41 protein-coding genes and 1 pseudogene (1 of these 42 running past the window's edge) are annotated in these 57,671 nt (G+C 46.6%); 21 read left to right on the plus strand and 21 right to left on the minus strand.

Annotated features, from left to right (window positions below; all coding sequences use genetic code 11):
• Nucleotides 1-767: 767 nt before the first annotated feature.
• Nucleotides 768-2,627 carry a biosynthetic-type acetolactate synthase large subunit gene (gene ilvB / locus RID09_RS09435; protein WP_446335693.1) on the minus strand — a complete coding sequence of 620 codons (1,860 nt, stop codon included), beginning with the start codon at nucleotides 2,625-2,627 and terminating at the stop codon, nucleotides 768-770.
• A 136-nt stretch (nucleotides 2,628-2,763) separates the two neighbouring features.
• Between ilvB and RID09_RS09440 the strand changes: the two genes are divergently transcribed.
• Complete coding sequence (locus RID09_RS09440; protein WP_446335694.1) at nucleotides 2,764-2,949, plus strand: hypothetical protein; 186 nt, start codon at nucleotides 2,764-2,766, stop codon at nucleotides 2,947-2,949.
• A gap of 76 nt (nucleotides 2,950-3,025) precedes the next feature.
• On the opposite strand, the gene RID09_RS09445 is transcribed toward RID09_RS09440, so the two are convergent.
• The 3 genes from RID09_RS09445 to RID09_RS09455 form a co-directional block, all read right to left on the minus strand.
• Complete coding sequence (locus RID09_RS09445; protein WP_446335695.1) at nucleotides 3,026-4,006, minus strand: ABC transporter ATP-binding protein; 981 nt, start codon at nucleotides 4,004-4,006, stop codon at nucleotides 3,026-3,028.
• Between the two features lie 270 nt (nucleotides 4,007-4,276).
• Nucleotides 4,277-6,646, minus strand: a complete 2,370-nt coding sequence (locus RID09_RS09450; RefSeq protein ID WP_446335696.1) for a transglycosylase SLT domain-containing protein — start codon at nucleotides 6,644-6,646, stop codon at nucleotides 4,277-4,279.
• Nucleotides 6,647-6,780: 134 nt separating this feature from the next.
• Nucleotides 6,781-8,022, minus strand: coding sequence for a pentapeptide repeat-containing protein (locus tag RID09_RS09455; protein WP_446335697.1), 1,242 nt, complete (start codon nucleotides 8,020-8,022; stop codon nucleotides 6,781-6,783).
• Nucleotides 8,023-8,263: 241 nt separating this feature from the next.
• Between RID09_RS09455 and RID09_RS09460 the strand changes: the two genes are divergently transcribed.
• On the plus strand, nucleotides 8,264-8,428 hold the full coding sequence (locus RID09_RS09460; RefSeq protein ID WP_446335698.1) for a hypothetical protein: 165 nt from the start codon (nucleotides 8,264-8,266) through the stop codon (nucleotides 8,426-8,428).
• Between the two features lie 74 nt (nucleotides 8,429-8,502).
• Here RID09_RS09460 and RID09_RS09465 read toward each other — a convergent pair whose 3' ends face one another.
• Nucleotides 8,503-10,044 carry a YcjF family protein gene (locus RID09_RS09465; RefSeq protein WP_446335699.1) on the minus strand — a complete coding sequence of 514 codons (1,542 nt, stop codon included), beginning with the start codon at nucleotides 10,042-10,044 and terminating at the stop codon, nucleotides 8,503-8,505.
• 593 nt (nucleotides 10,045-10,637) lie between these two features.
• On the opposite strand from RID09_RS09465, the gene RID09_RS09470 reads away from it, so the two are divergent.
• Together RID09_RS09470 and RID09_RS09475 are read left to right on the plus strand one after the other, a co-directional pair.
• Nucleotides 10,638-11,159 (plus strand): DUF937 domain-containing protein, encoded by a 522-nt coding sequence (locus RID09_RS09470; protein WP_446335700.1) that lies wholly within the window; start codon nucleotides 10,638-10,640, stop codon nucleotides 11,157-11,159.
• Between the two features lie 112 nt (nucleotides 11,160-11,271).
• Nucleotides 11,272-11,436, plus strand: a complete 165-nt coding sequence (locus RID09_RS09475) for a hypothetical protein (protein WP_446335701.1) — start codon at nucleotides 11,272-11,274, stop codon at nucleotides 11,434-11,436.
• Between the two features lie 54 nt (nucleotides 11,437-11,490).
• Here RID09_RS09475 and RID09_RS09480 read toward each other — a convergent pair whose 3' ends face one another.
• Nucleotides 11,491-12,036: a 2'-5' RNA ligase family protein gene (locus RID09_RS09480; RefSeq protein ID WP_446335702.1), complete on the minus strand. Its 546-nt coding sequence runs from the start codon at nucleotides 12,034-12,036 to the stop codon at nucleotides 11,491-11,493.
• 380 nt (nucleotides 12,037-12,416) lie between these two features.
• Here RID09_RS09480 and RID09_RS09485 point away from each other — a divergent pair, with 380 nt between their 5' ends.
• Nucleotides 12,417-13,742 carry a hypothetical protein gene (locus RID09_RS09485; RefSeq protein WP_446335703.1) on the plus strand — a complete coding sequence of 442 codons (1,326 nt, stop codon included), beginning with the start codon at nucleotides 12,417-12,419 and terminating at the stop codon, nucleotides 13,740-13,742.
• Between the two features lie 13 nt (nucleotides 13,743-13,755).
• Here the strand turns inward: RID09_RS09485 and RID09_RS09490 are convergent, their stop codons facing one another.
• The gene (locus tag RID09_RS09490) at nucleotides 13,756-14,313 is read right to left on the minus strand and encodes a 3'-5' exoribonuclease domain-containing protein (RefSeq protein ID WP_446335704.1); all 558 of its coding nucleotides are present in this window, start codon (nucleotides 14,311-14,313) and stop codon (nucleotides 13,756-13,758) included.
• Between the two features lie 40 nt (nucleotides 14,314-14,353).
• Nucleotides 14,354-15,001 (minus strand): signal peptidase I, encoded by a 648-nt coding sequence (lepB, locus tag RID09_RS09495; RefSeq protein ID WP_446335705.1) that lies wholly within the window; start codon nucleotides 14,999-15,001, stop codon nucleotides 14,354-14,356.
• A gap of 666 nt (nucleotides 15,002-15,667) precedes the next feature.
• Between lepB and RID09_RS09500 the strand changes: the two genes are divergently transcribed.
• Nucleotides 15,668-17,005: an S-layer homology domain-containing protein gene (locus RID09_RS09500; protein WP_446335706.1), complete on the plus strand. Its 1,338-nt coding sequence runs from the start codon at nucleotides 15,668-15,670 to the stop codon at nucleotides 17,003-17,005.
• Nucleotides 17,006-17,697: 692 nt separating this feature from the next.
• Here RID09_RS09500 and RID09_RS09505 read toward each other — a convergent pair.
• Together RID09_RS09505 and RID09_RS09510 are read right to left on the minus strand one after the other, a co-directional pair.
• Nucleotides 17,698-19,377: an ABC1 kinase family protein gene (locus tag RID09_RS09505; protein WP_446335707.1), complete on the minus strand. Its 1,680-nt coding sequence runs from the start codon at nucleotides 19,375-19,377 to the stop codon at nucleotides 17,698-17,700.
• Nucleotides 19,378-19,621: 244 nt separating this feature from the next.
• Nucleotides 19,622-20,476 (minus strand): hypothetical protein, encoded by an 855-nt coding sequence (locus tag RID09_RS09510; RefSeq protein WP_446335708.1) that lies wholly within the window; start codon nucleotides 20,474-20,476, stop codon nucleotides 19,622-19,624.
• 628 nt (nucleotides 20,477-21,104) lie between these two features.
• Between RID09_RS09510 and ndhM the strand changes: the two genes are divergently transcribed.
• The gene (gene ndhM, locus RID09_RS09515) at nucleotides 21,105-21,446 is read left to right on the plus strand and encodes an NAD(P)H-quinone oxidoreductase subunit M (protein WP_446335709.1); all 342 of its coding nucleotides are present in this window, start codon (nucleotides 21,105-21,107) and stop codon (nucleotides 21,444-21,446) included.
• Nucleotides 21,447-21,454: 8 nt separating this feature from the next.
• Here ndhM and RID09_RS09520 read toward each other — a convergent pair whose 3' ends face one another.
• Together RID09_RS09520 and RID09_RS09525 are read right to left on the minus strand one after the other, a co-directional pair.
• A complete protein-coding gene (locus RID09_RS09520; protein ID WP_446335710.1) occupies nucleotides 21,455-21,727 on the minus strand; it encodes a hypothetical protein in 273 nt (90 codons plus the stop codon).
• Between the two features lie 54 nt (nucleotides 21,728-21,781).
• On the minus strand, nucleotides 21,782-22,054 hold the full coding sequence (locus tag RID09_RS09525) for a hypothetical protein (RefSeq protein ID WP_446335711.1): 273 nt from the start codon (nucleotides 22,052-22,054) through the stop codon (nucleotides 21,782-21,784).
• Nucleotides 22,055-22,186: 132 nt separating this feature from the next.
• On the opposite strand from RID09_RS09525, the gene RID09_RS09530 reads away from it, so the two are divergent.
• The 4 genes from RID09_RS09530 to RID09_RS09545 all read left to right on the plus strand — a co-directional run bounded on the left by RID09_RS09530 (nucleotide 22,187) and on the right by RID09_RS09545 (nucleotide 27,523).
• Nucleotides 22,187-22,465 (plus strand): DUF6737 family protein, encoded by a 279-nt coding sequence (locus tag RID09_RS09530; protein WP_446335712.1) that lies wholly within the window; start codon nucleotides 22,187-22,189, stop codon nucleotides 22,463-22,465.
• Between the two features lie 141 nt (nucleotides 22,466-22,606).
• Complete coding sequence (locus RID09_RS09535) at nucleotides 22,607-24,985, plus strand: PP2C family serine/threonine-protein phosphatase (protein ID WP_446335713.1); 2,379 nt, start codon at nucleotides 22,607-22,609, stop codon at nucleotides 24,983-24,985.
• Nucleotides 24,986-25,100: 115 nt separating this feature from the next.
• On the plus strand, nucleotides 25,101-26,720 hold the full coding sequence (locus RID09_RS09540) for a CHAT domain-containing protein (protein WP_446335714.1): 1,620 nt from the start codon (nucleotides 25,101-25,103) through the stop codon (nucleotides 26,718-26,720).
• Nucleotides 26,721-26,914: 194 nt separating this feature from the next.
• Entirely contained in the window at nucleotides 26,915-27,523 is a 609-nt protein-coding gene (locus RID09_RS09545; protein ID WP_446335715.1) for a hypothetical protein, read from the plus strand.
• 137 nt (nucleotides 27,524-27,660) lie between these two features.
• On the opposite strand, the gene RID09_RS09550 is transcribed toward RID09_RS09545, so the two are convergent.
• The 3 genes from RID09_RS09550 to RID09_RS09560 all read right to left on the minus strand — a co-directional run bounded on the left by RID09_RS09550 (nucleotide 27,661) and on the right by RID09_RS09560 (nucleotide 30,910).
• Nucleotides 27,661-28,566 (minus strand): phosphatidate cytidylyltransferase, encoded by a 906-nt coding sequence (locus tag RID09_RS09550; RefSeq protein ID WP_446335716.1) that lies wholly within the window; start codon nucleotides 28,564-28,566, stop codon nucleotides 27,661-27,663.
• A 237-nt stretch (nucleotides 28,567-28,803) separates the two neighbouring features.
• Nucleotides 28,804-29,409, minus strand: a complete 606-nt coding sequence (cbiT, locus tag RID09_RS09555) for a precorrin-6Y C5,15-methyltransferase subunit CbiT (protein WP_446335717.1) — start codon at nucleotides 29,407-29,409, stop codon at nucleotides 28,804-28,806.
• 25 nt (nucleotides 29,410-29,434) lie between these two features.
• Nucleotides 29,435-30,910, minus strand: coding sequence for an aminotransferase class I/II-fold pyridoxal phosphate-dependent enzyme (locus RID09_RS09560; RefSeq protein ID WP_446335718.1), 1,476 nt, complete (start codon nucleotides 30,908-30,910; stop codon nucleotides 29,435-29,437).
• A gap of 171 nt (nucleotides 30,911-31,081) precedes the next feature.
• Here RID09_RS09560 and RID09_RS09565 point away from each other — a divergent pair.
• Nucleotides 31,082-31,642, plus strand: a pseudogene (locus tag RID09_RS09565) (RNA-guided endonuclease InsQ/TnpB family protein); the annotation flags it as partial.
• 153 nt (nucleotides 31,643-31,795) lie between these two features.
• On the plus strand, nucleotides 31,796-32,404 hold the full coding sequence (gene rpsD, locus RID09_RS09570; protein WP_446335719.1) for a 30S ribosomal protein S4: 609 nt from the start codon (nucleotides 31,796-31,798) through the stop codon (nucleotides 32,402-32,404).
• Nucleotides 32,405-32,470: 66 nt separating this feature from the next.
• Here rpsD and moaA read toward each other — a convergent pair whose 3' ends face one another.
• Entirely contained in the window at nucleotides 32,471-33,457 is a 987-nt protein-coding gene (gene moaA / locus RID09_RS09575; RefSeq protein ID WP_446335720.1) for a GTP 3',8-cyclase MoaA, read from the minus strand.
• A gap of 235 nt (nucleotides 33,458-33,692) precedes the next feature.
• Here moaA and RID09_RS09580 point away from each other — a divergent pair, with 235 nt between their 5' ends.
• The gene (locus RID09_RS09580; RefSeq protein ID WP_446335721.1) at nucleotides 33,693-35,570 is read left to right on the plus strand and encodes a protein kinase domain-containing protein; all 1,878 of its coding nucleotides are present in this window, start codon (nucleotides 33,693-33,695) and stop codon (nucleotides 35,568-35,570) included.
• Nucleotides 35,571-35,722: 152 nt separating this feature from the next.
• Here RID09_RS09580 and RID09_RS09585 read toward each other — a convergent pair whose 3' ends face one another.
• A complete protein-coding gene (locus RID09_RS09585; RefSeq protein WP_446335722.1) occupies nucleotides 35,723-42,877 on the minus strand; it encodes a CHAT domain-containing protein in 7,155 nt (2,384 codons plus the stop codon).
• Nucleotides 42,878-43,563: 686 nt separating this feature from the next.
• Between RID09_RS09585 and RID09_RS09590 the strand changes: the two genes are divergently transcribed.
• Both RID09_RS09590 and metG read left to right on the plus strand, forming a co-directional pair.
• The gene (locus tag RID09_RS09590) at nucleotides 43,564-44,301 is read left to right on the plus strand and encodes an ABC transporter ATP-binding protein (RefSeq protein ID WP_446335723.1); all 738 of its coding nucleotides are present in this window, start codon (nucleotides 43,564-43,566) and stop codon (nucleotides 44,299-44,301) included.
• A gap of 179 nt (nucleotides 44,302-44,480) precedes the next feature.
• The gene (gene metG, locus RID09_RS09595) at nucleotides 44,481-46,163 is read left to right on the plus strand and encodes a methionine--tRNA ligase (protein ID WP_446335724.1); all 1,683 of its coding nucleotides are present in this window, start codon (nucleotides 44,481-44,483) and stop codon (nucleotides 46,161-46,163) included.
• A gap of 213 nt (nucleotides 46,164-46,376) precedes the next feature.
• Here metG and RID09_RS09600 read toward each other — a convergent pair whose 3' ends face one another.
• The gene (locus tag RID09_RS09600; RefSeq protein ID WP_446335751.1) at nucleotides 46,377-47,348 is read right to left on the minus strand and encodes an NAD-dependent epimerase/dehydratase family protein; all 972 of its coding nucleotides are present in this window, start codon (nucleotides 47,346-47,348) and stop codon (nucleotides 46,377-46,379) included.
• A 133-nt stretch (nucleotides 47,349-47,481) separates the two neighbouring features.
• On the opposite strand from RID09_RS09600, the gene RID09_RS09605 reads away from it, so the two are divergent.
• The 4 genes from RID09_RS09605 (at nucleotide 47,482) to pth (ending at nucleotide 53,022) form a co-directional block, all read left to right on the plus strand.
• On the plus strand, nucleotides 47,482-49,011 hold the full coding sequence (locus RID09_RS09605) for a DNA phosphorothioation-associated putative methyltransferase (protein ID WP_446335725.1): 1,530 nt from the start codon (nucleotides 47,482-47,484) through the stop codon (nucleotides 49,009-49,011).
• 743 nt (nucleotides 49,012-49,754) lie between these two features.
• Nucleotides 49,755-51,446: an HD domain-containing phosphohydrolase gene (locus RID09_RS09610; RefSeq protein WP_446335726.1), complete on the plus strand. Its 1,692-nt coding sequence runs from the start codon at nucleotides 49,755-49,757 to the stop codon at nucleotides 51,444-51,446.
• A gap of 608 nt (nucleotides 51,447-52,054) precedes the next feature.
• Nucleotides 52,055-52,279 carry a DUF2811 domain-containing protein gene (locus tag RID09_RS09615; protein WP_446335727.1) on the plus strand — a complete coding sequence of 75 codons (225 nt, stop codon included), beginning with the start codon at nucleotides 52,055-52,057 and terminating at the stop codon, nucleotides 52,277-52,279.
• A 143-nt stretch (nucleotides 52,280-52,422) separates the two neighbouring features.
• Nucleotides 52,423-53,022 (plus strand): aminoacyl-tRNA hydrolase, encoded by a 600-nt coding sequence (pth, locus tag RID09_RS09620; RefSeq protein ID WP_446335728.1) that lies wholly within the window; start codon nucleotides 52,423-52,425, stop codon nucleotides 53,020-53,022.
• Nucleotides 53,023-53,131: 109 nt separating this feature from the next.
• On the opposite strand, the gene RID09_RS09625 is transcribed toward pth, so the two are convergent.
• Nucleotides 53,132-54,406, minus strand: coding sequence for a hypothetical protein (locus RID09_RS09625; protein ID WP_446335729.1), 1,275 nt, complete (start codon nucleotides 54,404-54,406; stop codon nucleotides 53,132-53,134).
• Between the two features lie 385 nt (nucleotides 54,407-54,791).
• Here RID09_RS09625 and RID09_RS09630 point away from each other — a divergent pair, with 385 nt between their 5' ends.
• The gene (locus RID09_RS09630; protein WP_446335730.1) at nucleotides 54,792-56,153 is read left to right on the plus strand and encodes a UDP-N-acetylmuramoyl-tripeptide--D-alanyl-D-alanine ligase; all 1,362 of its coding nucleotides are present in this window, start codon (nucleotides 54,792-54,794) and stop codon (nucleotides 56,151-56,153) included.
• A gap of 41 nt (nucleotides 56,154-56,194) precedes the next feature.
• Here the strand turns inward: RID09_RS09630 and RID09_RS09635 are convergent, their stop codons facing one another.
• Nucleotides 56,195-57,076: a hypothetical protein gene (locus RID09_RS09635; protein WP_446335731.1), complete on the minus strand. Its 882-nt coding sequence runs from the start codon at nucleotides 57,074-57,076 to the stop codon at nucleotides 56,195-56,197.
• A gap of 326 nt (nucleotides 57,077-57,402) precedes the next feature.
• A protein-coding gene (locus tag RID09_RS09640; protein ID WP_446335732.1) for an MFS transporter crosses the window boundary here: on the minus strand, nucleotides 57,403-57,671 show its 3' portion. Its footprint extends 880 nt past the window's final position; the window shows 269 of its 1,149 coding nt (coding positions 881-1,149); the start codon falls outside the window, past its right edge; it ends in the stop codon at nucleotides 57,403-57,405.

The following is a 57,671-nucleotide window of genomic DNA, read 5'->3' on the forward strand; positions in this document are numbered from 1 at the left end:
GAGCAGCAAACTGGCTATCGCATCCGCTGGTAGGTCTTTAACACTTGCCGATAACGTAGTGCGCTTAGCACTTAGGCTGGTAAGCACAGCTTTAACTTATTTGGCTAAAGCTCCGTGTATGCGAGACCGGGGTTGCTTACATCCAACAGGTTAACGAGGGCTGGCTTACTTACCATCGTTCTATTCTAGAGCAACAAGGAGGTAAACAAGACAGTACGCCTACACCAACCCATCCACCTTCTCCCCAGTGCGACTATCCCTATATCGAGAATTATACATTCTCAAATTCCCCGGAAATGACTCAGAAAGTCTCCCCAATCAGTATTAGCCTGCTCGATTCTATTGAATTTGAGGAATATTAGCTTGACACTCCCCGCCCGATAAAGACGGGGAGCCTGATCCCACTAATTCCGGTCAGAAGCGTTGAAGCCTTGACTACAAGGGAATTAGAGATATTCAGCAACATCACGCGATCGCAAGCTTGTCATAGCGTTGTGACAAGCCTGTCACAGGTAGGGATTATGCTGATATAGAGGAGTTGAGATTCCTTTCGATAATGAACGACACAGCCTTCCAAGGTGACTTGGAAGGCTTTCCTATCACTATAAGATTAATTTATTATTATAATTATACCACCTTATATTAGAGAAGCAAATTGTGGATTGTAGAATCCTGAAATCATCCCCACAATCGAGAAAACAGCACTAAAAAAGCCCCCTACAACCGCAGGAGACTTTTTCACTATCCAATTTTCCAATAATTGTTGATTACAGTTTCGTCCCACAAACTGGGCAGAAATGATTCGTAGTCTGATTCTGACTACCACAGTTACTGCAATCGACTACCTCGGCTATCTGTTCCGGCTGAGTGCGTTCTGGCAATCCAATCATTTGTGCATTACTCTTACCCGGTGCAACCATCGGATAACAATTCTCATTCTTGGTGACGTGGACATCCAGCAAAACCGGACCATCGTATGCTAACATTTGAGCGATCGCGTCCTTGAGTTCGTCTCGATGCTTCACCACCATGCCCTTGATCCCATAAGCTTGAGCCAGGACAGCAAAATCTGGCATTCCTATTTCCATATTCGAGGACGAATACCGCTGTCCATAAAACGCCTCTTGCCACTGGCGCACCATTCCTTGCCAGCCGTTGTTAATGATCACCGTCTTGACATTAATGCCATACTGTGCTATCGTCCCTAGCTCCTGAATATTCATTTGTACCGAAGCATCGCCCGCCACACAAACCACTTGCTGATCGGGTAGAGCAACCTTCACTCCCATAGCAGCGGGGACACCATAGCCCATCGTGCCTAAACCGGCACTGGAAATCCAACGGCGTGGTCCCGTCTTCAGAAATTGTGCTGCCCACATCTGATGTTGACCCACATCCGTGGTGTAATATGCATCAGGGGCTTGCCGATCCAACTCCACAATCACTGCTTGAGGCGAAATACTATCTGGATACTGCGGCGCTTCCAAAGGATAATCTTGACGCCAACGCTGAATCCGGTTAAGCCATGGCTGAGTCTGGTTAGGTTCAGCCGAAATTCCCTGTTCCTGATAGCGCCGTAATAACTCAGCCAAAACCTGCTGCACATCGCCCACAATCGGGACTTGAGGGGCGCGGTTTTTGCCCACTTCCGCCGGGTCAATATCGATATGAATCACCTTAGCATGGCAAGCAAACTGATCAAGCTTACCGGTGACGCGATCATCGAACCGCGCACCGACGGCAATCAATAAATCACATTCACTCACGGCAAAGTTAGCATAAGCCGTGCCATGCATACCCAACATCCCCACAGACAACGGATGGGATTCATCAAATGCCCCTTTCCCCATCAGCGTCGTCGTGACGGGAATTTGGAATGTTTCTGCCAATTGCTTAACTTGATCATGGGCATTGGCAGTAATCGCACCACCCCCGATATAAAGTAAAGGTTGCTGGGACTCTCGGATCAGATGCAATGCCTGATTAATTTGCCGGGGATTTCCCTTAACCGTAGGACGATACCCCGTCAACTTAACCATACCTGGGTCAACCGGGGTATAGTCAAATTCTTCTAAGCCTACATCCTTGGGTATATCAATTAAAACCGGACCTGGACGACCAGTATTGGCAATATGGAACGCTTCGGCTACAATCCATGCCATATCACGGGGGTCACGCACCACATAAGAATGCTTCACAATCGGCAGTGTAATGCCAAAAATATCTGTTTCTTGGAACGCATCCGAACCAATCGCCGCCCGTGCCACCTGTCCGGTAATCACCACCAAGGGAATCGAGTCCATGTGGGCGGTAGCAATCCCCGTCACCAGGTTTGTCGCCCCAGGACCCGATGTGCCAAAACAGACACCCACTTTTCCTGTCGCCCGAGCATACCCATCAGCCGCGTGGGCAGCACCTTGTTCATGGCGAACTAGGATATGCTGAATTTCCCCTCGTTCTTCCCACTGATACAATTCATCGTAAATCGGTAGGATCGCACCACCGGGATAGCCAAAAATATGGTCAACCCCATGACGCTTCAGACTGTCCATCAGGGCGTAAGCACCTGTGCGACGAGTAACGGTTTTTTGTTTGACTTCTTTTTTAGAGATACTTTGGTAACGCACCAGATACCCTCACTAAATGATTAACGCTTTTTCTATGAGTTTTGTATATCCTGACAATAGGTTCACCCGACCTATGGTAGATCTTAATCGAGGAAGTAACCTATGAGTGTAAAACAAATTTAGGATCACTGTCTAGTTGTTATTGGTCGTTGGTCATTGGTCATTGGTTATTGGTCATTGGTCATTGGTCATTGGTCATTGGTCATTGGTCGTTGGTCGTTGGTCATTGGTTATTGGTCATTGGTCATTGGTCATTGGTCATTGGTCGTTGGTCATTGGTCGTTGGTCATTGGGCGAAGCATTCGCGTTGCAATTTGAATAGAAAACCGATAGATTTGGGCGCGAATGCTTCGCCCCTACGAATGCATCTGCTCCCCCTGCTCCCTCTGCTCCCCCAGCTAATGACTCGATTCAATCCCCCTCTGATGTAACTGCTGCATGAAAAATTCCTCTAGAGAGGAACGTGCTAGGGTGATCTCAATTAATTGCGCCCCCATCAGGCGCAGACTGGCAATAAATTCTTGGGGTTCACCTTTGAGTTCACCGTACCAGCTATCTTCCTCGAATGCCAGTTCTTTAACCCAGCGTTGGAGAATGTCGATGTTACCGCCTTTGCCGCGAACCTGGTAATGAGTCGCCACACCCAAGAGTTCATCCAGAGTGCCCATACAAATTAACTCTCCCTCCGCCAGAATCGCCACGCGATCGCAAATCTTCTCGACATCGGATAAAACATGGCTATTGAAGAAAATGGTTTTACCTTGCTCCTTAAGTGAGAGAATAATTTCCCGGATCTGATAGCGTCCCATGGGATCAAGTCCTGACATCGGCTCATCCAGAAATACCACATCAGGGTCATTAATCAGGGCTTGTGCCATGCCGACGCGCTGGAGCATTCCCTTAGAATACTGTCGCAACTGCTTTTTTTTCGCCGCCGACTTCGATAATCCGACTAATTCCAGCAATTGGGGAATGCGTTGACGTTGACGACTTTTGGGGATTTGAAACAATCCGGCGGTCAGTTGCAAGAATTCCCAGCCTGTCAGATAGTCGTAGAAATAGGGGTTTTCCGGCAAATAACCGATTCGCTGCTTCACCTGGCGATCGCCAATGGGTTTTCCCATCAGCCAAGCCCGTCCAGAGGTGGGACGGACAATGCCGAGTAAAATTTTCAATAGCGTCGTTTTCCCTGCCCCATTAGGACCGAGCAAGCCAAATGTCTCTCCCGGCTCAACGGAGAGAGAGCAACTTTTAAGTGATTCAATTTTTTGATTCAGCCAAAAGCCAGTGCGATAAACTTTCCTTAGCTCAGAAGTCGCGACGACTGGACTCTGGTCAAGGGTAGTCAATGCCCCTGGCAAATCAGCAGTCGAATCCATTCGCTGTTAATTAAATAATTGACAGTTCTACAATTTATAACACTATCAGTATATTGGTGCTTCTCATACAATACAGCAGAAAATAAGTTCCAGACGCGCCATGCCCTCCCCTCGATACTCCGAAGGGTAAAACTCGCTCAGGGCGGGTTTTGAGGTAATGCTATTATCCACAGCCAAGCATCAAGTCCCCAAACCCACCCCTGCTTGCCTTAAAACCATGCCCGAAAAGTGTTGCGAAGGGTCAATCAAAACTTAGCTCCCCCTACTCCCTTACCGACGCATTGCCGTTGACTGACTCTGAGAATGTTGGGCGACTTGCTCGGCAACTTTGGGATCGTACAGCCGTAAATAATTCCAATAGTTACCAAACACCTGCTTCACATAATCTCTGGTTTCGTCAAAAGGAATGGATTCGACAAACTCATCAGGATCGCCAGCGCTTTCTTGTCGCAGCCATTTTGCCAAATTTCCTTGACCGGCGTTGTAACTTGCGATCGCAAGTAAGGAGTTGTCGTTGTAAGATTGGTGAACTTGTCGCAGAAACCAGGTTCCCAATTTAATGTTATCGTCTGGATTTTCGAGAGAATAATCCTCCATATCAATATTTTCTGCTGCCCACGCCCCGGTACTGGGCATCATCTGCATTAAACCCACAGCACCAGCGCCCGAACGAATATCGGGTTCAAAGCGAGATTCTTGGCGAATCAGGGCAGTCACTAATAGAGGATTGAGTTCACGCTTTTGGGAATAGGTGGCAATCTCGTCTGAGAAAGGAAATGGGTAGAGCGCTTGCCAGTAGGTGAATTTTTCCCGCAAGTCTTGGTACTGAGCTTGTTCTTCGGGGGTATCCCGATCTTCTAAGCTGGCAATGGTAGCAATGCCGCTCAGGTAATCTCCTATCCCCAACTGCACCAAGCCATCGGTAAACTGCTCGGCGACGGTGGGTTCTAGGCGATTTTGGAATTCGGCTCTCCAAAGCATCCAAGCATCTTGGTCAGACCCGAGTAAATAGAGTTCCTTGAGAGCGGGTGAACCCCCAGGTAGTAAGGGTCGGGTTTTCGGCAGAACCAGTTTCGGATCAAGTTGACGGACTGTTTTAAAGTCGCCCACATCCCAACCTAGCTGTACAGCAGAGCGCCACGCATAGTAAGACTGGGGGTGATTGGTAATCACCTGCTCGAATGCGGTTTGGGCATCCTGTCGGCGTCCCAATTCCCTTGCCCATTTGCCCACCCAAAAGCCAGCCTGACGTGCCAGGAAGCGATGAGGATTTTCCGTGGTAATTGGTTTTGCCCATTCCCAAGCTGCCTCTACATTGCCAGATTTAGCGTGCAACCGCGCGACTTGCCAGCGGTAGGCGGCGGCGGCGTCGGAATCGCCATGGTCATCGATCAATTGTTTTCGGGCTTGCTCGGCGGCTTTATAACTACCTAGGCGTTCCAGGGTTTCAGCTTTAACCAAAAGGGCTTCACCTGCGCGTTCGGGGAAGCGCTCAACGACTTCGTCCAGATAGGGAACTGCCTCAATATCCGGTTCCAGTTGCGCCAGTTCAATCAGGGCGGCGGGTGTTTCCTTGGCGTCGGGAAAATCACGCACCATCTGTTTGTATGCCTGTTTCGCTTCCGCGTACTTCTGGGCGAATTTGAGGGCTCTGGCTACTAAATAGGCATTTTGGGAAGTCTTGGCAGCTTTGGCATAAGCCGCACTGGCTTGCCCATATTTCCGGTCTCGCCAGTAGCCCACCGCGATCATTTGCCAGTCATCGGGTTTAATTAGGGGTTGATCATCGGAGTCAACTGCTCTACTGTAGTTTCCCACCAATTGGTCTAGGATAGGCGTGATATCTGAAGTGACCTCTGGGGTGTCAAAGGCATAGCGAGCCAAAAGCAGCATCAACTCAGGCTGATCTGGATTGTCTTGGAGACGCTGCTGTGCTAATTCTAGAATCAGCGGATGAGACGGATAGTTAGCGATTGCCTTGTCCCAGTATTTGGGATCGTCGGCGGGTGGTTCATAAATCTGCTGGATTTTCTCCAGCCAACCCAGATTGGCGGACAAAGATTTAATCTCGTCGTCCTGATAGGTTGAATCTTGGGAGAAAAGAGCATAAAGAGCATAAGCCGCAACGGGCTGATCCGCATAGCGTTGCAGCAGGTTTTGCCATTCGGTTAAGGCTTTGATTTTCTCGCCCATCAGTTCGTAAGCTTGGGCGCGTTTAACTGCAATATAGCCGCCGAGTACAGGATAGTCCAACTCCAAGCCCTCTAACCAACGCAGCGCCTCCTTGCCCTTGCCTTGCTCAATTAAATCCCCTGCCAAAAGATAACGCGCACGAGACCTATCGATGGAACGATTTCCTTGTGCGATCGCTTCGAGTTTACCTCGGCGCTGGTTCGCACTCCAGGACGCGAGTCGCAAAACCGCTGTGTTACTCTGTTTTTCTGGGCTAAAGGAGTTATGCTCCACAAAAGGCAGCCAGATGGTCAATTGACCAAGACCCCTGGTATACTCACCTCCTATAAGCGTTCCTCCCCAGATGAGAGCAACGAGTCCGACTCCAGCGACTAGAGCGATTTGTCGTCTTCGTTGTTTTTGCCTTGAACGGCTGTGGGGGGCGAAAATCTCGCGTCTTTTTCTCATAGAACCTCCTGCTGACGCACATCTATCTTAGATCTGGGTGAAGATCACAGAACACGATGGCATTGCCCGGTCTGACTGTAAGTTGGGTGGATTGATCCCGTGGGAAATTTTCCCGAACCGTTTCTGGATGGGGGTTAGCGTTTTGGTCGTTTTTTCAGACCCAATCGTCGAACGATATACTGACGCTGCACCCGATCAAATTTGGTTTTCCTTGTGATCTTCCATTCTTCAATATAAGCGCCCACCAGACAAGCCCCAATTAAATCCGTCCCATCTAAATTTGTGTTTTTCAGCTTCGCCCCCTTTAAGTTAGCCGACTGCAAATTGGCATAGCTGAGATCGCTATTGACGAAACTCGCCGCCACTAAATTAGCCCCCCGCAGATTCGTTTCGGGCAAGCAAAGATTGTCGAAGTTTTTTTCCTGTCCTTCACCTGTAACGACTAATTGCCGGATTTTCGGGTGTTCCAAATAGGTTGTTCCCACGCGGGAGAGTTCGAGTTTTTTGGCTTGAAACCAGCAGGTGCGCGTCACCTTCGCTTGTCTAAAATTTGTGCTTTTGAGCAGCGCTTGGGTGAAATCCGCTTCCGTTAAATCGGCACCCTGAAAATTTGTCCCCCCAATCGCGGCAAAGGCAACTGCAATCCGACGAATGAAAGCATAGTTTTTATCCCCAATTAAGGCTCGCCAGCTTACATAGGCAGAAAGTCCAGCCACGCCTACCGCCACAATCACCGCCACCGTTGCGGCGCTGGTTGCTGCTGCCACAGGTGCCCCAGCCGTAACCACGACTACAGAACCGGCGGCGGCGACAACACCAGCTCCAGCCGCAACGACTGCCACAGCGCTAGCAGCGGCGACAGCACCGGCTGCTGCTCCTGCTGCCACGACTGCCATCGCCATAGCCGCCGCGACTGCTCCAGCACTGGCAGCTACTACGGTTACGGCAACCGCTGTAGCTCCGGTTAGAACTGCCACCATTGCCGCCACCACAATTGCCACAACCCAAACCCCTAACGCCATAATCAGCCCTTGGCGAATCGTCATGCTCACAAAAACACCCAAAGCGATGAGAATAAACACACCGGCTAAGATTTCGATTAGGTTCTGACTAATCAGCGCAGCGCCAGTGATCACACCCGCCAAGGCGGAAATAAAACCAGATAGCGTCGATAGAAATAAAGCCACCAGCAAGAGAATTGTTGCCCAATGTTGCTGCAATCCCGCTTGGCAATAGCTAAAATTTGCCCCCGTCAGGATAGCATTGGTAAAGTCTGTGCCTCGGATGTCGGCATGGCTGAAGTTAGCACCGGCTAAGTCAGTTCTACCTCGAAACGAGCGACCTTGCAGGTTTTGACCGGAGTAGTCCTGAGCCATTATAACCTCCGAACGGATGGGGCAACTATAAGACAATGGGCGTTGGCGGCACTTGAAAATTGCATTCAGCAACGGTTCGACTTGACCAACTCTTATGCTGTAGAATAAAGCATTTAGTGGAACAATTGAACTAGAATAGCAACGGCATATTCTCTTAGAGTAAATGCCAGATGGTTTAACCCACAACGTTTCCTGCTGCCTGTTTTTCCCTCTTCCCCAATCACCTCTTCCTCATTTATCAATGAATCGTTCAAAAATTGTGGCAATTATTACTGGAGCCATTTCCATACTTCTGGCACTGGCATACCTTCTTTTGGTTCAGCTTTTGGACTTTCGCGGCGAAATGATTCCCGCCCCGGTAAGTCAGTTACCACAGATTATTGAAGTGATGAATTATGAACTATAAATCATGAATTCTCTGTTCCCCATTTCCGGTATCAGGGCGCACGTCGGTTTATCAGGGCGCACGTCGGTGCGCCCCTACGAACCCCAATCATCGGGATTAGATTCCACTTTTGAGGTATCTTTCAGGGGCATAACCACTCGTGCGATCGCGTCTTGAATAAATGCTTTAATAAATTCATCCCGACGGTTAAGCTGAAATTGCTGCTGCACAACTTCTGTCATCCCCCCATCACCCCAGTCTTGATCATGACGAAAGTATTCAATAAAACTCTTCCCAGCAATTCGGATTAAATACGCCGCCGTTACCCCTTGAATGGCTTTCCCAACTAAATAGGTAGCGATGTGAAATTGTAGCGCCCTTGACAAAATTTGTATTGCCCCTTGAACAATTCCCAAACTGGCTAAGGTTTTCCCCAGAGACAGCGCCAATTCTCTCCCCCGTTCCATATTCAGATCACAGCCGTAAATTCTACCAATTTCGATCACCATCTGAGCGTTAACCGCCGCCGTTGCTAATAAATCAACCACAGGTAACGGCGTAACCGCAATCACTCCAGCGCCAATCCACTGAAACCGTTCCACCACTTTCTCCGCCTGTCGCCGCCGTTGGTGATCAATCAAACGACGGGCGTCTTCACCTAAACGCTGAGACTGGAGTAAAATATTATCGGCAATCAAATCTTGCCCTTCAGAGCGTAGCACCGCAGCCAGACGGCGGATTAAGGGTATGATATCAGGGTCAGGTTGGAAGTCTTCCCCATTTTCTAATCGTACAGTTTGGGGATTGGCAGCAATGGCTACCACATCTGAAGCGGCAATAAACCCGCGCACATGATGGCGTAACCGTGCCAGAATCGTTTCTTTATCAGTATCAGTATAGAGATCCACTTTATTCAGAACCAACAGCGATCGCTTACCAATATCAGCTAGACGACGTAACGGTTCATATTCCGACTGTCGCAAATCATTATCCACCACAAATAATAATAAATCGGCTTCCGTGGCAAGCTGTCGCGCCAGTTGTTCCCGTTGGGTACCCACCACACCCGCTTCTAAAATACCCGGTGTATCGGTAATCAAAATCTGCCGTTCTAATCCCTTCAACTCTAGAGTATAAGTCTGCCCCTGATCCGTGGTTCCCATCGGTGCCCCCACTTGACCCACCATCTGCCCAATGAGAGCATTAACCAGGGACGTTTTCCCCGATGAACCCGTGCCAAAGATGACAACCAACAGTTCCCCACGGGCTAACGTCGCTTCAATCTCACGAGATCGACTCAACAGGGCTTGCTGGGCTACCTCATCTTGAATTTTCTGCACCTGCTGTCGCACTGCTTTTAGCGTTTCAGAAGCCGCTTCCGTTTTCTCCTGCGGTACTTTTGGCGTAGGGCGACGCCTGCGGGATGACGATTTGGGGCGGCTGAATGTCCAGACGTAGTAGACAAACGTGGCAATTAACAGAACAAGTAGAATAATCAGCAATAAAACCAGCAAATTTGCCAGTAGAGGCGAATTTAACGACCAATAGAGTCGATTAATCGAATCAATCAACCACAGGATTAGCCCCAGAATAATACTGAGACCGATAATGAGCGTCAGTAGGCGGGGTAGGGGCATAATGTTTTAGGAAGGCAGAGGGTTTGTCAGAAGGCAGATGGCAGAATAAAAATAGCTAGGATGCCAAGGAGAAGTTAAACCGCCTTGGGTTGCAACCCAAGGAACCAAAAGCTTGCATTCTTCTCACATAGGACTGCATCCCTAGTTTTAGTCCATTTTAATAGACTTAAGCTTTTAGCGAAGGACTTGAGTTCTTTGTGGGTGTGGGCTTACTTACAAAAGATATATCGTAGGGTGGGCAATGCCCACCAGCCTTAAGTCAGTTCTATTCGACTTAAGCTTTTAGCGAAGGACTTGAGTTCTTGGTGGGTGTCAGGGCTTACTTATAAAAGTGCAAGATAAGTGAGATCTGGCAGTACTTGATCATAAATCTCAAATTACCCTGTGCTGAGCAAGAGCAACGAACTATACTTAATGGATGATGCTTACACCCAGAAACTGTAGGGGCGCCTCGTCTTGCGCCGGAAAATGTAAGTAAGCCTCAGTTATCTACGACGAAGAACTCAAGCCTAGAGTAGAGGCATGACATGTCGTCCCCCTACAGATGGTGTAAAACTATTATCTATAGAGACATTCTTTACAGCCAAAAAACGATGAGTTTATTCAATCAAATTCTCGGTGCGATTAATAACCCCTCTCAGGAAGCCAGTTCCGGTCAATTAGCGGGCATTCTCAGTACCGTGCAAAACCTCAGCCAAAGTGCCAATGCTGACCCCTCCACAATTCAATCAGTTTTATCCATAGTTGGCAAATATGCCCGTCCAGCGTTGCAACAAAAGCGAGAAGCTGAAGGAGAACAGGGGACGCAATCTTTTATCAACCAATTCAGTGGTACAGGTGCTAGCAATCAAGCGGTCAATTTACTCTTTAGTACACCGCAAATCCAACAGTTAGTAAAGGAAGCCGAACAACGGACAGGACTCAATGCTGCAACCATTCAATCCCTGTTACCCATGCTAGTTCCCTTGGTGCTGAATTTACTCAAAACTGGCACAAGCACTCAAAATCCAGAAGGATCGAACCCTGTGCTGAACTCATTCCTCGATACAGATGGTGATGGCGATGTGGATATTGCTGATGCGATGCAAATGGCATCCCGTTATTTGAATCCTTGATCGTCATTTGTTTGTAGTAGGCACTTTAGTGCCTTAAAATGAATAGCACTCTCAGATGAGGCTGGTGGGCATTGCCCACCCTACGATCTATCAAGGGTTCGGCGCTCCAAAAATGCAAATTTTCAGTACCATTCGCCTTAAAATGCTTGATTTACCTGACGATGAACAGGCTCATACAAGTCCGATACTAGCGGACATGATATTACAGGTGTTTCGGGCGCAAGGATGGTATCCCTACAATGCTAATCCATCTTGTTTAGGTGTGCCACGCCAGTAGGGACGTTGCTGGCAATGTCTCTACTTTTTTCATCAGTCAAAAGATGTAATATGCTTATATTAAAAAGGGAAACTCTACACTTACATTCCATCGCCGACCATCGTGAAGTAATAACGTAAGATGAGATGCCAAAAACTCAAATTGTAACGGTTGGTTCTCAAATTCAATCCACGCCTTGCGGAAATTCTGCCGCTTCAAATCACGAAAAGCAACAGTGACATGAGGAGAAAAGGAGCGATTTTTAGAACGCTCATGAACGATACCGAGGGATTCTTCTAGATATTCCATTAAATCCTTTTGAATCGCGATCAGTTCTGGCGTTTTCAGAACGTTGACGTAAATAACACGAGGTTTAAACGCCCCAAACCCTTGCAGGATAATGGAGACAGGTATCCTAGTTTTAGCAAAGGTTTTTAGAGATTCTTCGAGAACAGGTACGGCATCGGTTTCCCATGCAAAAGGGGGTTGCAGCGTAATATGGGGTGGCGATTTGAGGGCGGCTTTACTCTGGTAAACGTCAGCACAATGTTGCTTAATCTCCATAATCGAGTCTTGAATGGTTTGAGGAGGAAGCAGGGCAATAAAAAAGACTTTTTTCATATTAAGTAAGAAAAATAGGTTTTCATAGGAGCAGTTTTAGGGATTAATATTTGTTGTTTTTCCTAACTTGGCAATAACCCCGGATCTCTCACCCCAATTGCCCAAAGGTTTATACAACCTGGATTGACCGTAGAAAAAGGCTGGCAACACTCTGTCAAAATTCTGGGGTGGTCTAAAAATGGTAGAAACCCGATGTAGGCAAAGGTTTTGAGGAATAAAATGGTCAAACGTGTGAGACATTGGGGTTAAACTATGACAAAATGATATAATCCGCATTTTTGGGTTGATAGACTACAGCAAAAAGCAGAAGGCATCAAAGAGCTTGAGGTTTCTTGACCCATCAAATCCTTGATCAATTATTTATTTGGAGGAGATCCGACATGACTACAACACCAGATCAAACGGCAGAGGCACGCAACCGCGTGATTGAATCTGCCCGTCGATTAGGGGTTGAACTCAATGAACAAGAATTGAAAAGATGGATGAACTCCATCACCGAAGCCACAGGAGACAGCGATATTACCGTTGATCAAAATACGGGGGTTTTTGGTCACAAGGTCAGTATGTTGGATTTTGACCCCAAAGATCTAGAGCGTTTTCGCACCATCGGCAGAATTGTAGAATTTGACGATATTCCTGGTGTTGTAGAAACCGCTTTGGCGCTATCAGGTTCAGCAGCTCAATCTAAGGTTCAAACTCACCCAGGGGACTGTGACTATTTTGAGCGGGTGAATATTATTGCCCCGACCCGGGCTGAAGCCTGCCAGATTCTCTCCCGAATTATGCGTGAGAAAACCATCAACAGCCGCTCAGGTGATAATTTTCAATTAGTTGAACTGAAATTTGGTAGCTATCCCCAAGATGTGATCCGCGATGAACATTCCTATCACAAAGGCTCACCTATCTCTTGGTCCCCTGATGACGTTGTAGCTGGGCAAATTGAAGTCAGCGACTTGCAAGGAAATCCGATGACCATCACTTGGGATTCGGTCGCCGACGATCCCGGTTGGTGTAAGCTGGACTGGGTGATTGCTGATCCGGTGCGCCGCCAATTGGCTAACGCCAGCAATATGTTGGATGTAACCTGGGAAGCTCCCGATGGTACAATCACGCCCTTAGACGGCTATCTAGACGGCTATTTCCAAGAGATTTACCTCGATGCTGAATCGGCTCCCATCTTTTCTAAACTGGTGAAACAGGTTTCGACTGATGTCATGGATGATTATGTGACGCAGTTGGAAAAAGAAGTTAAAAAATATTTTAAGCCGGATAATCCCAACTATGGCAAAGCGGCTAAACGGCTGTACAACATCTTCCGGCTGAATGGAAAATATGAGGAAGCTGCCTTCCTACGTGAACTGTTTGATGAACCTGCCGCATTACTGTATCAAGTTCACGCCTTGGTGCGAACGGTTAAAGACGCCATCGATCAAGGCGCTGTGTTTGATATTGACCATATTCTTGATCAAACGGATGAACTGATTCTGTCAGTGATTAAGGTTTTGGAAGGGGAAGAGGAATTAGAAATTACCCGTCATCTCCTGCGTTTATCCCGCTGCATTAGTCGTCAGCAAGAAGGTGTTCCACTTAGTCCCCAAGTTGAGGTAGCACGAGCAGAGGTGATGCAAATTGTCAATAATTTCTTCTACGAAAAGATGATGGCACTACCGACAATTAAATCCTACATCGACGGTCTCCACGCTTAATTTGAACGACCGCCTATCGTTGTAAGTTGTTTTGCAGAAGATTGCAAAATAATTTTCCCTGTTGTATTGCATCATCGAGAGCAACATGAGTCAGGGGCATTTCCTCCAACCACTCAGGGGGTAGGTTTTTCTTCCCTGACTCACGATAATCTTGTTTGAGGAATGCCATCGCATAGGATCGGATGTCGAGTGCCGAATAGTTAAAAGGACTATCGCCGACAAACTTAATCAAATACCAGTAGACAAACATAAAGTCGAAGGCAGCAGGATAGCCAACAAAGATCGGTTCACCCGGTAATGCTTCTAGCCAAGCGTGATAGTTCTGCATCACCTGTTCGGGGGGTTGTGGGTTAACTCTGCTGGCTTCCCAAGCGGTTGGTTGTTGTGACCACCATTTCATGGTTTTGGGATGACCTTTTGCCCCTGGCAAGGTTTCCAGGTTGGCTGTAAAAGTTGCGATCAATTGTTTGTCTGCGCTGTAAGCTGCCGAGGCAATGCTGAGCATAGAATGAAGTCCGGGAATGGGACCATCGGATTCAATATCTGTGCTGACGTAGATTTCGATTGTCATCTATTTTCTGAGCCATTTGATCCAACTGGAGTTACAGACATCAAATTAAACCGAATCGGCTGAGGGGCCAGAAACGGAAGCAAGCATGACCAATAATATTAGGTTGAGGCAAGAATCCCCAAACGTGAGAATCGTTGCTATTATTGCGATTATCTCCCATCACAAATAACTGACCTTCCGGAACTCGCACGGGTGCCATCTGATAGTTCGGTGGTTCGGCAATGTAAACTTCTTCTAGTGGCTTCCTATTAATATAGACCTTGCCATCTTGAATTTGTACGATTTGACCAGGTGTAGCAACGATCCGTTTAATAAAGGCTTGGTCTTTTGTATACCCCTGCATTTGCAGTTGAGGTGGTGGATCAAAGACAATGATGTCTCCGCTTACTGGGGGTTTGAAGTGGTAGGAGATTTTTTCCACAACCACGCGATCGCCGATGGTCAATGTCGGTATCATCGAGTCTGAGGGAATGTAGCGCGGTTCGGCAATAAATACTCGAATCAACAGCGCTAGGGCGAGTGCGATCGCAATAATTTGTAGATTTTCCCGGACTTGTTGCCAAAACTTTGATCTCGGCGATATAGATTGGGTTGATTGCGCTGCTACCGTTGACTGATTTGGTTTATCCACAGGTTTTGAAATCCCTCCCTTAGCAGACTGATTTTTTACCGTTTTGTTTAAAGTCATACAGGTTTGTACTAAAAATCGCTGGCTGTCACTTCTTACCAGCCGCCACAAAACTTTTGGCTTTCAGTCAAGATAACACGCTCTCTAGGTCTTTGAGCGATGGGGGTACTGATTCGGGTAGCCTTCACGAGGCGATCGCGTTCTTGAACCTCGTCAGCTACCCTAATGGACACTCTCGTGCAGAAGCCTCTTTTTAATGATAGTGTAGTCCGGACATCCTACCTGCTTCCCTGGCTTCCAAGAAACAAAACACTCCCCTCTCGTGCCGTCTTTCCTCAAAATCATTCGCTGGTTTTAACTGGACTTTAGAGTTTATTTGAATTTCAACTAACTCTACATTGTAATCTGAAAATTTACCTAGTAAATCAGGATAATTTTGTGCTTTTGTATTTATCAAAATTTTTATTTAATAAAAAAACTCGCCAATTACGATAATAGCTGCCATTGTCGTAATTGCATCATTGGTAGCAACCAGCCAAGAACTCAAGTTCTCAGCTAATAGCTTAAGTCGGTTAAAACCGACTAATGGATTCCCCCTTTTTAAGGGAAGAGGGGGATCTAAAAAGGGGACGGTAGGGGAATCTGAAGTGGGACGGTAGGGGAATCCAGAAAGGACAAATAACATAAGAATAAATTTTTGCGCTAGCGTGAGAAGAGAAACATCTATTGGTTCTGTTCCCTGTGCTGCTAGATAAACGTCCTATTCTATTTACAGGTTTCGTAGCTTGCCTAGTGGGTGTCTTGACCGCCTGCGCCAATAGTCCCACAGGTCAATCCTTAGAACGTTCCTTAGCCGTAGACCCCAACCTAGAGGATAATGCCTCAATTTTGGGCAGTCAGACTAATGGGCAAACCTCTTCGGCGCAACTGCCAGAAGATTTCCCTACCGTAATTCCCCGCTATCCCGATGCACAATTACAGAACGTTGAACCCCTAACTCGTTCAGATGCCCAAGGTCAACTTACCATCTGGTCATCCACTGACCCTAGTAATGAGATTCAGGCATTTTACCGCAGGGCATTTGAATCAGACAGTTGGCAGGTCATTTCTGAACCGAATCAGGAAGGGACGAATTCCTTTGTTGTGCGTCGGAATGATTTACAAGTCAGGATTTCTATTCCTCCGGATACTGCCATTAACGATACGCAAGAAACCCCAACCGAGGCAGAGACTGACCAAAATACCACAGAATTTGAGATTCAGTACATCCGCCGCAGTACCGAGACAGCCGCAGCATCCTCAGAGGCTTCAGAATCTTCAGAGAAAGTAACAGAGACGCCTCAATCCGTTGACTCGGTATCTGGTGAAAACCAGAACTTCACTGATTTCGATAACGTTCCCTCAGGATTGCGTCAGTATGTAGAAGACTTAGCCGCCTTAGGTGTTCTCACGTCTGACCCTTCTAGTGCTAACAATAAATCAGAGGATAGTGGTACATCATTTGCAGCCAACAAAATCATTACCCGCCGTCAGTATGCCCGTTGGCTCATTAATACCAATAATCGGATTTATGCGAATAGTCCGGGAAAACAAATCCGTTTAGCATCAGAAACAACTCAACCTGCATTCCAAGATGTGCCAGCCAGTGACCCTGATTTTGGCGCCATTCAGGGATTAGCGGAAGCGGGGTTAATTCCTAGTCCTTTGAGTGGTAATTCTACAGAAGTTCTTTTCCGCCCTGATGCACCCTTAACGCGAGAAAATCTAATTTTATGGAAAGTCCCGTTAGATATTCGTCAGGGGTTACCGTCAGCATCTCTGGATGCAGTGCAGCAAACCTGGGGATTCCAAGATGCTAGCAAGATTGACCCGAAGGCGTTGCGGGCAGTATTGGCAGATTTTCAAAATGGGGAACAATCGATTATCCGTCGCGTTTTTGGGTACACTACTCTTTTGCAACCGAAAAAGCCAGTCACGCAAGCGGAAGCCGCCGCCACCCTTTGGTATTTTGGTTCTCAGGGTGAGGGAATATCGGCTAGTGAGGTTCTCCAGCAATCGAATTAGAATTAGCCTTGGGTTTAAACCCAAGGCTGAAAGCTTAAGTCGTCTAAAGACGACTGGATAGGAGTGTGAACTACCAACATCAAATCAAAGATTATGATGTTGGCGCGAGCGTCTCATCCGCCGATGCCTCAATACCCGAAACTATATTGGTCTTACTCAGCGTCTCTGATTAGCTACCTAACCTTTATCTCCTAGCAGGAGAACCCGCGCCGCCGCCTTGGTTCCCAAGGCAGAATATTGTTTTTGCCGCTTGATTTTCGCGGTTGGCGGCTATAGTTCTAGCCTATCCCTTTTACTATAACATATCAAGTAATTCATATTAAGTCCATTTTAGAGTTTAACTATACCCAACCAGAACATATTGACTAAATGGAATATTATAATGGTTCGTCTGTAGGGGTTCTTTTCACTATTATCATTTCGGGTTTACCCAGATGCGACTAAACTCGCCCAGACTTGGTGGCATGACACGGCTAAAATGGTGGAATAGGTTGTAGGTTGGGTTGACGGAGGAAACCCAACGGAATTTAGGTAAAGCCCTTACTACAAACTCAATCTTATCCGTCAACGATTCAGGAAAAGGGGTTAAAAGTTTGAGTTTCCCCATGAGTACGCCAACTGCTCAAGCAGCAATTATAACCCTACAAATATTTTAGTATAAATCATCAAACAAAAACTGGAGAATATATTACCTACCTGCGGGTCATTTTCTCTAATTTTTCCGTCACCGCTAACTGAACTAAAGAATACAACAAAATGATCAACCAAAACCCCGACAATGTAAACGCGGCAATTGCCCAACCCGTATGCGGCACCAATAACAAAACCGTCCCCGCCAATAATGCAAACCCAGTCAAACAGGCATAAATCAAACTCTTAATCGCCAAATGAATTCGTTGTAAGGCGCGATCGCTCTCCAGGGAACGCACCCTCACTTGTAGTTCTCCTTGCTCGATTCGGGCTTCTAGGCGGCGAATTAACAGTTCCGTAGAACTGGGCTTATTTAACCGATATTTAATAAAATCCCTGGCTTGTCTTGCCAGTTCTTTCACCACGTCTCCCCGCCCTTTAGCAACCGTTAGGTTTTTCACAAAAGGTTGACTAGCGGCTAATAAATTATATTCGGGATTTAAGGCACGAGCAATCCCATCCAGTGTGGTTAACGATTTTAAAATAAACGTCATTTGTGCGGGCAAGCGAAAGGGTTGCTGCTCAAACATCAAATACAATTCATTACCCAATGCCTCAAATTCTCGCACATCGATTGGCTTTTCCCGAAACCGTTCTAAAATAAAGGCGACTAAGCGTTTAACCGGGGTCATATCCGGTTGTCGTTCAATTAACCCCATATATGTCAGAGTATCCACCACCTCATCCGTATCTTTCCGGAGAACAGCAAAAAAGGTTTTAATCATTTGGTCTCTGGCAATCGATTTTACCTCTGCCATCGTGCCAAAATCATAGAAAATAATACTGCCGTCCTGAGACACTGCCATATTCCCTGGATGCGGATCAGTCTGGAAAAAACCGTCTTCTAATAACTGTTTTAGATAACAACTAATTCCCCGTTGAATAATCTCATTAGTATTGATTTCGCAGGCTTCTAGGGTTTGGCGATCATCAATCTTGATACCGGGCATATATTCTAATGTGAGTATCTTCCTCGTCGTGTAGCGCCAATAAACCGTCGGCACCAGAATCCCTGGATAATTATTAAAATTTTCCCGAAACCGATCGGCATTTTTACCTTCTTGGATATAGTCTACTTCTTGATAGAGTAAATCAAAAAATTCCCGATAAATTGCTTCAAGTTTATACTTCCTTACCCAAGGCAAATACCGATTAGCAAATCGCACCAATTCGTGTATTATTTTAAAATCTAAATTAAAAAGTCGTTCAATCCCCGGACGCTGCACCTTAACGACCACATCTTCCCCAGTATGCAGCCGTGCTTTGTGAACTTGACCCAAACTAGCCGCTGCCAGGGGAAAGGGGTCAAACTCCCGATATAATGCATGAATAGACTGACCCAATTCGGCTTCAATCACCGCGATCGCTTCCGCCCCACTAAATGCCGGAACCCGATCCTGTAAATGCCCCAATGCCTCTATGTATTCTAAGGGCAGTAAATCAGCACGAGTCGAGAGGGCTTGCCCAATTTTAATAAACGTTGGACCTAAATCTAGCAACGCCCCCACCAGCCATTGGGCGCGGCGATTTCGGTGATTGGGCGTATCATTGGCAATGGTTTTGTCCCACCACAAATAGAACATAAACTTCGCCGCCGACTGAAAAATGTCAATCTGGCGAGCGAGGGGCGAATAATTGCGTCGTTGCCAACGGGGTGGCTTGGGCGTAGCCTGGGTCAGCATTCTGCCTTTTGCATGTAATGAATGAGGAAACAGGAGCGAGAAACGATCGTTCTCCTCCTTAATACTGTAAGGTTTTATGGCAAAATGAGCTGCGTTATGCTTACGACTTACCTACATACCCTACTTCATCGGGTTAAGACCCAACCGTATCTCTACTTTCCTCAAAATGTTGTCCCCTGATTTGACAGGTTTATGACTATCTTCATTCACGCCAAGGAGCGAAGGACAAATGACAAATGACAACTTACTCAGATTGTCTTTGTTTTGCTTGCTGTTGAGCCAGTTGGCTGTTTTGGCGATAAAGGATAACCCGATCTTGAGCTATTTGATAACGGGGATGATCGGGCTTAACGGTACTCATCAGAGTCGATGCTTTTTCCCACGCTGCTGCTATATCTAACCACTGAGCCGCTGTATTCGCCGTTGTCCCCGCCGCATCGGCTTGGATGGCTAGTCGCACAGCTTCAGTAAATGGATCAGAGGGTGTCGCTGCTGCTGAAGTTGAGGCAGGTTGGGGGGGAGGGGTTGGTTCTTTAGGAGTGGTACTGGCGTTTAGTGTGGGAATTAGGCGATCATAAACCAACCAACCGGCTAAGAGTAAGAATAGGCTGACGCTAATACCACCAACAAGACTGCGCCGGAAACGATGCTTTTCCTTCGGTTTGCGGGAGGACACCTTGGGAAGCTGAGTTTTCTTCCTCAGTTCAGCTTTAGGAGTGCGAAGTGCCTTTAGCCCTTGCTGAAGCAAGTTAGGCTTACTCAGCACGATGTCTTGAGACCACAACAGATGGTCGGGATTACGGCTAATTTCTTCTAACCATAGCAATTGTTGCTCCTGCACAATGCGGCTGTTAATGTTTACCCGACGAATGGTACGCGGTGCAATGTCTTCTAGGAGTTGTTGAATTTTCTTAACGAGTACGGAGCGCTCAAGGGGTTCGACTACAGGTGCTTCACACAACAGGTGTAACACGCCATCTGCAAAAACCGCTCGAGTTCTGACGCGAGCGTCGGCTAACTGTTGATTCAGAATTTGAATTATCGCCGCCACGCTGCCCTGATGAGCTTGTTTGGCGATATCATCCATCGAATCGTGCATATTTGGTTAAGCTATGGATTGGTAGCTATGGCTGACTGTTGTGACATCCTCCCACACCAAATCCAAGATTCTGGTGTGGGCTTCCAAGCTTCACAACTTGGATTTCCTGGTTTTTCCCTGGCGGGATTTCGACACTTACCTAGACTCAGACGAGTACATTTGAGTCCCCGGTAGACCGTCTGCACAGGCAGTTTCCATTCCCGCGAGCCCCGCGGTACTAGTTCGTTTGATTTGCGTTGGTTGTTGATGATCGAATTCGAGAATCAACTCATGGTGCAGCAATTTCAACTAGCTTTGTGAGCATCTATATCGAAGTCCATGTCAATTTACAACAATGAGGTTGGGGAAGTCCAGTGTATGCCAGCGCCAAATTAAAAATTATGGCGTGGGTCTTATTGCTCCCCCTTTCCCCCACAACTAGATAATTTACACTCCGACTTCCTCAGAAACAAGATATCCCACTGACTTAACCGCGTCATTGGGAATGGGGCGGGACTCAGACCAAGGGACTAAGCCGATCTGGGATAGCTTAGCTTGGTTCTTTCTCGCCGGAAGATAATTTGGGTACTGTATTTACAAAGGTTTACAATTAGTAAAGGAAAATATTATCTAAGCTCGGAGGGTTTTCATGCTGCTCAAATCGACAACTCGTCACATTCGCATCTACACTGCCGAGGTGCAAAACAGCCAATTAGTCGAGAGTAACAACGTTTTAACACTAGACGTTGACCCCGATAATGAATTTAATTGGAGTGAAGATGCCCTGCAAAAAATCTATCGTAAGTTTGATGAGTTTGTCGAAGCCTATAGCGGAGAAGATTTGACCGAATACAATCTTCGCCGTGTCGGCTCCGATTTAGAGCATTACATGCGATCGCTCCTGCAAAAGGGTGAGATTAGCTACAACCTGGAGTGTCGGGCAATGAACTATAGCATGGGATTGCCGCAGGTTGTGTCTCAGGACTCGTAAATTCAACCCTAACGCCAAGTGCGATTGCCTTGTTCATCGGTGCGTGCTTGGCGAATCACATCAGAAATTTCTTCTGCATCCTGAATATGGTGTAGAGCTTTTTCTTCCCCGTCTTCGTCTTTTACGGTGAAGTAAGTGGGGACTTCAATGTGATCACCGGTAATATCAGGAGCATCAACAGCGACTTTCTGTGCTTTTTGCTCTAGGGTTTGCTCCTCTGGCGAGACTTTATCGCCAGGATTGAGCGTATCATTGGTATCTGGGCGTTCTGGCTTATTCATAAGATCCTCGTACTTTGCCTGTCTAGTGTGATCATAAAAACTCTAGGGGGAGATTTACCTCTTTCTAGAGTGAGAATTGTTCTGTAGAAATTGTTTGAGGGTTAAACGCCGATTTTCCAAAAAACGACTCCAAAAACCTGGAATAAACTCATCCATCGTTTCGGCTAATGCCCACATTTCCAGGTTAATCATTTTGTACAACAGGTCATGGGAGTTCTCAATTTGCTCCATAAGCTGTTTAATTTCAACACTCGCAGGGGAGTTGAGCTCCTCAAAGGAGTGATCATCGGAGGTGTCATCATCGGGCTTGGGCATGTCTGTTGGCACTGTGTTAAGCTGATCAGCAATACTCAGAAACTGAAGTCAACCGCTTCCTGGAGTGGGAATTTTCCGAACCGACTCCTCTAAGTCGCAAAAAAGTATTATAAATAAAGTTATTTTTTCCAATAGAGGCAACTGTTGTCTGTCAAAGATCCCCTGAATCCTTGGAATTATAAACCGTGGTGGTGTCAGCCTTGGTCAATTCTCCTGACCGGAGTCGTAATCATCACGGGGAGTTGGGTTCTAGCCAAAACGCTCTGGATAACTCTGATCGTGACTACCCCCATTTTGGTTTGGTGGTTTTACTTTTTATGGCTGTGGCCCCGTCTATTGCGACTCAGTAGCCTAGAGTTGATGAATCGCCAACCCGCTCAAGAGTCAGAGTCTTCTGAAACCATTTATACCTCAGATAAGTAAACGGCTTCTTGAATCAGACGCTAGAATTTGTAATCAGTAGGCTTATTTCGGTAATCCTAGATATAGAGATGCATCGCGATCGCGGCAGTGCGACTTCAATCGCCAACTTATTACTAGCTAGACGTAGCCAAGAGTGTTTCCATGGACAATCCTGCAGCAACCCTTCACTGCCCTAACTACCGCTGTCAGGCTGCCAATCCCCCTGTCAACAAGTTCTGTCAGAACTGTCGCACGCCCCTGAAACGGCGTTATCTGTGGGCGCTGGGATCGGGCTTAGAAGCATATCAGCTCGAATCAGTAATCGCCAACCGTTATGTGTTGGTCAATGAGCGGATTTTACTCGATACCAAACCAGCAACGCCACCGGATACCCCTCAAGAAATTCCGCCGGAGTTGTTGCCCTATTTGAGACTATCTCCCTATGGCTTACATATTCCCCAAGTATACGGGCGGCTGACAGGCAGTGGAGAACACCCAGGTTCACAGATCTGGCTATTGGAAGAGGCGCCAATTCAGGAAACCGATGCGGCTGGATCTCAAGGACAACTATTTCCTCCCCTAAGTCGAGTCTGGAAAGAGGCACCAGCCATACGTCAACTCAACTGGTTGTGGCAAATCGCCAATCTGTGGCAACCCTTAAGCCATGAAGGGGTGGCGACAAGTTTGCTCAATCCCAATTGGCTGCGTCCAGAAGGCTCTATCCTGCATCTATTGGAACTAAGGCGGGATGCGGCACCGACGCTCAAACAACTCGGTCAGTGCTGGTCTCAATTCATTCCAGAAGCATCCTCGCCCGCGACGCAGTTTTTAGACCAACTCTGTGATCAACTGATCCAAGGAAAAATTCGCACCGCCGAACAACTGGTGGGACTACTTGATCAGGCAATCAAAGACTGTGGACAATGGCAATCTCGTCGTTATCAGATTTTTACCAGTACAGATTCGGGTCCAGTTCGTCACCACAATGAAGATGCTTGTTACCCACCGATTGGACAACTACAGAATCCGTCAACGGATGAAAATGCCTTAGCCATCGTCTGTGACGGGATTGGCGGACATGAGGGCGGTGAAATTGCTTCGGGGTTAGCGATTAACATTTTGCGAGAGCAAGTGGAACGCCTCAATTTTGATCGTGACCACTGGAACCCAACCCACCTGACCCTGCAACTCGAACAAGCTGCCTGCGCCGCTAATGACGCCATTAGCCAGCAAAATGATAGCGAATATCGCTCTGAGCGACAGCGGATGGGTACAACCTTGGTCATGGCTCAAACCAGCGCCCATGAAATATACATCACTCATGTCGGAGACAGTCGCGTTTACTGGGTGACGCGCCAAGGTTGTCATCAAATTACCCAAGATGATGATCTAGCCTCCCGTGAAGTGCGATTGGGTTACACCTTTTACCGCTATGCTGTGCGACAGCCCAGCTCCGGTTCATTGATCCAGGCTTTGGGCATGGCATCGTCTACCACATTACATCCAACCACCCAGCGGTTTATCCTCGATGAAGATAGTGTATTTCTCCTCTGTTCCGATGGTCTGAGTGACCATGACCGAGTGGAACAATATTGGCAAACCGAAATTCTGCCCATTCTGGACGGACAGGTTGATGTACCAACCGCCGCCGAGCATCTCATCGAGATTGCTAATCGGCAAAATGGTCATGATAATGTTACCCTGGCATTGATCTACTGTCAGGTAACGGCATCAGGGGACACAAAACCAACAGAACTGGCGCCGCCTCAGCCGGAATCGTTGCCTTTGCCGATAACATCACAAATGCCCACGGTAGCCGCCATTGTACCGTCCCAGCAGAAAACTCAACAATTGATCAGACCAAAGCGGCGTCCTTGGGGACTGCTATTAGCAATTGTTGTACTGTTAGTGGTGGGTGCAGGAATGGCTTACCTATTATTACCTCGGCGTTGGATACAAGGGTTTGTCAGCCAGAGTTCTAATTCTGATCCTCCAGTATCCGTGTCAGTGACTCCATCTCCAACGGCTCGTTCAACGCCAACGCCTGAAACGGTTTCGTCCTTGGAGAACTTGACACTGATGCAAGTGACTCGCTCAACTATTATCAATTCAGAAGGACAAGATGTTCCGTTACTACTGCGACTCAAGCCTCCGGAGGAAAATCTCTCACCGATTCGGTTAGTTCCTAGAGGGAGTGTCTTGCAAGTTATTCGGCAATCGTCCGATTCTGGGGAAGATGATTGGCTCAAATTGAGAGTTTGTTCGGCGGGGACGCGAAGCGCTGACACACAATCGGTACAGACAGCAATTGAACAGTCTGCCAACTCTACCCCAGAATCCCCGACTCTATCGGATGCAAAAGAGCGCGGCAATATTTATCCCCAGGTTCAGCCAGGGGATAGAGGTTGGATAAAAGTTGTCAATATTCGCTCAAATTTTGAATTAAATTTTAACCCAACATCCGAACAATTGGGTGTGTGTACAAGTGAACCTCCCTCTGAGGCTTCAACTCCTGCCCTAAGTTCTCCTAAATCCCCTTAGAGCGTCGGTCTAGTAACGACACTTAGCACTCTTGAAGAAGTAGACTGGATACACAAACCCTAGCCAAGACTGGGTAGACTAATAAGAAAAATGTTGCTCTACATTTGGGCGTTGAATGTCTGATATCGAAATTCCTTGCCTCAGTTTAGCGATCGCACGTCTGTCTACGGCTGGGGCAGATAACTTTGCTGTGTGGGTGATTGAAGCTCCTTATCCTGGGGGTTATGTTCATCATGACTCAATTTGGTCTCCCACTCTGACTCAAACGTGGTTGGCGTGGCAACAAATGTTTTCTACAGGGAATTTGCCTCCCCTATTGCCCCTGCCTCATCCCTTGACACCTACACCAACATTATCGCCCCAGAGCGAAAACGCCCCGATGCAGACGATTAGCTACGGCGGACGGCTGATGCAGCAGTTGGGAATAGATTTGTGGAATTGGCTATTTGCGGGTTCAATTCAAACAACATTGGCTGAAAGTCGCGGGATTGCTCGGGGACAAAATACATCCCTGCGCGTGCGCTTGGAAATTCGACATCCTGAGCTTATTCCCCTCCCCTGGGAAATTATGCAGGAAATGGCAGGTAAACCCGCTATTTCTCTGTCTACTCAACTGCTGTTTAGCCGCACGACGAGTAATGTTGACTCTCTCAAACCACTAATCCGCCACGATCAAGCTCTGAATATCCTGCTCGTCTTTGGACAAGATGTCCACCGCTCCAGTGGTAACCATTCAGCTGCCAGCCTCCAGCTTGAACAAGAGGCAGGGGTTTTAGAGAATGTTTTCCAATCCTGTCAAAAGTTCAACCCCACAGCCGTTCCCTGCTTTGTCGAAAAGCTCATACAGCCAACACCTGCTGATTTAATTGCTGCTTTGGACACAGGAGGTTATAATATTCTTTTTTATGCCGGTCATGGTGAACCGGCTCCCGATGGGGGTTTACTCTTTTTAAATCCAGACGCCACCATCAATGGCACAGAATTGGCTCAAGTCTTGGTTCGTAATCAAGTGACCTTGGCGGTATTCAATACCTGTTGGGGCGCTCAACCGGATCAGGTGGGAGGTCAAACGATTCCCCGGAGTAGCTTAGCTGAAGTGCTAATTCACCATGGTGTACCCGCCGTTTTGGGTATGCGCGACTCCATTGCCGATCACGAAGCCTTAAGTTTTATCCAAAGTCTTGCCCAAGCCCTAGCTACCCGGATGCCTATTGATCAAGCTGTCGCTGTTGCTAGACAACAATTACTTACGCTCTACAAGTTCAACCAACCGGCTTGGACGTTACCTGTGCTTTACATGCATCCGGAGTTCCCAGGACAGTTGATTGCTTCCTTAGAAGAAGGGATTACTGAGCTTCCCCCTATGCCCAGCCACTGGAATGGCGTACAAACCCCCACAGCTTGCTTACGTTCCTTGAACTCAACGGGTAAAGTTTGGCGAATTCGCGGTGGGCTGATGCGTGTGGGACGCGGACAGGAGAATGATTTGGTTTTGGATGAGGAAATGTGGGTTAGCTATAAACATGCAGAAATTCTCTGTCGCGATACCTTCACCCATCCAGAACAAATCCCGACTTACTTCCTGCGTGATTTTTCTCGCAACGGCACTCATATTTTACGAGCAGATGGGTGGCAGAGAATCCACCATCAGGAAGTGCCATTGGAGTCGGGTAGCCAGCTAAAATTTGGCAGTACTCAAAGTCAAACCCTGGAGTTTATTATTGAAAACATTTAATCCAAAAACTTAACAAATCTTAGAATCACAGGGATTCAAGCCGAGGGTCACATCGGTAAATTCAACCGTTCCCACAATTGCGCCAATTATCGGCACCAACCTTAATTTTCTGAATGATTACGGAACATTCGAGAGTGCTGATGTAGCTATTCCTATCAATTTTCATCTACACCAAAGATCACAGAAGGGGTATTATGACCAGTCAAAATAAACCATACCGAAATTATCAAGATGCTTTGAGTCAAGCCCAAGGAGAACTCATAGAAGTACTTTGGCAACCCGACGACAATTGTTATCCCTGGAATCCCGCTGAACCTGAAGCCCAAGACTATTTGGCAGATCTGGAAGCGGGATTTTCTCTGGATGCTTGTCAAACAGCGGCGGAAATTACCTCAGGCTCACAAACTCTATTCAATCGCTTGCACCAGTGCTGGACATCTCTGACGCCCTCAGATTCTTCAGGTTCAGCATCTGTGAAGCGGTCATTGGCTCAACGGTTTTCCGGCGTTCCGGCGTCTTGGTTGGACGCGATCGCCGACCAAGCTCAACAGGCGTTGTCCATGAACCAGTCATTCGCAGATAAGCTTGTTTTATGCGTTAAACCGTTATTGCCGAACTGGAGTGAAGATGATCTATTAATTTTTGCCCGTCCGTGGGCTTACGCCATGCGAGGCAATCAAGACTTTGGCACTGTTGGCTCAGTCAAATGGTCTGAATTATCGCCCATTGAGCAGGTGCGCTTAAGTTTAGCTATTGCCCATTATACTCTCACGCAACTGGACAACCCTCCTGAGGATCATTAATTACCGGGTTCATTTGTCTTATGGTAGAGGTGGGCGGGAGACACTCTGGCACAGTTGTTCAGTGATCACTGAGCAAGAAAACCCGCCCAAGCGTCAAAACCAGGCTCCAGGTCAAATCACAGATTTGGCTTTTCGCCTTAACTAAAAGGCGGCAACAGAGGCTGCAAGAGGGTAATGAAATAGTACACTAAGGGAGCCGTAAAAACATAGCTGTCTGTGCGGTCTAAAATACCACCGTGACCAGGAATTAATTGTCCTGAATCCTTGACACCTGCATCTCGTTTCATCATTGATTCGGTTAAGTCTCCCAAGAGGCTAGCCACCCCAATTAAGGTGCCGAAAACAAATCCACTGAGTTGCCAATTCGACCATTGCAGATACCAAGCCCCAGCCATAGCCACTGCTCCACTAGCGCAAAGCCCGAAAATTGCGCCTTCCACTGTCTTTTTGGGACTAATACTCGAAAGGGGAGTTCGACCAAAAAACTTGCCAAAACTATACGCACCAATATCGGCTGCCCAAATACAGCCAAAGGCGAGTAGAGTAACAGTTAAACCTTGGGACAGAACCGTTAGGTTAGTCCAAGGGTGAAGCCAAGAGCCATTGAACGAGAAACTATTGATGCTAGCTGTAGCATTCAGTGGCAATGAAACCCCTCCATCTAAGCCAACACGCAATCGTATCCAGTAGCTAGGCAGATAACCGGCATAGAGTAATCCCAAAATCGAAGCGGCAATATCCGCAATCGTCGCCATTTTGGGTTGAAAGAGCAGGTAAAAACAAATCAAGGTTCCGGCGATGGGAAAGGCGGCATCCGTAAGATTAGAGTTAAGGGCGGCTGTCACCAATAAAAGCTGACTCACAACTAACGTCGTTTTAGCCGCAGGCGCAATTCCTTTTGCCTGAACCAGTTGAAAATATTCCAATTGACCCAAATAGACGATGACACACAGGCCGAGGGTAAAATACCATCCTCCCGCTACAATCATCCCCATCGCTAGGGTAATCGCTACAATTCCACTAAAAATTCGAGACCAGGGCATAGAACTTTGGTTGACACAAGACAGTCCCAATTAACTGTCTAGATGAAACTATTACATTAAGATTAACAATCTGGCAGCACTCGCAGTTAGTCAATTTGAGGATGGGTAGGTGCGAGTTATCAACTTTGAAATGTTTATGGTAAGCTGTTACACATTTATTGTGCATACCCTTACACCCCATACCCCTGATAAGGACTTCACTCTTGTTTATTTAGATGCACATCAGTGTGTGGAAGGTTACGAATCCAACTTCTCCCCACTGAGGATAAACATGGGATTAACAGCGGCAAAGATTTGATGAGTGCCTCGGGTCTCCAAGCGATTGATTGACGATTGCACAACCTCGATATTACGAGCTTGTAACTCAGCCAAACCTTCTGAGAGGGTATAAAGACTCTCTAAATTACTAGCTGTGGCAACAATCCGACCTTGGGGTTCTAAGTAATGCCAGACTTCCTTAAGAATTTCTTTAATCGGGCGTCCTCCCTCAATGCAGGCTCTATGGGGTTTTCCGGGTAGATTGGGGAGACATTCCGGCGCCGATCCTTCGATAACGTCAACATTCTCAATGCCGAAGCGGGAACAGTTGCGTCGAATCAGGTTCGCCACATCTTCATCCCGTTCTACCGCCACAATTTTACCGTGAGGAGAAAGTAATCCGGTTTCCACAGCAATCGTACCTGTCCCTGCACCGATATCCCAGAGCAAGGAATGGGATTCTAGGCGCAATGCGGAAATAATCAGTAAGCGTGCTTCTCGCTTAGTCAGGGGAATACCGGGCAAGCGCTCGAATAAATCATCGGGAATACCAGGAGTGGTATAGTTCCACAGGGGAGAAGACATTCTGTTGATCCTTGGTCATTAGTCCTTACTGTATAACAACGTTGACGCTGTTTAAGCTAGGGTCACTACACCCAGTAATATAGCCGCCAAAATGCTGAACCTGTCGCAGATAGTCCACCGTAGCTGACGCGATCGCAAATCCTGGAATTAAAACGGGAATACCAGGGGGATAGGGACAAACCCATTCAGCACTAATTTTACCTACGCTTTGTTCAAGAGGTAACCGTTCTTTCGGGGCAAAAAAGGCGTCGCGAGGGGACATCGACGGTTCCACGATTAACCCGGAAACCATTCCCGGTTGGTATAAATTCTGCCTAGGGCGAGAATCGGGACGACAATAGCGCTGGCTTAAGTGGGCAAAGGCTTGTACTAACTGCTGAATATCATCAGTGGTGTTTCCTAAACTCATGATAAACGTCAGATGTTGGAATGTCGGTAACTCGGCGGTTACACCCAACTGCTCACAAAAAATTTCATCGGCTTCAAACCCACTGAGCCCCAACGCTGTAACCTTCACCGTCAGCCGGGTAGGATCTAGGGTAAAACAACCCGGAGTGTTTGTGGCGTCTAAAACCGATAATCCAGGAATTTGTTGAATCTGTTCTCTCGCCACCTCAGCCAGCCCTAGAGTGCGGCTAAGCAGCTTTTCCCCATACAGCACCATTTGTTGTCGTGCGGCGTCTAGAGAGGCTAAGAGGAGGGCGCTGGGACTGGTAGACTGGACAAGCTGTAGGGCTTGACTCAATCGTTCAGGATCAATGCGATCACCTTTAATGTGCAGCATTGAGGCTTGGGTCATAGCTGCCAAAACCTTATGGGTGGATTGTATGGTTAAATCAGCCCCGGCTGAGATTGCACTCGGAGGCAAATCAGGGTGAAAAGTCAGGTGCGCCCCGTGCGCCTCATCAACCAGCAAAGGAATATTGTAGTGATGCACCCGTTGTGCGATCGCGTGGATATCCCCGCACACGCCATGATAGGTCGGATAAAGCAGCATCACCGCTTTGGCATCCGGATGTTGCTTTAGGGCTTGGGTAACGGCGTTTGGAGTAATGCTGTGTGCTAAATCCCCCGAAGGATCATACTCTGGGGTAATAAAAATCGGACTCGCACCAGACAAAACCAAACCTGCGATCGCGGATTGATGACTATTGCGAGGCAAAATTAGCTTATCTCCTGTACCGCAAGTGGCTAAAATTGCCGCGATTACCCCACAGGTTGAGCCATTAACCAGAAACCACGTTTTATCTGCACCAAACGCCGCCGCCGCTAACTCTTGCGCCTCCTGAATCACTCCTGAAGGGGCAAATAAGTTATCAAAATCGGGCAATTCAGGTAGATCACTCTCAAAGACTGATTTTCCCCAGAGGTTCACCAGCCGATCAGATATACCTTTTCCCCGCTTATGACCTGGGGCGTAAAACGGCGCGTGAGGGCGTCCAGCACAGGCTTGTAAGGCATCGAGTATGGGGATAGTCCTTTGTCCTTCGTCTTTTGTCATTTGTCATTTGTCATTTGTCCTTACTCTGCCATCGAGGGTCAGCAACTGTAACCTAATTCCTACTCAGCTCTACTCATCCCTACCCATCTTTAAGTAGGGATGATGTAAGTTGATCAACAAACTCCCTGAGTCGCTCTTGCCAGTCAGGGATTGCTTTTAGTTTTTCCTTAGTACGAGAAAAAGCTCTCGCGTATGCAATGGTTAAACCGTCATAAACAAATCGGTTCATCTAATTGGAAAAAAGCCCAAATCAAAATAGCCCGTTTACACCGGAAAATAGCCAATATCCGTAAAGACACGCTGCATAAACTCACCTCCTATTTAGCCCAAAACCACAGCCGGATAGGAATAGAAAACCTGAATGTATCCGGGATGATGGCTAACCACAAACTAGCTAAAGCTATTCAGGATATGGGCTTCCATGAGTTCAAGCGCCAGTTAGAGTACAAGTGCCAGTTGTATGGGTCAACCTTGGTTGCAGTAGACCAGTGGTATCCTTCAACCAAGACCTGTTCCCAGTGCCATACTGTCAAAGACTCAATGCCCTTATCTGAGCGAGTTTTCCAGTGTGACAACTGCGGGTTTGAGTGCGACAGAGACTTGAACGCATCGCTCAATTTAGACAGGTTCCGCCAGTTAGGTGGGGGAGAGCCTGTGGACTGGTTGAGTGCCGACACCGCCAGAGTGAAGCAGGAAGTAAGCATCAAGCTAAGTTTGACTACGGTTGATTAGCTTTGATTCGGTCTTATGTAACGGTCTTCAAGGGTCACGCGCCATGCCATCGAGGGTCTTCAAAACTCAAAACTCAAAACTCAAAACTTACTCCCTTAATGTTGTAATATAAAGTATTTGGGTAAAAATTAGTCAGGTACACAAGGAAGTTCTATGTCGCGATATCGAGGTCCGCGCCTGCGGATTGTCCGTCGTCTGGGCGATCTGCCCGGTTTGACTCGCAAATCCCCCCGTCGTTCATACCCACCCGGTCAACATGGTCAAGCTCGCCGGAAGCGGTCAGAATATGCGATTCGATTGGAAGAAAAACAGAAACTCCGCTACAACTACGGAGTCACGGAAAAGCAATTGCTTCGCTATGTTCGTAAAGCACGTAGGGCAACGGGTTCCACGGGTCAAGCGTTGCTAGAACTGCTAGAAATGCGACTGGATAACACCGTATTTCGTTTAGGAATGGCAGGTACTATTCCAGGTGCGCGTCAGCTTGTGAATCACGGTCATGTGATGGTCAATGGTAGGGAAGTGAATATCGCTAGCTACCAATGCCGTCCCGGTGATGTGATTATGGTTAAAGATAATGAGCGCTCTCGGGGTTTGGTGGCAAAAAATCTGGAATACCCCGGATTGGCAAATCTACCGAGCCATTTAGAGTTTGACAAGAAAACATTCACGGGTAAGGTCAATGGTGTGATTGAGCGTGAGTGGGTCGCTCTGCAAATTAACGAACTGCTGGTGGTTGAGTTCTATTCACGGAAAGCGTAGATTGGTCATTGGTCATTGGTCATTGGTACCAGGAAAAAACAAAGGACAAATGACGAATGACAATGGCTATCCACCAATTTGTGACATGGTGCGAGTGTAGTAACCATCAGTGCCAGAGTCTCGCTGTTTAAAGTTGATATCTGGTTTAATCGCTAGTAACTGCTGCACTCGCGCTCTTAACTGGGCGAGATCAACGCCGCTACGCAGAGCGGTTTTTAAGTCAATTTGACCCGTTTCATTGAGTAAACAGGGGCGCAACCACCCATCAGCGGAGAGGCGCATACGGTTACAGCGATCGCAAAAACATTCGGACATCTGACTGATAAAGCCGAGAGTCCCCAAGGCATTAGGAATCTGGAATACATCAGCCGGTCCATTCCCGCGCACATTCGACTCAACTAAGCCCCAGCGATCGCGGATTTGCTGGCGTAGTTCCTCAGAAGGAATCCAGGCGCGATCGCTAAATAATTCAGGATTGCCAATCGGCATAAACTCAATAAACCGAATGTGCCAATGGCGCTCAAGGGTAAGTGCGGCTAAATCCAGGACTTCTGAGTCATTCACCCCTGGAATAACGACGATATTCAATTTCAGCGGATCAAACCCAACCCGATGTGCCGCCTGAATTCCGTCCCAAGTTTGCCGCCAGCGCGATCGCCCCCGATTCCCGATAATTTTGTCAAAGGTATCAGGATTGAGAGAGTCCAAGCTAATATTAATCCGCCGCAATCCCGCATCATACAAGTCTTGTGCCATGCCTGCGAGTAAAAAGGCATTCGTCGTCATCGCTAAATCTTCGGTTTGATCCAGCGCAGCAATTTCTCTGACCAACTCTACCACCCCTGGACGCAGTAGCGGTTCTCCACCCGTCAGGCGAAACTTTCTAAACCCGACTGGGATAAACACCTCTTTCAATAGCGTCAGCAGCTCCTCATGGGTGAGGAGTTCCTGTTGCAGGATATAGTCAAGTTCTGACCCGTCCGGCATACAGTAGTGACAGCGGAAGTTACAGCGGTCAATGAGGCTAATCCGGAGATAATCGACAGTGTTCATTATATTTTCTAGTTATCGTACAAGACTCCAGGGGCGAAAACTGCCAATATAATTCCCTCTCCCCCATCGATAAGCGGCTATTGTTCTATGATAGGTATCTTCAACTCATCGGAAGCTAAGGATTATGTATTCAATGCATAGAGCAGAACAAAAACTAAATTGGCACAATCCTGGCACACCTATCCTGTCGGTGTATGTAACTATTAACATGTGAACGTTGAGGCGCATCACTCCTATGTTAGGCAAGTTATTGGATGGTCGTTACCAAGTCAACCAAGTCCTCGGTGCAGGAGGATTTGGTCGCACGTACCTGGCACAAGATACCCGGCGTCCCGGTAGCCCAATTTGTGTGGTCAAACACCTTCAGCCGGCTAATCGTGACCCCAATTTCTTAGAAACCGCCCGACGCCTGTTCAACAGCGAAGCGGAAACCCTAGAAGTGCTGGGCAATCACGACCAGATCCCGCGTCTGCTTGCCTACTTTGAAGAAGACCAAGAATTTTATCTGGTTCAGGAATATATTGAAGGGCATCCCCTCAGCAAAGAGTTGATACCGGGTCAACCGTGGGATGAGACGCGAGTTATTGCCCTGCTGCAAGAACTCTCAGAGGTTTTAGAGTTTGTTCATAATCGTGGCGTGATTCACCGGGATCTTAAGCCAGATAACTTAATTCGGCGTAATTTAGATAAAAAGTTAGTCTTATTGGACTTTGGGGCGGTTAAGCAAATCCGGACTCAACTGGCGACTTCTCAGATGCAGATGAGCAATACGGTTGCTGTGGGGACTCCGGGTTATATGTCCAGCGAACAGGCTTTGGGTCAACCGCGTCCCACCAGCGATATTTACGCCTTGGGAATTATTGGTATCCAGGCAATTACGGGTCGTATGCCTGCCGAATTGCAGGAAGATTTAAATACGGGCGAACTGATCTGGCAGCATCTTGCACCCGTGAGTCCAGGGTTGAAGAATATCCTGACCCGGATGGTGCGCTATCATTTCAAAGACCGCTACCAGTCAGCCACAGAAGCCTTACAAGCGGTGCGATCGCTCACAGCCTCCCCTTCTACTCCTTACAGTCAGCCGATTCCGCCTTCTAGACCAACGCCACAACCCACACCCCTATCGGAACAAGGCACTCTGGCAGTTTCCCCAGCAGCACCACCTCGACAACCTGCCCCTCCTCCCCCTCCTCGCCCTCCTGAACCCACACCCCCATCTGAACCGAACCGCGCCCCATTAGTCATTGGTATTGGTTTAGTCGTGGCTATGGCAGCCGCAGGCATGGCGTATGGCATTCGTCAGGGTTTATCCGGTCAAGGAGTGGCACGAGGGAATTGTACGGTGACGGCTCAAAGCTTGAACGTGCGATCAAACCCCAACGCAGCGGTTGTTGGTACGGTTAATAAAGGCACAAACTTATCCCTAACTGGCACCAAGCAAGGGGATTGGGTGGAAATTCGTTCACCGAAACAAGGATGGGTTTTTGAGCAGTATATCGATTGTGCCTCTGTGGATACCATTGCTGAGCAACCTGCTAGCCCTACCCCAGAAGAAACTCAACCGAGTCCGACTCCAGTTGAGGCAAAACCCAGTCCCAGTCCAGAACCAACTCCAACCCCGCAAAAATCCCCCAATCAACCCAAACCCGATAATGGGGCAAAGGTCTTGACAGAAGCAGCCCAAGAGTATCAACAGGGTAACTTAGATAAAGCGATCGCGGCGGCTCAATCGGTTCTCCCCAGTAGTCCGGCGTTTGAGGATGCTCAAAAGAACATCGAGACTTGGCAAAAGGAATGGGGGGAAGCGAAAACCAAATTCGATAAGATTGAGCAAGCCTACAATGAAGGTCGCTATGTTGATGTGATCATTTATGCCGCAGACAGCGATTTTCCAGAACAACGCTATTGGCGAGAAAAGTTAAATGGATTAGTTCGCCAAGCTACCCAGCGTAAAAATCAAGGGGATACGAATCAGCAAAACCCGCCGTCATCAGAACAGTCCAATCCCCAAAACCCTAAACCGGACACACAACAACCCGTTCAACCCTCACCTAAACCCACAGGGGACAATTCAGTGCCAATTTGTGAACCGGAAGCCCAAGAAGCCTGTTGATATAGCAGTAGACACATCGATTAGAGACGTTGCATGCAACGTCTCTACACGAGATTTTTCTCTGTTAGTTCGCGCAGGCGGACTGTGTTTTGTTCATTTAATTCCGCCTAACCCACCCTACACCTGTATAGTTTTTGTTCTCATTCTCTTAACTACCAAGGATTTCCCACCAGGGTAAACGAACTCCAATAGTAAGGATGACTTAAATTAATATTCCCCTGGTTCAGTAATTCCTCTGGTAAAGAAATCCTAGCCGATGGTGTCACTAATTCATCTCCGTCTAATTTCACTTCCCCCCGCATCATTGCCAGTTGTGCTTGTCGCAAGGCTTCAGCTTTAATGGGGGCTTGTTTTAACTGTTGATAAAATATGGTCATCAATCCTAATGTCCCAGTATCACTGACATACCAGAGACTACCCAATGCCGATTTTACCCCAGCTTGTACCGCTAATCCGGTAAATCCTAACTCCGCTTGTTCATCCCCTAAGGCTGAACGACAGGCACTTAATACCATCAGTTCGACTGGGGGATTATCTAATTGCAACTCTCGCAACTTGTCTAGGGTTAATCGGGTATTCCAAAACTGAATATAGGAGTTATTAGGTTTTCCCGGTTTAAATTCTCCATGGGTGGCGAGATGGAGAATACCAAACGGTTGATTAGCGCGGGCTTGTTTAAGATTTTCTAGGGTAAAGGTTTGGTTAAGAAAGGACGTACCTGACCACAACTGATTGGTAATCAGGGATAACTCTTTGGGGACAGCAGGTAAAGGGTCTTGTTCGGTAAATTCCGAAGCACCCATGGCTAAGATATTAGCATCTCGGATATCCACATACCGGGTATCGGTGAGGCTAAAACTGGGCATTAACCCCACGCTGTAGTTCTCGATAATAAATTGTTTTCCGTCATAGAGTGTAGCGATGGGGAGGGAACGCAAGCCACTATCCATAACGAAGCTAAGATTATTAATTTGTTGGGCTTGTAATTCTTCTGCGATGGGGGAAATTAACCAATCATAAAGTTGTTGTGCAGACTGTTTATAAGGACGAGGAATACGAACATCGGTGACAGCGCGACGTAATTGTCGCACTTGTTGCAGAACTTTCTCTCGTGTTGCACCCGGTACGGGACGACGAATTACATCTCCAGAGGCGGTAACTAGGATCAGTTCCAGTTGGTCAGTGGGTTGAGGATTGGGGTTAGTTGAAAGTTGTTGGTGTTGAGGTGTGGACGGGTTAAACTGCCAAAGGATTTCGTTTGGGTCTTTGGGATTTGGTTTTTCGGGAGTGGGGGTTTGGGGTTTAAAGAAGGCGTAAATTAGGGCAGGTTTTATGCCAGTAATTTGTTCAATTTGATTGAGTGTTACTTTGGTTTCTTGAGGCGTAACGGCGCGGGTATTTCTAACCCCTAGATAATTTTCATAAGCATTAGTAAAGTTGCCTTCTTGTTGAGCCACTTCAGTTTCAGCAGCTTGAGTCGTAGTGGGGTTGGTTGTGGTGGGGACGGATGCTGACTCGGAGGATTCGGAGGTGTTTTCTTCTTCGGCTAATTGATTATTATCTTTTTTCGGAAGTTCACTAACTTCATTTGGTTGGATAACATCAACGGGATTAATTAAGGGTTCATCCACAGGGGTCACAGGTGAATCATCTATAGGTTCTTCTTCAGGAATCGTCTGTGCATCAACACTAATAATTTCGATGTCGCTGTCTATCTTGGTAAAGAGCAAGGATTGTGTTGGACGGATGGTAATATCACCATCGGTAATTGCACCAACTGTGCCATTAGTTGTGGCATTACCAATAATAAAAGGAGTCTCGCCGTTACCACCATGGCGGATAGTAATATTACCATTATCATCCCCGCCAGCGCTGGATATGCTTACGGCTTCACCGTTAGCGTCTGTAAAGGTATCAGTGGCGCGGAAAAATTGACCTGCGGTGATATCAATGTTACCGCCTTTGCCATTGTTACCCCCTTCAGCGTTAATAAAACTGACTTGAATATCACCAATGGGGTCAAGGGTGACATCACCGCCATCGCCAGAACTACCGCTGCTATTAATTTCACCCAAACTCATCGAGTTTAAGGCTTGGATGAGAATATCACCGCCACTGGTTCCGGAACTTGTCAGGTTGTTGGTGGTGATAACTCCATTATTGCTGGTTAGGGTAATGTCTCCACCCGGATTGATGGTTGAATTAGTCTTGATGTTCGCGGTATTAATGGTTTGATTTGCGGTAATAGTAACGTTGGTTGCTGTAATATCTTGGGTAGTAACATTGTTGGCACGACTAATCGTCAGGTTATTTAAGGGAGTGATGTTACCAATATTTCCCATGACGCTAATATTACCCATCCCTGCATTGAGGGTAAGTCTCTGAGTTCCATTAATTGCACCGTTAAGATTGATATCACCTGCGCCACTGTTGGTATTAATGACGACGGAATTCCCCAGATTGGTGTTACCTGCAATTGTAATGTTCTGGTTGGCGGTAGCAATATTGGCGTTCAGGTTTGTGGTTGCACTGTTGAGGGTAATGGAGGCATTCCCTGAGCCGATGATGGTTCCGTTGACATCAATGGTTCCCCCCTGAATGGTGACAGGTTTGTTAAATTCAATTGGGTTTATGGTGACGGGGTTTGTGTTACCTTGTCCGATGGTTAGGGTATTAAAGTTAGATTGGAATGCATTTAATTCACTCGTTGTCAAATCTAAAGCGGCGCTGGTGTTATCGGTTGCACCAATGGTAATGGCTTGGTTGGATGTGGCGGGTTGTAGGGTGAGTCTGTTGCCATTCGTGACTGAACCTAAACTATTAATTTCACCGGCTTTTAGGGTTAAGGAGTGACCATTAGCATTTAAGTCGAAGGCAAAAGACAGAGTAGTTAGTCCAGCATCCAAGGTCACATCGTTGTCTAGAGTGACTGGACTATTAAAGATAAGGTTGTTTCCTGTGGTGATGTTTCCGATAACGTTAGTGTTACTTGAATTTACCTCTAATCCGCCGTTAATCGTCAAAGGTGACAATCGGATTGCATTGGTATCGTTGAGGATAACGTTTCTGGCACTGCTAATGGCTACTGTATTGAAGTTATTGGCATTGTTGAGTGTAATGTCATTGTTATTAGCATTTAATGTTGCCGTGCCATTGGCTACACTCAAATTACCACTATCCGTAATCGCGCCATTAGCACTCACGCCTAAAGTGCCAGTAATAGTCGAAGTCCCTAAATCAATCCCATTGATGTCGTTTAAGGTAACATCTCTGCCACTGCTTACAGCTACGGTGTTAAAATTATTGGCATTATCTAGGATGATATTATTAGTTCCAGCATCCAGAGTGGTTGTACCCGTAATACTCACGGAGTCACTATCAGTAATGTTGCCCCCAACTGTGGTCAATTTGAACTCACCATTGATACTGGATGCTCCCAGCTCAATATTTCCAGTATTGGATAGGAACACACCACCGGAATTTGTCGTTGCTTGAAGTTGACGAACTTGAGTCGATAGGGGATTTGCCATATCCCCCACGGCGGCGGTTGTGCTTAATACTAATTTCCCATCAGTTCCGCCAATAGTAATATCAGGGTCACTCGTTCCGCTGGTGATTGTGCCAGTATTCAGGGTGAGGGTTTTGTTATTACCCAAGGTAATGCCGTTACTAAAAGCGACTGACCCACCATTGAGGGTTAAGTTATAGTTGGTGCTACTCAGATTTACAGCGCCTTGGGAACCAATACTGATAGCACCTGTACCCGAAGTGCGACCAATTGTGACGGTTCCTGTGGAGGAAAGATTTGCTAAATCAGTCGCATTCAGATTAAAAGTTCCATTAGTGTCATTTAGAGCAATAGTACTGGTATCATTGGTAGGTTTTAGGGTAATATTACCTCCCGTCTCGACAGTGCCTGTAACGTTGACATCGGTGGCAGTTACGTCTAGATTGCCAGTCATTGTGGAAGCACCTAAATCAATACCATTGGTATCGTTTAAGGTAACATTTACGCCACTGGTGACGGCTACTGTGCTGAAGTCGTTGGCATTATCTAAGGTGATATTATTGCCATTGGCATTTAATGTTGTGCCACCAGCTACACTCAAAGCGCCACTATCTGTAATCTCACCCCCAGCAGTAACACCTAATGTGCCAGTAATAGTCGAAGCGCCTAAATCAATAGTATTGCTGTCGTTTAGGGTAACATTTGCGCCACTGGTGATGGCTACTGTTTGGAAGTCGTTGGCATTATCTAAGGTGATATTGTTGCCATTGGCATTTAATGTTGTGCCACCCGTAACACTCAAAGCGCCACTATCTGTAATCGCACCCACAGCAGTCACACCTAATGTGCCAGAAATACTCGAAGCGCCTAAATCAATAGCATCGGTATCGTTTAGGGTAACATTTGCGCCACTGGTGACGGCTACTGTGCTGAAGTTATTGGCATCATCTAAGATGATATTGCCATTGGCATTTAATCGGGTTTCACCAGCTACACTCAAAGCGCCACTATCTGTAATTTCACCCCCGGCAGTAACACCTAATGTGCCAGTAATAGTCGAAGCGCCTAAGTCAATAGCATTGCTGTCGTTTAGGGTAACATTTGCGCCACTGGTGACGGCTACTGTGCTGAAGTTATTGGCATTATCTAAGGTGATATTGTTGCCATTGGCATTTAATCGGGTTTCACCAGCTACACTCAAAGCGCCACTATCTGTAATCTCACCCACAGCAGTAACATCTAATTTGCCAGTAATACTAGAAGCGCCTAAATCAATACCATTGGTATCGTTAAGGGTAACATTTGCGCCACTGGTGACGGCTACTGTGCTGAAGTTATTGGCATTATCTAAGGTGATATTGTTACCATTGGCATTTAATGTTGTGCCACCAGCTACACTCAAAGCGCCACTATCTGTAATCGCACCCACAGCAGTAACACCTAATGTGCCAGTAATACTAGAAGCGCCTAAATCAATAGTATTGCTGTCGTTTAGGGTAACATTTGCGCCACTGGTGACGGCTACTGTGCTGAAGTTATTGGCATTATCTAAGGTGATATTGTTGCCATTGGCATTTAATGTTGTGCCACCAGCTACACTCAAAGCGCCACTATCTGTAATCACACCCCCGGCATTAACACCTAATGTGCCAGTAATACTAGAAGCGCCTAAATCAATGGCATTAATGTCATTGAGAGTAACATTTCTGCCATTTGCGGCTACTGTACTGAAATTATTAACGTTATCTAGAATAATATCGTTGCCATTGGCATTTAAGGTAGTGCCACCAGTGACAGTGAGATTTTCCAAGTCGGTGATATCGCCATTAGCCGTGATGTTAAGAGTACCAGAAATGTTAAAAGGTTGGTTAAAAGGTTCTAATTTCTCGGAACTTCCTAGCTGTATCCCATTGATATCTTTGAGTGAGACATTATTCCCACTATTGACTAAAATCTCATTAAAGTTATTGCCGTCATTATTGAGGGTGATGTTATTCCCTGCACCTGCGGCTAACCGAGTTCTACCGCCAATATCTAATGTTGTACCAGCCCCCTGTGTAATTGCACCATTGGCTGTAACTATCAGGTTATTTTCTCTGGTTGAAATACTTTGATTGAATTCAACAGCGCCCCCTGCCTGAAACTCTAAAGCCAATCCATCCCCTGGTGTAGTTGGCATATCGCTATCAAATATCTGCCCGTTGATGATGATATTGTTAGCCGCTATCAAAGTTAGGGTCTTAATGCCCCTGGTGTTGAAATCCAAGTTGGTGGCTAGAGTGATATTTCCCTCTTGAGTCCCTGCGGCTCCTGTATCCACAGTGACATTACCCATACTTAAGCCAGCTAAGAGCGTATTAATATTGAGTACTGAATCATTCGCCGCAGCGGTAAAATTAGGCGCGGTGCCACCAATGGTATTAGCCGCCCCACTAATGGTGATATTGTAAGGGTCAATTAACCATGTTCCTCCATCCCCAGCCGGTGCTGTGATATCGGGCGCTATAGGAACATCCAAGAATCCCGCACTACTGGTTTCGACAAAACCGCCATTGCCCCCACGTTCCCCACCTCTAGCGCTAATATGACCATAAGTACGAGTCGTCTGATTTGACCAGACAATAGTTCGACCCCCATTCCCCCAATCTAAAGCATCAGCGTTAATCGTCGAATCTTCACTAATAAAAGTCACATCAGCATTGGGAATCGGTTCAAGTCCTTTTTCACCGCCACCAATTCGTACAGTACCCCCGCCATGGCTTCCTGATGCGTCTATATTGGCGCCAATTAAACCTACCTTATTGCCAATTACATTAATCTCACCCCCAATTGAGGATGAAGAGGGCGAGGGCGCACGTCGGTGCGCCCCTACCGCCCCGGAAACATCAATTTTACCTGATACAATCGCGACTCCTGTCTCTTTGGGTAAGGTGACTCCAGTGTCTGCTAGTTCGACATCGCCCGATTCGTTAACCTCGACGCCTGTATCAACCTCTTCCCCCTTCCCGGTTAATAATTCAGCTAAATCTCCAGGTTTGACTGGCAATATTGACCCGTCTTTAGCCTTGGATGGTTCAACCTCCAGAGACAATAATCCTCCGGGGCGAGAAATCTTGACTAAATTAGAACCGGGAACCGCCGCCACGGTAATGGTTCCCCCTGGTGCGTTTAGTGTCCCTGTATTAACGACATTGCCAGCGAGTAGGGTTAAATTTTTCCCTTCTGATACCGCTAATTCGCCAGCATTAACAATACTTCCCGCCTCGGATACATCAAAGGCAAATTGGTTGGGTGTCCCCACTAAGTTCTGATAATCATTCGCGCCAATGGCATTAAACCAATTGCCATTGCCAAACCCTATACCTGTGGCGGTGGTGGCGATAAAATCAGCCGGGACGTTTAATCTAGCATCTGCACCAAAAATCATCCCCGCCGGATTCATTAAATATAGGTTGGGATTGCCGCCGGTGACTTGAATCAACCCGTTAATTACAGAGGCGTCACCGCCCACGACGCGACCAAGAATATTGTTTAAATTAGGATTTGCCAGAAAGTTGGCGATTTGATTGGTATCTAAGCCAAATTGCTGAAAACTGTGGAAGAGGTTTGCCCCATCAGCCGAAAGACTACCACCAGAAATATCGATGCGGTTTCCATCCGGTGTGATAATTGTACCTGTACCGTCTGCGGCTGGGATAATTGGCTGCGCCAGAACTAGGACTTCAGAGGATGTGCCAAGGCTGAAAATCCAAAGCCAAAATCCGGTAACAGCGGCTTTTAAAACATGTACTCTGTTCATGGCTGATTCGTTGACCCAGCGCAGGTTGGGTTTCAAGGGGACTTTTAATAATACTCGCTTCGTTGCCGATCTACATATTGGCTCTAGCCCATCTGCTTTCGCTGCGATCGCGCTCACTCTTTTTACGCTAACAATCCCACCCTACTGGCATTGTACAAAAATAAATCTTACAGGTTTTCTGGGCGCAAGGATGGTGCCCCTACGAAGTCTCAAATTTTGGTATCACGCCACTCACTAGAGTCTGGCATTAGGCAATCCAGGGAGCTGGCAACTTTACTCACAATACTCCTTGATGGCATGATAACCGACTTTAATCAGATTTAACCTGATCGTCAAGCCGAATCGCAAAAGATTAACAATTCTCAAATTAGTCAAGTAACTATGTAACTTTATATTTAGAATGAATCGCAATAGTTGATTGAGATCATCCTAATCGGCACAAAATAAATTAAGTAGTAGAAGAACTCCGAGCAGGTTTGGTTACCAAACCCCTACTGCTGTCACTTGTCCTTAGTTCCCATTTTCAAGCCACCCCCTGACACTATCATAACTATCACCCGGCAACCCATTTGACTGGTCAGAATTCGCTATCATCCAATCATGGCTCTTTATCTGAAGAGAGTTTAATTTGGGCTAGTTATGTTATATTTCTTTACATATACACCCCGACTGTCGCTTACATCAATATGGTTGTGTCTATAAAAAGCCGAAACCAGCTTGATTGGCACTCAAGCGATCTAAAACAGGAGCAATCGGATACCATCATTGCTCAAGGGGTAACGATGGAATATAAGTCAGGCAATCAGCGCTATCAAGTACTCAAAGGGATTGACTGGCAAATTAAGCGTGGCAATATTCAAATTCTCATGGGACCATCGGGTTCAGGGAAAACGACGTTACTCTCTATTCTGGCAGGACTACTGACGCCTTCACTAGGCAATGTCTCCCTACTCGGAGAAGAGATAACCAAAATGTCCAGCGCCAAGCTAGCCCGCTTTCGGCGACAGAAAATTGGCTTTATTTTCCAGCATTTTAACCTGTTCCCGGCGCTAACGGCAGCGGAGAATGTGGAAGTTGTGCTGAATATAAAAGGGATTCGCGGGACGAAAGCGCGACATCAAGCGCAGGAGTTGCTCGAACATGTTGGATTAGGGTTGCACGCCAATCAACGCCCTGCTAACTTGTCTGGGGGACAGAAGCAACGAGTCGCGATCGCACGTTCCTTAGCCGGTCATCCTAAGATTATTATGGCAGATGAGCCAACGGCAGCACTAGACTCGACCAGTGGACATCGGGTGATTGAATTATTGCGGCGGTTGGCAAAGGAGGAAGGGTGTACAGTACTTATGGTTACCCATGATCCCCGCATCCTAGATGTCGCTGACCGAGTAACCTATCTCGAAGACGGGATTTTAAAGATTTGAGCAGGAAAGGAACCACAGAGGCACTCCAGAACAGGAGTTTTTGTGTGCTATTTGGCTTGAGTTCTTGCCAGGGGACAGAATCTGATTGAAAATGATGCCAGGTCTCGGTTAAAACGGGTTCAAGTATGGGTTGGTCTACTAGTAGCGCTGTATCTTTTGGCACACCTTAAGTAAAATTTATGCGGTATCTGATTACAAGTGCGTTGCCCTATATCAATGGGATTAAACACCTGGGCAATTTGGTCGGTTCTATGCTTCCGGCAGATGTCTATAGCCGTTTCCTGCGACAGGAAGGCGAATCCGTTCTATTTTTGTGTGCCACGGATGAACATGGTACACCGGCTGAATTAGCCGCATTGGAAGCCGGATTAGATGTCGCCACCTACTGTCAAAAACAACACGAACGGCAAGCCGAAATCTATCGCGGGTTTGGACTTTCTTTCGACTATTTTGGTCGCACTTCATCCCCAGATAACCACGAGTTGACCCAGCATTTCTATCAGCGCCTCGATGAAAATGGTTTCATGGAGGAACGGGAAATCCGCCAGGTTTACTCTCATGAAGATGGTCGTTTTTTGCCAGACCGATATATTATTGGAACCTGTCCCCATTGCGGATACGATCGCGCCAGAGGAGATCAGTGTGAGAATTGTACCTCGGTGTTAGATCCTACAGATCTAATTGAACCCCGTTCTGCTGTATCAGGCAGTACAAATCTGGAAGTTCGCCAAACTAAGCATTTATTCTTAAAGCTTACCGCCCTTAGCGATGAGGTGCGTTCCTGGGTGGATAATCAGCAAGAGTGGACGACTCTGACTAAATCCATTGCCCTAAAATGGTTAAATGAAGGATTACAAGACCGCTGCATTACCCGTGATTTAAGTTGGGGTGTCCCTGTACCCCGTCCGGGATTTGAGGGTAAAGTATTTTATGTCTGGTTTGATGCCCCCATTGGCTATATTTCCGCCACCAAAGGATGGGCAAGTCAGCAATCTGAACCGGATGCCTGGAAACCGTGGTGGTGCGACGCCCAAGATATTTGTTATGTGCAGTTCATGGCAAAAGATAATTTGCCCTTCCACACAATTATGTGGCCCGCGATGATTCTGGGAACGCGGGAACCCTGGACAATGGCGGATGATATTAAGGGATTTAATTGGTTAACCTATTATGGTGGAAAATTTTCCACCAGTTCCAAACGTGGCATCTTTTCTGACCAAGCCTTAGATATTTTACCTGCTGATTACTGGCGCTATGCTTTAATTGCGATGGCACCAGAGTCTTCCGATTCGGCTTTTACCTGGGAGTTATTTCAAATTAAGATAAACAAGGATTTGGCAGATACTCTAGGTAATTTTGTTAACCGGACATTAAAGTTTGCCAATAGTCGGTTTAAAGGAGTAATTCCAGAAGGGGGAACGCCAGGAGAGGCGGAACAACGGTTGCAAGAAAGTTGTGCTAGTTTGACAGATAAACTGAGTAATTGTTTGCAAAACCTGGAGTTTCGCAAAGCCGCAGAAACCCTATGTGCGCTGTGGACAGTGGGGAATCAGTATATTGACGAACGCGCACCTTGGGCGCTGTTTAAGCAAGACAAGGAAGAAGCAGCGTTGGTAATTCGCACCTGTATTAACCTGATTCGGCTGTATGCGATCGCGTCTAATCCTTTGATTCCCTTTACGGCTGAGAAAATCTTTGATGCGTTGCAGTTATCAGACACAGAGAGAACGATAAAGTTAACTCAGGCGGTGGATTTTAATGCTTTGGCAGCGGGTCGTTCTTTTGATGTTCCACCTCCTCTATTTCGCAAGTTAGAGGATACAGAAATAGCAGAATTGCGCCAACAATTTGGGGGTGGGTAATTCAGGTTCCAGATGTTGCATGAAATGTCTAATCATTTTCAGTTGGGGCGGGTTTAGTAGCATCTGGGTAAGCTCAGACATGATAGTAGTGAAAAGAGCCCCTCAGCTCCCCCAGCTCCCCCAGCTCCCTCTGCTCCCTCTGCTTTTAGCGCTTAAGTTGACACCAATGACGTCGGTGCGCCCCTACAAATGCATGAATTTTGAATCGATGTTCTAGGATTGAGTCTTCATGATCCTGACAATCTCGCTGAGGGTTTGCGATACCGATCGCGGATTCCATCCTAAGTCTTGACGTGCTTTGGTTGCATCGACGCGCACGCACCGATCATAGACGTAATGAACCCGTTCCCGACTCAGGGGCGGTTGCCAATTCAACAGGCGTCCGATAGGGTCAAGTAGGTTTCCAGCGAGTCTCACCAAGGGTTTTGGGGCTTCAGCCGGAACCGGAATTCCGGTGTCTTGACTGAGAAGGGTAAACATCTCACGGGTGGAAAGATCACCCGCCGAAATGATATATTTTTCTCCAGGTTGACCCTTTTGGGCTGCCAGAATCATGGCGTTGGCTAAGTCATCGACGTGGACAATCCCGGTGATGCGATCGCCTCCCGCCCATACTTTTAAACCGCCTTTGAGAAATTGTTTCAGTACCGGACCAAAATGGGGGTCATCCGCACCAAAGATACCAGACGGGAGAATACTAACCACGGGTAACCCTTGGGCGGCAAATTGGTCTACAATTTGTTGGGCTTGGTACTTGGTGCTGTCATAAGCGCTAGAAAAGTCAGTTTGTTGGCGTTGGAAGGTTTCATTGACGACTTGACCTTTGGTGTCACCAAAAACGCCAATGGTGCTACAGTAAACGAGTTTCGATACACCAACAGCTTGAGCCACCTCTAAAACAGCGCGGGTTCCCTCCACATTCACCCGTTCCATTTTCTTGGCATCAACGAGTCCTAATTCCACATAAGCGGCGGTGTGAAATACCCAGTCTACCCCAGTCATTGCCGTTTTCAGGGCGTCGCGATCAGTGATATCGCCGTAAACCAGTTGAACTTGGCAATCCGAGAGACGCTGAAGGTTGCTAGACTTGCGGACGAAACCGACAACGGTATCCCCCCGTTGTTCTAAGGCTTTAACTAAATGAGAACCTGTAAATCCGTTGGCTCCGGTGACTAGGGCTTTCATCACGCCTCCTGGCTTTTAACTAACATTTAGGACATTCCCCACGACAAGGATTCTATGACTAGACTGGTGTTCTCGATAGTAGCGCTCACTGAGATTTACCGGTATATTAGTCAAAAAGCTCGCCGACTCAGCTATGGTTGCTCCTATCCCAGACAGTACTGAAATCGAGCGTCACAGGGCTGCAATAGTCCGCACTAACTTGTCAAAGCCAGTGCGATTAGCCCTAGAAAGTGCAATTCTAACTAAAGATACTTCCTTTTTTGACTACGGCTGCGGTCGTGGTAGTGACATTAACCGTCTGCGTCGGCAAGGCTATACCTGTGCAGGTTGGGACCCCTACTACCATGGCGACAATTCTCTAGTCCCCTCTGATATCGTTAACCTGGGCTATGTAATCAATGTAATTGAAAAGCCAGGAGAACGCCGCCAAGCCTTACTGAAAGCCTGGGAACTCACCCAAAAGGTGCTGATTGTCTCTGCCCAAGTTTTAATTGATGACCGTAATTCTGGGCAAATTGCTTATGGTGATGGGATTGTCACCCGCCGCAATACATTTCAGAAATACTACGAACAAGAAGAACTCAAAGCCTATATTGACCAAGTATTAGGTGTTGATGCCATTCCCGTTGACTTGGGCATCTATTTTATCTTCCGGGATTCCACTCAAGCTGAAAGCTTCCGGGCATCCCGCTTCCGTTCTCGCACAATTATCCCCAGAATCCGCCTCAGTGTGAAGCGGTTCGAGGACTATCAAGACATGCTTACCCCCCTGATGGCATTTATCACCGAACGGGGACGCCTTCCCAGCCCCTTGGAACTCCCCAATACTGAAGAAATTATAGAAGAATTCGGCAACCTACGCCGTGCCTTTAAGGTTATTTTACAAGTGACTGAGCAAAACGAATGGGATGCGATCGCAGACAAACGTCGCCATGATTTCCTTGTCTATCTCGCCCTGGCTAAATTCAATGATCGCCCCAAGTTTGGTCAATTAGATCCCTTAGTCCAAAATGATATTAGAGCCTTCTTTGGCAACTATCAACAAGCCTGTGCTGCGGCTGACTTAATCCTCTTAAGTGTGGGCAATCCCAGCTTAATTGCCAATTGCTGCCAGCGATCTCGAGTCGGCAAACTCCTCCCCACCGCCCTCTACGTCCATGTTTGTGCCCTCGAAGCCCTCGAAGCCCCACTCCGACTCTATGAAGGGTGCGCCAGCCGTACTGTTGGTCGCTTAGAGGGGGCAACATTAGTCAAGTTTCATATTAATCAACCCAAAATCTCCTACCTGTTTTATCCCAATTTCGACACTGAACCGCATCCAGAACTACACACAAGCATGAACATTGACTTGCAGGATTTACAGGTTACCTATCGCCACTACGACACCTCCAGAAATCCTCCTATCTTGCACCGTAAAGAAACCTTTGTCACCCCAGATTATCCCCTGTACGAAAAATTTGCCAAACTTACTCGTCAGGAAGAAGATTGGGGACTGCTGGATAATACCCAAACTATCGGTACGCGCAAAGGCTGGCAACAATGTCTCCTCGACCATTGTGTCCAACTCCAAGGTCACCGCGTCATCTGGCGCAAAGATGCTGATCCTTACCGCCTTAAACTACGACAAGCAGCACGCCGTCAACGGACTAAACATAAGGTGTGATATCAAGTCCGGTAGCATCGGACTTGTATAGTGACCAGAGGGTAGAAGGGTAATGCTTCCTTCGCAAATAACTATGGGTATGATAAATGCACTTTGTTATCGCTGTGTTGTTGTCAACAATTTTGCCCAAATTTCCGGAGTTTTCGCTAAAACTCTTGAATAAGGGTATTACACGACATTTTATTGATGCCGATGATTGAGCTGCAAAGCCATGGCATCTGTATGGGTCTGTTTGCCAGGTATCTTAGGGTCAAAACCTTATACCGTTTAAGTCAAGTCCATAAACAAGATGAGTGATTACTGTGGCAATTTCATTGACTTTATATGCCACTTTATGGCTCATATTACTGCTTTTTTTGATTAAATTTAAAAAAGAATCATTAAATTAAATCTACAAAAAATATTAATTGATTGCCAATATACTTCTATTCAATAAATTATCCTCATTGGAATTGAAAAAGCTAAAAATTAATTTTATCCTCCAATCATGTTATGTCTAATCAAGGTGTATTTTTCTTTGTCCAGATAAAAAACAGGTGCAGCTTCATTGAAAAAATACAAGATTTGGCTGATTTATTTGATAAATTTAGTAGTTATACTAGATTCTTGATACTTTCACTCATTTTTAGATTGGAATATAAAAATATATCCCTCTTTAAAGAGTGATTAGATACTTTATTTTCAAGAGATTGAAGCCACTAAAACTCGGCAAAAGGTGATCATTTATATCTGTGGAAAACCTTATGAAACTAGCCCCAGTCCATATCTCAAACCTTGAGAGTCAAGGATTTTTACAAGAATCGTCTGAGAGGGTAGAACTGATTGAGCAGTTACTGGCAATTGGTACAGCCCTTTCGAGTAGTAATGATTTGGATGAATTACTCAAACTTATTTTATCCAAAAGCCGGGAAATTACGTTTAGCGATGCAGGTAGTCTTTATCTGATTAATCACACTCAGGCGGAGCCGAAATTGTTATTCAAGGTGGCACAGAATGATTCGCTACCCCACAAGCCCTTCAACGAGTTTGTAATGCCTCTGAACCGTAAAAGTTTGGCGGGGTACGTAGCGCTAACGGGTGAAAGCTTAAAATTGGCGGATGCGTATAAATTGCCCCCCAACGTACCTTACGCCCTTGACCGCAGTTTTGACACGAATATGCCCTATCGGACTTGCTCGGTACTGGTTTTGCCGATGCAAAAGCCAGACGGGGAAATTATTGGCGTATTACAACTGATTAATCGCAAGAGTCGCCCCGATGTCACGCTCACACCAAAGAACGCTGTAGAAGTGACCCAGCCCTATTCAGACTGGGAGGAGCGGATTGTGCGATCGCTGGCTTCTCAGGCGGCGATTTCCATTGAACGCCATCATCTCCAAGAAAGTATCGAAAATCTGTTTGAGGGCTTTGTCAGAGCCTCTGTGCAAATTATTGAGACACGAGACCCGACAACCTCCGGTCACTCGGAACGGGTGGCAGAACTCACCGTGCGACTGAGTGAAGAGGTTTGTGCAATCACCCACGGTCCACTGAGTAAAGCCTATTTGAACGATCGCCAAATCCGAGAACTTCGCTATGCTGCCTTATTACATGACTTTGGCAAAGTGGGAGTCCCAGAAGCCATTTTGGGCAAGCGCAAAAAACTATATCCCTCACAGCTAGAGGTAATCCTCCATCGCTTTGCTCTAGCACAGCGCACTCTAGAAATGGAATGCGCTCAAAAGAAGTTTCAGTATTTACTCGAACATCCTGACCATCGCCATAACAAGAATAGCTCAACCTCGATCTGTCCTCACTGCCACAAACTCGAACAGCTTGATACACAACTGGCTCAAGCTATTGAAACAATAAAGCATTATCGGGAATTTGTGCAAAAACTCAATGAGCCAGAGTTGCTGCTCACTCGTGATTTTCAGGCATTTACAGAGGAGACATTAACTCAACTGAACACCCTGTCTCAATACACCTATCGAGATGTGGATGGTCAAATCAAACCCCTGATTACCAAGGCAGAGATGGTTCAATTGCTCGTGCCAAAAGGGAATTTAACCCCCGAAGAGCGTTTGAGGATTGAATCTCATGTTACTCACACCTACCACTTTCTCCAACGCATTCCCTGGACAAAGCATCTCAAAGGCGTTCCGATGATTGCCTATGGACATCACGAGAAACTAGATGGCAGCGGCTACCCTAGGGGCTTAAAGCAAGATGAAATTCCACTGCAAACCCAAATGCTCACCGTTGCCGATATTTATGACGCCCTCACCGCCAGCGATCGCCCCTACAAGCGTCGGCTACCTATTGAAACAGCCATGAAAATCCTGCGACAAGAAGCTGCCAAAAACAAAATTAACGGCGACTTAGTGGAGTTATTTGAGCAACGCCAGGTTTTTAGCGTTTTGGGTCATTCCCTCAACGTTGACTCTGTGGCTTGACCTGGGGAAATTCCACAGCAATGTAAGTAGAGACGTTGCATGCAACGTCTCTACGGCTAACTGGGGTTACTGGAGCAACGCCCTAGAGCTGATCCTTTGTAGTATTGATCCATAGACGATCAAACAATTTGCAATTCTTATCTTTTAGCCGAGTTTTCCCCACTAGATTCCCCAGTATTTCCACATGAGATTTCCAAGTTTTCCACAAATTACCAACAGTTTTCCACAGGGATGAACGGCGGGATCGAGCCTATCCCCTCATGTTGGGGATTTTCCCTACCCAGGATTCGGAGGCGATCCTTGATGATATTTATGTAAAGTTATGTAACAAATATCGGGTTCAAAGGCTGATTTTATCGTTAGCATTTAGGCAATTTGAGTGACCTGGCAATATTTCGTATCATTGACAACCCCACCCCATCTCAGTTGAGAATAGTGCGACCTACCCATAAAAAAACTTGAGACATCTCAAAGCGGCAAGAGCAGTGGGTGCTGTATCTAAGTCTATTTGCCGTAAGGTTTTAGCTACAGTAGCCGATTTCCACAGACACGTAGAGAGCGAGCAAGGTGGCTTTTGTCCCAACACGCTATTCGATAGAGAGGTAACTATGAACGCAACCGTCAGCATTTTGGCAGAAATCCCTGAAGACCTACACGAGTCTCTCAAGCGCTACCTAGAAACCCATCCCACTTGGGATCAAGATCGGGTGTTTGCCGCAGCGCTATCGCTGTTTCTGCTTCAAAATGGTAGTGGCAAGACAGCCGAAGCCTCCCAGACCTATCGTGCTTGCGCTCGTGTCTATCTAGAATCCCTATTTCAGTCTCCTGCCTGATTGAAGCAGGGAGCGGGGTAGCTGGGGGAGCTGGGGTAGCTGGGGGAGCTGGGGAGGACAAGGGAGAATTTCCCTACTCACCAATGACATAAGATCATAAGCTGTTCCCTGTTCCCTGTTCCCTAACAAATGAAAAATGACAAATGACAAATGACACTTTGGTGATTCCTCAACTAATTGTAGGTTTGGGTAATCCCGAACCCAAATACGACAAAACCCGTCATAATATTGGTTTTGAGGTCGCCGATGAGTTAGCCCGTCGGGTGCAAATTTCTTGGAGCGAAAATCGTCGATTTCAAGCGTTGTTGGGGGAAGGACGTGGCTTAACAGGTGACAAACTACGTTTACTCAAGCCCCTAACTTACATGAATCGTTCTGGGCAAGCAATTCGTGCCGCGATAGATTGGTATAAAATTCCCCCAGAGTCAGTTTTCATCGTCTATGATGAGCTTGATTTACCCGTCGGGCGGCTACGTCTACGCCTTTCTGGTTCGGCGGGAGGACACAACGGAATGAAATCCGCGATCGCGCATCTGGGAACACAAAATTTCCCCCGCCTACGCATTGGGATTGGCAAGTCTGACCCCGACAAGAACACCGTGAGTCACGTCTTAGGCAAATTCTCTCCTGAAGAATCTAAGATCATCTCCGAAGTCATCCAATTCGCCGTTGACGCCATAGAACTCTCGCTGAAGCAAGGCGTCGAAAAGGCAATGAGCCTCTACAACAGCCGCATAATTTAGTTTTGAGTTTTGATTTTTCAGGTTTGTGTAGGGGCTGGTTTTACTGCTATCGTTTCCTTTTCACAAGAGATTTGGAACAGTGACAAATGACGAATGATGAATGACGAATTTACATAATTTGATTCAAACAGGAAAGGTCAGCTCTGCCAAAATGAATACTAAAGGCAACATTCAAGTTTTCCAGAGACTTAATTAACCAGGGTACACCGTCTCTAGTTGAAGACTCATAATGATTGAACAAAATGGAAAATCGCTTTTCCAAATAGGGTTTAACTTTACGACACAGCAACACAATCTTGAGTAGCAACATAGTAGTAACCGTTGCGCCTAAATTCGTAATTAGATCGACAAAAACAAAATGTTTAGGGCGAACAGAACTCTCAACAACGAGAAAATTTAATAACTGGCTACAGGTTCGCAAAATCAGAAATTCGCTGGGCTTCTGATTCTCGCTGTCAGGTAAGGTGTTTTTCAGATGCTCATGCAACCGACTATTAAACTGCCGTTTTCCGTAGGCTGGATCAATGGAAGCCGTCAGATACTCATACAAATCGTCCTTAAAGTCTTTATAGCAAGGCGTCTGACTGCTATGGGTTAGGAAACTTTGAGCCACATCCCGGCAAGTATGAGAGCCTTGGACTTTGCCAACAAACTGTTTAAGAGCCGTTCCCAACTCATGATCCGTTAAAAGGGTGGGATTTTTGACAGGCTGGATAATTTTGGTTGAAGCTTCTTTCTGGTTCCTACGTTTTAGTTGGGCGCATCGCACCTGATAAGTAACGTACTGTGATAAATCAAGCTCGAAGCGCCGCTGGAGCCGGGATTGAATTTGCCGAACGGTTTGCCGATGTTCGTAACTACTATCTTCACTCAGCAAACAGTGTTCGTACAAATAGGGGTATCGCTGAATGAGAGTTCCGACTTCTTTAGAAGTGGTGGATGTTTCACCAACCACCTGAGATAAGCGATGCAGGGTGAGATATTGCTCAGTCTCTTTAAAAATCTGTAGCAGGTGTCGTAGACGCCTAGAACCGCGCGAGTAAACCCCGGTTGCTGGTGGAATATCATCAAGTAATGCCACCAACTCAGGAATAGCACCTTGCAGTTGCGGTTGTATTTGCCAACGGTTAATCAGGATATGGCAACAACGATTCAGGATAAACTTGAACTCTTGCTCAGCCTGCTTATCCATTGCCAGCTTTTCCAATACCATCCAGATTTCCGGCTCTGGATATCGAGAGCCGTCCATGAATAGCTGTTTGAAACGTTCGAGCGTCTGACTAGGAGATTCTATCTGTACACAATACAGAAAATGATCGTACAGTTGTTGCTCTTGTGAGCTAGTTTGTCTGATGTCGGAATTTGTCCAAGTACTATTAGTCACTTCAGTCCGCCTCCCTACGCGCAAACGCCGTGGGCTGATCAATTTGAATGGAATGTGGCAGATCTAAGCTCAAATTTGACTTGCCCTGTACCGCAACAACCGAAAACCCTGATGCACTTTATCAATTACCCCGCCTAAATGAGCTTGGTCAAGGATTGCTTAAATCTAATGAATTATATTATCTCTACCTATAAGCATACTAAACTAAGTATGGATCATTCTGTAAAATTATGCCGCAAAAGTGTGAAGATTGGGTGAATATAGCGAAAAAGCGCCTATTAGCTCCCCGACTTGTTGAAGAAGTTGGGAATTGGGTAGGGGATGAGTGTTGCTCGCCCACTCCCACCACTATAACTAGCCAAAACGCATTCACCACCCTGGAATTATGCCTTGTCAGCTTTCTTTAACTCAATTCGTTGAGGTACTCGCTGCTACCCCGGTTAATCTGTCAGCGCAGATGAGTGTTAACGCAGTCTGCGGTATAACCACTGATACTCGTCACCTCGAACCGGGTCAAATATTTTTGGCGCTGCGAGGGGAAACCTTTGATGGGCATGATTATGCTGGAGTAGCGATTGAGAAAGGGGCGATCGCAGTAATTACCAACCGTGACCAAGCTCGCCAACTTCCGGGCATACCGCAGCTTCAAGTCGATGACACTCTACAAGCCTATCAGCAAATTGCTCGATGGTGGCGCGATCAGTTTGATATTCCGGTGATTGCGGTTACGGGTTCTGCTGGAAAAACGACGACGAAGGAATTAATCGCGGCGGTTTTGTCTAATCAAGGTAATGTACTGAAAACCCAAGCGAACTACAATAATGAAATTGGTGTGCCAAAAACGTTACTGGAATTAGACTCAGACCATGATTATGCTGTGATTGAAATGGCGATGCGGGGTTCTGGGCAAATTGCCCTGTTGACCCAAATTGCCCGTCCGACGATGGGCGTGATTACGAATGTGGGAACGGCGCATATTGGATTGTTGGGATCTGAGGATGCGATCGCAAAAGCTAAGTGTGAGTTATTGGCGCAAATGCCTGAGAGCAGTGTAGCTATTCTCAATCATGATAACCAACGCTTAATGGATACGGCGGCTACGGTTTGGCAAGGGGAAACCCTGACGTTTGGTTTAAACGGTGGCGATGTACAGGGGAAACTTATTGACCTGTTTCGGCTCACAGTAGATGGTATGACGTTTCCCTTACCCTTACCGGGTGAACATAATGCCCTTAACTATTTAGCCGCGTTAGCCGTGGCAAAACATCTCCAGATTGACTGCACACCCCTAACTCAAGGATTAGCGGTTCTTCTTCCTGGGGGGCGATCGCAACGCTATGAGTTACCCAATGATATCGTGATTCTCGATGAAACCTATAATGCTGGATTTGAAGCCATGATCGCGGCGTTGCACCTCCTCGCCCAGACGCCCGGTAAGCGACGCATTGCTGTTTTGGGTTCAATGAAGGAATTAGGAGATCATTCGCAACAACTACACCAGCAAGTTGGACACAAAGCTCAGCAACTCCAATTAGATGCGGTGTTAATTACTCTTAAGGATCAAGAAGCCGAAGCAATTACTAGGGGAATCTCTACATTACCCAGCCAAGGCTTTGCCCAGGATGACGCTTTGGTGCAACATTTACAGGAATTGGTTCAACCGGGCGATCGCATACTATTCAAAGCCTCGCGTTCTGTTGGTTTGGATCAGGTTGTGCATCAGTTTCGAGAGTTGATGTCTGGCTAATTGAGTCAGGAATCACCCCGAATTTCGGAAAAATTCTACATTCAACTCAAAGGAGGCTTGGCGGCAAATTTTAGTTCTAAGGTTAAGCGATCATTGCTGCTAGGAGAGATTTTTTTATGGAAGCAACGGGCATCTTCCACAAATCCAAAACCCGCCTTACCGCAAATAGAGGTTATATTTTGATAGCCATAATATTTGCTGATTTCTTGGAGTGAATAGTCTTTCTTCAAAAATCGATAGGCAAGTTTTTTCTTCCGGTGACTCTCCAGCACACAGACGTGAGGATTACTGCACAAATCCACATCTGTTAAATAAAAGTAAAAAGTCAAGCTCCGAGGGGTATTAGTGCCTCGATAAAACCTCTGACTCGCTTGGCGTCGCTCATAGAGAGTTGACTCTACAGCAAAACTCCACCAAAGCTGAGTGTTTTGGTGAATCGGTTCGGCGTTTAGATAGGTTGCGGCAATTGCTAATAGTATTGGATCGCTTTCTAGTTTCTTAATCGTTGGATCTAAAAATATACTAGGGTTATAAATACCCCGAACTAATGGTTTCTCAGTTTGCATCATGACTTGTTTCTTTTCAGATGCATAAAAACTGCATTGGGTATTGTTGGGTTCATGGCAAGGAGTTGCCAGCGCTAAGTTTCGGATTTCTTCGATAACCTGTAAGGGAAGGTTAAGGTTTAGGGAAATTCCTTTCTGTGTGAGTGAGTAAATAGTCTCATTCAAATCAATATCATTAAGAATTGAATCCTGATAATATTTAGACTGAATTTCAAGCCAATTAGTGGTATTAATTACACTTCTGAAAAGACGGTGCTGGCTAATACCATTAATAGAATTGTTGTCTTTTATAGTTTGAATGTAGTCTGAAAAAACTCTGAAATCTTTGAAAGGATTAGAACTTACATCAATTACCATTATTTTTGGGTATATCTTTCAATCCGAGGTCACAAACAATATAGGCTTCCGAAGAAATAAATTGGGGATTGATGCATGATACACCCTTAAGGGTAAATCCTAGTCAGTAGAAATAGTTACTCTAGCGAGATTAAAAAAATGAATTTTTTGTCGCCAATATTGAGTATTTTAATGCCTCTGTCATGGTAACCAATTAGCAATAAAAAAGATAGATATTCAATTCAAGTTAGTCAAATCTTTAATTATCCGCAGAGAGTTTAAAGTTTTAGTAAAGCAGTTATCCCAGATAAGCAAGTCGTCCTTACTAATAACAAATGACCAATGACTTATTGCTTGTGGGCAAATAGCAACAATCCTGCAAGTAGTGCCACAATTGCCGCCGCATAGAACACCCACTGTAAACCGCAATAAGCTAACACCGGTCCTAACAAAATGGGGGATATAAACTGTCCCAAAAAGCCCGCGCCTGTCCCAGCAGCGAGTACACTAGATTTCAAGTCTGGGGGAGCTAGATTCGCTAGAGTGCCGTAAAGTGTAGGAAGTACCAAACCAAATCCCACACCAAAGAAGATAGCCGTAACCAAAATCCAACCCA

The organism is Coleofasciculus sp. G1-WW12-02 (assembly GCF_040219735.1).
Taxonomy (GTDB): Bacteria; Cyanobacteriota; Cyanobacteriia; order Cyanobacteriales; family Coleofasciculaceae; genus Coleofasciculus.

Bases quoted from the DNA above. Each gene is read 5' to 3' on its own strand.
- RID09_RS09445 (WP_446335695.1), bottom strand. From the start codon at position 4,006: ATGGATTCGACTGCTGATTTGCCAGGGGCATTGACTACCCTTGACCAG.
- RID09_RS09450 (WP_446335696.1), bottom strand. From the start codon at position 6,646: ATGAGAAAAAGACGCGAGATTTTCGCCCCCCACAGCCGTTCAAGGCAA.
- RID09_RS09455 (WP_446335697.1), bottom strand. From the start codon at position 8,022: ATGGCTCAGGACTACTCCGGTCAAAACCTGCAAGGTCGCTCGTTTCGA.
- RID09_RS09460 (WP_446335698.1), top strand. From the start codon at position 8,264: ATGAATCGTTCAAAAATTGTGGCAATTATTACTGGAGCCATTTCCATA.
- RID09_RS09465 (WP_446335699.1), bottom strand. From the start codon at position 10,044: ATGCCCCTACCCCGCCTACTGACGCTCATTATCGGTCTCAGTATTATT.
- RID09_RS09470 (WP_446335700.1), top strand. From the start codon at position 10,638: ATGAGTTTATTCAATCAAATTCTCGGTGCGATTAATAACCCCTCTCAG.
- RID09_RS09475 (WP_446335701.1), top strand. From the start codon at position 11,272: ATGCAAATTTTCAGTACCATTCGCCTTAAAATGCTTGATTTACCTGAC.
- RID09_RS09480 (WP_446335702.1), bottom strand. From the start codon at position 12,036: ATGAAAAAAGTCTTTTTTATTGCCCTGCTTCCTCCTCAAACCATTCAA.
- RID09_RS09485 (WP_446335703.1), top strand. From the start codon at position 12,417: ATGACTACAACACCAGATCAAACGGCAGAGGCACGCAACCGCGTGATT.
- RID09_RS09490 (WP_446335704.1), bottom strand. From the start codon at position 14,313: ATGACAATCGAAATCTACGTCAGCACAGATATTGAATCCGATGGTCCC.
- lepB (WP_446335705.1), bottom strand. From the start codon at position 15,001: ATGACTTTAAACAAAACGGTAAAAAATCAGTCTGCTAAGGGAGGGATT.
- RID09_RS09505 (WP_446335707.1), bottom strand. From the start codon at position 19,377: ATGCTGACCCAGGCTACGCCCAAGCCACCCCGTTGGCAACGACGCAAT.
- RID09_RS09510 (WP_446335708.1), bottom strand. From the start codon at position 20,476: ATGCACGATTCGATGGATGATATCGCCAAACAAGCTCATCAGGGCAGC.
- ndhM (WP_446335709.1), top strand. From the start codon at position 21,105: ATGCTGCTCAAATCGACAACTCGTCACATTCGCATCTACACTGCCGAG.
- RID09_RS09520 (WP_446335710.1), bottom strand. From the start codon at position 21,727: ATGAATAAGCCAGAACGCCCAGATACCAATGATACGCTCAATCCTGGC.
- RID09_RS09535 (WP_446335713.1), top strand. From the start codon at position 22,607: ATGGACAATCCTGCAGCAACCCTTCACTGCCCTAACTACCGCTGTCAG.
- RID09_RS09540 (WP_446335714.1), top strand. From the start codon at position 25,101: ATGTCTGATATCGAAATTCCTTGCCTCAGTTTAGCGATCGCACGTCTG.
- RID09_RS09545 (WP_446335715.1), top strand. From the start codon at position 26,915: ATGACCAGTCAAAATAAACCATACCGAAATTATCAAGATGCTTTGAGT.
- RID09_RS09550 (WP_446335716.1), bottom strand. From the start codon at position 28,566: ATGCCCTGGTCTCGAATTTTTAGTGGAATTGTAGCGATTACCCTAGCG.
- cbiT (WP_446335717.1), bottom strand. From the start codon at position 29,409: ATGTCTTCTCCCCTGTGGAACTATACCACTCCTGGTATTCCCGATGAT.
- RID09_RS09560 (WP_446335718.1), bottom strand. From the start codon at position 30,910: ATGACAAAAGACGAAGGACAAAGGACTATCCCCATACTCGATGCCTTA.
- rpsD (WP_446335719.1), top strand. From the start codon at position 31,796: ATGTCGCGATATCGAGGTCCGCGCCTGCGGATTGTCCGTCGTCTGGGC.
- moaA (WP_446335720.1), bottom strand. From the start codon at position 33,457: ATGAACACTGTCGATTATCTCCGGATTAGCCTCATTGACCGCTGTAAC.
- RID09_RS09580 (WP_446335721.1), top strand. From the start codon at position 33,693: ATGTTAGGCAAGTTATTGGATGGTCGTTACCAAGTCAACCAAGTCCTC.
- RID09_RS09585 (WP_446335722.1), bottom strand. From the start codon at position 42,877: ATGAACAGAGTACATGTTTTAAAAGCCGCTGTTACCGGATTTTGGCTT.
- RID09_RS09590 (WP_446335723.1), top strand. From the start codon at position 43,564: ATGGTTGTGTCTATAAAAAGCCGAAACCAGCTTGATTGGCACTCAAGC.
- metG (WP_446335724.1), top strand. From the start codon at position 44,481: ATGCGGTATCTGATTACAAGTGCGTTGCCCTATATCAATGGGATTAAA.
- RID09_RS09600 (WP_446335751.1), bottom strand. From the start codon at position 47,348: ATGAAAGCCCTAGTCACCGGAGCCAACGGATTTACAGGTTCTCATTTA.
- RID09_RS09605 (WP_446335725.1), top strand. From the start codon at position 47,482: ATGGTTGCTCCTATCCCAGACAGTACTGAAATCGAGCGTCACAGGGCT.
- RID09_RS09610 (WP_446335726.1), top strand. From the start codon at position 49,755: ATGAAACTAGCCCCAGTCCATATCTCAAACCTTGAGAGTCAAGGATTT.
- RID09_RS09615 (WP_446335727.1), top strand. From the start codon at position 52,055: ATGAACGCAACCGTCAGCATTTTGGCAGAAATCCCTGAAGACCTACAC.
- pth (WP_446335728.1), top strand. From the start codon at position 52,423: ATGACAAATGACACTTTGGTGATTCCTCAACTAATTGTAGGTTTGGGT.
- RID09_RS09630 (WP_446335730.1), top strand. From the start codon at position 54,792: ATGCCTTGTCAGCTTTCTTTAACTCAATTCGTTGAGGTACTCGCTGCT.
- RID09_RS09635 (WP_446335731.1), bottom strand. From the start codon at position 57,076: ATGGTAATTGATGTAAGTTCTAATCCTTTCAAAGATTTCAGAGTTTTT.